The sequence below is a fragment of the Pantanalinema sp. genome, assembly GCA_036704125.1.
GTDB lineage: Bacteria > Cyanobacteriota > Sericytochromatia > S15B-MN24 > UBA4093 > JAGIBK01.
This window is the reverse complement of the sequence record DATNQI010000017.1, coordinates 1-57,141: the sequence shown is the minus strand read 5'-3', so window position 1 is coordinate 57,141 and position 57,141 is coordinate 1. Positions and strand designations below refer to the sequence as shown.

The window sequence follows — 57,141 nt, the reverse complement described above, 5'->3', positions numbered from 1 at the left end:
TCCCTCACCCGCAATAGCGGCGCCAAGTACTACGAGGAACTGGGCGCGAGCTACCAAGGGGGCAAGGAGCACGTCCTCGTGACGGTCTACATGTCCGTGCAGGAGCGGACCAAGAGACAGGCAGGCGTTGCGGTCGATGCCATCAAGCTTCCGGACGGAACCTACGTCATGCCTTGATACAGAGGATCGACAGTGCCTAACTCGATACCAGGAGGTCAATGTGTACGGACCTAGCCCAGATTGCAAGCATCCCATGGAGGGGTTTCCTCAGGTCTGCTTCATCAAGAACACGGTAACCAACCCCAACATCCTCATCGGCGCCTACACCTATTACGATGACCCGGTGGATTCTGAGAACTTCGAGCGAAATGTCCTTTATCACTTCCCGTTTATCGGGGACAAGCTGATTATCGGGAAGTTCTGCGCCTTGGCCACCGGCGTGAAGTTCATCATGAATGGGGCGAACCACAAACTGTCCGGAATCTCGACCTATCCGTTCCAGATCTTTGGTAACGGGTGGGAAAAGGTCATGCCCGAGCTTCAAGATCTGCCTTTCAAAGGGGACACGATCGTCGGAAATGACGTCTGGATTGGATACGAGGCACTGATCATGCCGGGGGTGACGATCGGCGACGGAGCGATTATCGCGTCGAAATCCGTCGTCGTTGGCAACGTCCCTCCCTATACCGTGGTGGGGGGTAACCCGGCCAAAGTGATCAAACAGCGGTTCTCAGACGAGATCATCGCGGCGCTCCTCGAGTTGAAATGGTGGGACTGGCCGGTCGAGCGGATTACCCGGAGTCTCGAGTCGATCACCTCCGGCGATATAGAGGCTCTCCGGCGCTGCCAAGTCTGAGGACTGCCGATCGAAAGCGTCTACTTCGGCTGTTCACGCCGGCCGAGCTTCCAGAAGTAGCCGAGCCTCTATATCGTTGACGACCGCCCCAGACGCAATCGAGATGGTGCGCCTCTCGTATGAGAGGCCACCTTTTTCGAGGGGATGGCTACACGTTGTATCGGAAGTGCATGTCGTCGCACTTCCGACTCGTTCAAGCGTTTGACTGGCCACTCAAGGATTCAGTCCTTCTGACCGGCACCTACATCGATCTCAGGCTTGCGAACCGTTTCAAGGGGTACCCGGGATGAAGCGAGATGTTGAGCCATGAGTCCGAGGATCACCATCGACCAAGACCAACTTGCGGCATTTTGTCTACGGAACCACATTCGAAGACTTGCGTTGTTCGGCTCGGTATTGCGTCCCGATTTCCGGCCTGACAGCGCCGTCGACGTGCTCGTTGAAAATGAGGCGGGCACGCCGATCGGCCTGTTTGAAATGGCTCGGATGGAACGCGACCTGTCGGAGATGTTGGGCCGCAAGGTCGACCTTCGCACCCTCGAGGAGCTGAGCCGCTACTTCCGACAAGAAGTCTTGGATGCCGCCGAGGTGCAGTTTGCTCAAGGCGGATGACCGAGCGCGCATCCGCCATTTGCGCGATGCTGCCCACATGCGATTGACGCGGTCAAACCTGGCGCTCATTGGGCTGGTGGCCTTGGTAACTGGTGGCGTTGCCTGGAGATGCTTGTATCTACCAGACCCGCCACTGCTGAGAATGCCCTTTCATTCCGGCGTCGTCGTGCTGTGTCAGCAGGGGAACAAATCCCCCAGTGGCCAAACCCACAGCTATCCGAATGCGCTGCATGCCGTCGACTTTTCGAACGTTTCTGCAGACGCACAAGAGATCGTAGCTGCCGCTGAGGGAACCATCCTCGAAACGTTCACCGATGCCAGGAAGGGCGATCTACAAGCGGGTGACGGCTGGGGGAATTATGTCAAGATAGGCCATGGGCACGGGTATTACACAGTCTACGCCCATTTAGACCGAGTACGCGTCAATCCGGGCGCGCGCGTCCGCCAAGGCGATGCAATCGGTCGAATGGGGGACACAGGTGCCGCCGGCAACCCCCATCTTCACTTCAGCCTGCACCATGACTCACATCCAGGTCCTGGAGTAGGAAGAAGCGTTCCCTTCAGGATCCTGACGGCCGATCTCAATCAATCGAATGCCTTCTCTGCGATGGCGAGCGAAAAAATCATGGGACACGGGCGAGGGTATTCGATCGATGCCGGCCACCTTTACGCCTCGGAGAACGATGGTGGCCCCACCAAGTCGGGGGTGCCCGAAGAGGCCCTGGGAAAGCGCATCAAACAATCACACCAAGGCCTCTTGTCTTCCCTCAGCAAGCCTTAGGTCCAAAGGGAGGCTGGTTTCCCAGCCTCCCTTCTCGCGTGAGTCCGGACCGCTCACATCGGGGATCAGCCCTCGACGGCCTTCACCAGATCCTCGATCACCTTTTTCGCATCCCCGAAGACCATCATGGTCTTGTCGAGGTAGAACAGCTCGTTGTCGAGGCCGGCATAGCCAGAGGCCATCGAGCGCTTGTTGACGATGATGGACTTGGCCTTGTAGGCCTCGAGGATGGGCATTCCCGCGATGGGGGACTTCGGGTCGGTCTTGGCGGCGGGATTGACGACGTCGTTCGCGCCGACGACGAGCACGACGTCGACCTGACCGAACTCGCTGTTGATGTCCTCCATCTCGTAGACCTTGTCGTAGGGCACTTCGGCTTCCGCCAGCAGCACGTTCATGTGCCCCGGCATGCGGCCTGCCACCGGGTGGATGGCGTACTTGACGTCGACGCCGAGGTGCGTGAGCTTCTCGGCGAGCTCCTTGAGGGCGTGCTGAGCACGGGCGACGGCCAGACCGTAGCCCGGCACGATGACGACCGTCTCGGCATTGCTCATCAGGAAGGCGGCATCCTCGGCCGAACCGGACTTGACGGGGCGCTGGACCTGCGCGCCCGCGGCGACGGCCGCGCCGGAATCGGATCCGAAGCCCCCCAGGAGCACGTTCAGGAACGAGCGGTTCATCGCCTTGCACATGATGTAGGAAAGGATGGCGCCGGACGAGCCGACCAGGGCGCCCGAGATGATGAGCATGGCGTTGTTGAGCGAGAAGCCGATACCGGCCGCGGCCCAGCCCGAATAGCTGTTGAGCATCGAGACGATGACGGGCATGTCGGCGCCGCCGATGGGGATGATGATGAGCACGCCCAGGGCGAGGGCGATCGCCGCCATCGCCAGGAACGGCGCCCATGCCTGGGTCGCGACGAAGGCCGCGCCCAGGCCGAGCATCAACACCGCAAGCGCCAGGTTCAGCTGATGCTGGCCCTTGAAGACGACCGGCGAGCCTTGAAACAGCCGGAACTTGTACTTCCCGGAGAGCTTGCCGAAGGCGATCACCGAGCCGGAGAAGGTCACGGCGCCGACCAGGGTGCCGATCGCAAGCTCGATGCGGTTGCCGACGGGAATGGGCAGACCCTCTGCGGTGATGCCGAAGGCCCACGGCTCGGCGACGACGGCGATCGCGATGCAGACGGCGGCCAGACCGATGAGCGAGTGCATGGCCGCCACCAGCTCGGGCATCTTGGTCATCTCGACGCGCTTCGCGAGCAAGGCGCCGGCGCCGCCGCCCACGAGGAGCGCGACGGCCAGCAGCCCCAGGCCGAGGCCGGAAACCGTGGCTGCCCCGTGCTGGTTGAACATCAGGGCGAAGGTGGTGAGCATGGCGATCGCCATGCCCGTCATGCCGAAGACGTTGCCCCGGCGTGCGGTCGTGGGGTGCGACAGGCCCTTCAGGGCCTGGATGAAGCAGACCGAGGCGACCAGGTAGAGCAGCGTGACGAGGTTCATGCTCATGCGTGGCCACCCTCCTTGGCGACCGCGCCGACGTCGCGCCGTTCCTTCTTCTTGAACATCTCGAGCATCCGGCGCGTGACGAGGAAGCCGCCGAACACGTTGACGGCGGCGAGGGTCACCGCGAGGGTGCCCATTCCCATTCCGACGGGCCCCTTGGTCAGGCCGACGGCGAGCATCGCGCCGACGATGATGATGGCCGAGATCGCGTTGGTCACGGCCATCAGCGGCGTGTGCAGCGCGGGCGTGACGCTCCAGACGACGTGGTAGCCCACGTAGATCGCGAGCACGAAGATGATGAGGTTCGTTACGGTGTGGTCCATGGTGATCCTACTTTCGGATGACCGCGCCGTCGGCGCAGACGAGCGTCGCGGCGAGGATCTCGTCGTCACGGTCGACGGAGAGGTTGCCTTCCTTGTCGAGGATGAGCTTGAGGAAGTCCATGACGTTCCGGGAGTAAAGGGCCGACGCGTCGGTCGCGACCAGGGCCGGCAGGTTGGGCTCGCCGATGAGCGTCACGCCGTACTTCTTGACGGTCTTGCCGACTTCGGAGAGCGGACAGTTCCCGCCCTGCTGCACGGCGAGGTCGACGATGACCGAGCCGGGCTTCATCTCCTTGACGGTGTCCTCGTGGAGCAGCGTCGGAGCCTTGCGGCCCGGGATGAGCGCCGTCGTGATCACGATGTCGGCCTGCTTGGCGCGCGCATGGACCAGCTCGGCCTGGCGGCGCATCCAGTCGGGCGGCATCGCCCGGGCGTAGCCACCCACTCCCTGGGCAATCTCTCGCTCCTCGTCGGTCAGGAAGGGAACGTCCACGAACTTGGCGCCCAGGGATTCCACCTGCTCCTTTGCAGCAGGCCGCACGTCCGAGGCCTCGATGACGGCACCCAGGCGTTTCGCCGTGGCGATCGCCTGCAACCCCGCAACACCCGCCCCCAGGACGAGGACGCGAGCAGCCTTGACGGTGCCCGCGGCGGTCATCAAGGTCGGCATGAAGCGCTGGTAGTGGTTGCTCGCGAGAATCACCGCCTTGTACCCGGCGATGTTCGCCTGGGACGACAGCACGTCCATCGACTGGGCCCGGGTGATGCGCGGCAGCTTCTCGAGGGCGAACGCCATCAACCCGCTCGCGGCCATGGCCTCGAGGTTTTCCTCGGCAAACGGATCGAGCATCCCGACGAGCACCGCGCCCTTCTTCATGGCGGCGCGCTCCTCGCCGGACGGCTCTCTGACCTTCAAGACGAGATCGCACCCGAGCGCCTGGTCGCGCGCGACGATCTCCGCGCCGGCGGAACGGTAGGCGTCGTCCATGAAGCTCGCGCGCTCGCCCGCGCCTGCCTGCACGAGAACACGGTGTTTGGCGGCCACGAACTTGGCCACCGTTTCGGGCGTTGCGGCAACCCGCGCCTCGCCGGCCTTTGATTCCGCCGGAATGCCGATGTTCATACGTCTTTCCTCATTCGAAAGAGGGGGCTCTCTCTGCGAGACAGCCCCCCCGATGTTCGGTGCTACGAAGAGATCCGCTCGCTGCCGGTGCTCTCGGCGGCCATTGGGACCGACAGGCTGGCCGTTTCGTGGGTGAGCATGGCCTTCTGGAGATTCTCGTCGAGCTTGTCGAGGAACTGGGTCGTCGTGAGCCAGGGCTGCTCCGGGCCGACCAGGATCGCCAGGTCCTTGGTCATGAAGCCCGACTCGACCGTCTCGACGCACACGCGCTCGAGGGTCGTCGCGAAGGTGGCGACTTCCGGGGTTCCGTCGAACTGAGCGCGATAGTAGAGCCCGCGCGTCCAGGCGAAGATGGAGGCGATGGGATTCGTCGAGGTCGCCTTGCCTTTCTGGTGCTCGCGGTAGTGGCGCGTGACGGTGCCGTGCGCCGCTTCGGCCTCGATGGTCTTGCCGTCCGGGCTCATCAGGACCGACGTCATGAGGCCGAGCGAACCGAAGCCCTGCGCCACCGTGTCGGACTGGACGTCGCCGTCGTAGTTCTTGCAGGCCCAGACGAAGGCGCCCGACCACTTGAGAGCGGACGCGACCATGTCATCGATCAGGCGATGCTCGTAGGTGAGGCCCGCCTCGTCGAAGCGTCCCTTGAACTCCGCGTCGAACACCTGCTGGAACAGGTCCTTGAAGCGGCCATCGTAGGCCTTGAGGATGGTGTTCTTGGTCGAGAGGTAGACGGGCCAGCCCTTGAGCAGGCCGTAGTTGAAGCAGGCGCGAGCGAAACCCCGGATCGAGTCGTCGAGGTTGTACATGCCCATCGCGACACCCGCGTCCTTGAACTGGAACACCTCGTGCTCGATGACGGTGCCGTCCGCCCCCTCGAACTTCATCGTCAGCTTGCCGGCGCCCGGCACGACGAAGTCCGTCGCCCGGTACTGGTCGCCGAACGCGTGACGGCCGATGACGATGGGCTGGGTCCACCCGGGCACGAGGCGCGGGACGTTCTGGCAGATGATGGGCTCGCGGAAGACGGTGCCGTCGAGAATGTTGCGGATGGTGCCGTTGGGCGACTTCCACATCTTCTTGAGGTTGAATTCCGAGACGCGCGCCTCGTCCGGGGTGATGGTCGCGCACTTGACGCCCACGCCGTACTGCTTGATGGCCTCGGCGGCCTCGACCGTGATGCGGTCGTCGGTGCGATCGCGCGACTCGATGCCGAGATCGTAGTACTTCAGATCGATGTCGAGGTAGGGCAAGATGAGCTTGTCCTTGATGAATTGCCAGATGATCCGTGTCATCTCGTCGCCATCGAGTTCGACGACGGGATTGACGACCTTGATTTTCTTCACGGGTGATTTCTCCTACTTGAATGCCGGCGCGGCGGCCGAGAACAATGCACTTGGGCGGTCCCCGCCGATCGAGGGGCGATTCGGCCCAGTTTGGTTCGAGACTTCATCTCCCCATGTACCCGGTAACGGGTCTTCGCGTTCAGTTGGCAGCTGTTATTTGAAGGAAATCAGCACAGGGTCGAGAGGGTGACTCTCCCCCTCTTGCCGGGAGCGCCACGCCTCGCCGCGGTTTTCGGAGCATTGCAAAGCGCGCCCACCCGGAGGCGGACGCGCAGGTTAGGCATCGAGGGCGAGACGTTGAATCTGATCAGGCTCGCGCCATGGTGACCACGACGCTGCCGCGTTTGCGGCCAGCTTCGACGTAGGCGTGCGCGTCGACGATTCGATCCAGGGGATAGGAACGGTCAATCAGTGGCCGGTACTGGCCCGATTCGACCAGATCCTTGAGGTAACGGAGGTTCTCCACGCGCTCCGAGGCCGCTCCCGCGAAGACTTTCTGCTTGCTCGACTTCGCATCCCACATGGATTTGAGCATCTGGGGCAAGCTCGCACCGCAGAGAAGGAGACGTCCTTCTTCCTTCAACGCGGCGCGGCAGGAGGCATACTCGATGCTCCCGACGGTGTCGAAGACGAGGTCGTACTGCTTGCCGTCGTCCAGGAAGCTGGTTGTCGTGTAGTCGATGACGCGATCGGCTCCGAGTGTCTTCACCCGCTCGACGTTGGGAGTGCTCGTCACCGCGGTGACCCTGGCGCCGAAGTGCTTGGCGAGTTGCACCGAGGCGCTGCCCACGGCACCGGACGCCCCGATGATGAGGACCTCGTCGCCTGCCGCGATCGTCCCGAGGTCGCGCAGATAGTAGAGCGCCGTGTTGCCGCCGAACGAGATCGCCGCCGCTTCCTCGAAGCTCGCACCGGCAGGAATGGGGACGAGCGGCCCGTCTTCGGGCATGGTCCGGTATTCAGCGTGGCAGCCCATGCCGAAGCCGGAGGACGCGAACACGGCGTCGCCGACCTTGAACTTCGTGACGGCCTTGCCGACCGCCTCGATCTCGCCGGCGAGCTCGGTGCCGAGGATCGGCTGGCGCGGCCCGAAGATCCCGAACACCGGGCGCGCGAAAAGGCCGAACCCGGCCGGCATTTTGAGGCTGCGCGCTCTCCAGTCTCCAGACGACACGGTGCTGGCCTTGACCCTGATCAAGACCTCGTCGTCCTTCGGCTCGGGCTTGGCCACCTCCTCGATGCGCACCACTTCCGGAGAACCATATTGACGGTAAACGGCGGCCTTCATGGTGCTGTCCCCTTCCTCGCTCGCGCGCTGAGAGCCCCCCGACAGTGGGATCGGCCCCGCCCCATCGGACGACCTTACACTGTAAGACTAGGTCTTACAGTGTAAGATGTCAAGATAGGATTCCCTTCGGAACCAAGAGGAGATTCATGGCCGCAGAGACTGATCCAGGCTCCGAGCCCCGCATCCCTTTGAACAAGGAGCGGGTCATGCGCACAGCCGTGCGACTTGCCGACGAGAAAGGCGTCGCTTCGCTCTCGATGCGCAAACTCGCGGAGCAGCTCGGGGTGGAGGCCATGTCGCTGTACTACCACGTGGCCAACAAGGAAGAGATCCTCGATGGCATGGTCGACGTCGTGTTCAGCGAGATCGACCTACCCACCGAGGAGCAAGACTGGAGGACGGCCATGCGCCAGCGGGCCACCTCGGCCCGTGCCGCGCTCTTGCGACACCCCTGGGCCATCGGGCTCATGGAGTCGCGACGCCAGCCGGGCCCCGCTACGTTCCGTCACCACGACGCGGTCCTGGGGATTCTTCGAAAGGCTGGCTTCTCCCTGGAGATGACCGCGCATGCGTATTCGGCCATCGACACCTACCTCTATGGCTTTGCGCTGCAAGAGCTGAGCTTACCGTTCGACACCACGAAGGTGCCTGAGGCAGAATTGGCGGCCTTCTTCGATCACATGCCCGCCGGCGCGTACCCCCACCTCACCGAATTTGCCTTGGGACACGTCCTGCAGCCCGGCTACGCCTATGCCAATGAGTTCATGTTCGGGCTCGATCTCATCCTCGACGGCCTCGAACGGAGCCGCGAGAAGGCGTAGCCACGATCCGCGCCAGCCATGGCCCTCGACAGCTCCTCCTGGATGCTCGGGATCAAACAACAAACGAAGAGCGGCCCCCAGGAAATCCCGGGAGCTGCTTGGTGTGATTCGTTGCGCTTAGACGTTGAATCAAAAATACATGACGACGCACTCTCACGCCGTTCAAGCCTTCGAGTGGGCGCTATCACACACGGCGCCCGGTCGCACTAGGCCCCCAGGACGGCGGAAAACGCCCTGAAGAGCAGGGTCTGGGCAGCATTTGGAATCGATTGGTTGACCAGACAAGCGCCTACGAGCCGATGCCCCCCTGCGGTCAAGGACCAACACGCAACCGAATATCCCGGTCCTTCCCCGTTGTGACCGACGACCCGGCCAAATGGCATGGTCTCGGCCATCAGACCGAGCCCATAGCCAGGGTCTCGTCCCATGGAAATCGCCCCTGGAACTGGGACCGCTGAGAGCATCTGCCCCAGCCAAAATTCACCCAGGAAGCGACCACCTGTCACTCCCTCCATGAGCCTGGCAAGCTCCAGGGCGGTCGAGCGAACAACCCCGTGGGCTACCCAGCCTGGATCGTAGCGAGCGATGATGTTCTCTCGGCCGGGGCTTCCCTCAAACCCGGGGGTCAAGTCCATGGCATCGGCACGGCTAGAAACAAATCGCGTCTCGGTCAGGCCGAGGGGAGCAGCGATCCGGGAAGCCAGGCTCTCGTCAGGGGTAAGGCCGCCAACCGCCTCGATGACCCGGCTGATGAGCATGTATCCGAGGTTCGAATAGCTCCAGCCCTGCCCCGGCGCAAACAAGAGCGTTGCATCCGAAAGCAACTCCATGTAACGGCTCGGCTTCCAGGCCGTCTCCGGTGATCTCCGAACCGCCTGTTGGTAGCTCGATATCCCGCCGTAATCCGGCATTCCACCTGTATGGTTGAGCAACTGGCGCAAGGTAATGGGGGTTCGGACCTGTACTTCGGGAAGCCAGGTGCGGATGGGGCGCTCGAGATCGAGGCGGCCCGCTTCTGCTAATTGCAGCACGAGCGCGGCCAAGACCGACTTGGTGACGCTGTAGGCATAGAACTTGGCGTCGGGTTGGTCTGCCAGCCCGCCAAGCCCCGCCCTGAACATGACATTGCCATCAACCAGCAGGGCAAGGGTGGCTCCAAGAGCCCCCGTCTCACTCAGCGACTGTTCGAGGATCGCGTGGAGTCGGATGCTCGATTTGTTTGATAGCAGAAACTCACGTGGCATCAAGCAATCCTTCCAGAGGCCCATGTTACCACCTGATACCCGGGGGGCGTAGAAGGGGTGAGATCCCTCATGTTAGACGCTGAATCCGACTGAAGGAAAGAATAGCCACACCTGGCGGTGTGGCTAGACCATTGTGGAATGGGTGCAATTGCCCTCGACATCCGAGGGCCAGAGACGGCGAGGTGCTATGCGTGCGCGAGCTCCGCCATCAACTCTTCCGGAAGATCAAAGTTTGTTGTCACGTTCTGAACATCCGCCAGGTCGTCCAGGGCGTTCATAAGCTTGACAAGCTTCTTGGCGATGTCGTGGTCCTCGACGATGACGCTGTTGGTGGGGACAAGGGAGACGTCAGCGCTGGCGATGGTGACTTTGGCAGCGCTGAGAGCCTCCGTGACCGCTTCGAGGGCCTCAGGGGGACATTCGATGACGATCTCGCCGTCCTCCGTCCGGAGGTCCTCGGCGCCGGCATCGGCGGCCAGGAGGAGAAGGTCCTCCTCGGAACGCGTCCCATCCTCGTTCGGAACCACCACCACGCCGACGCGGCGGAACATCCAGCCCACGCAACCGATCTCGCCCATGTTCCCGCCCGCCTTGTTGAACGCCGCGCGGACGTCGGCTGCGGTGCGGTTGCGGTTCTCGGTCATGGCCTCCACGATCACGGCCACGCCGCCCGGGCCGTAGCCCTCGTAAGTGATCTCATCGAGGACCTCCGAGGCGTCCTCTCCCGTGCCCTTCCGGATTGCCCGCGCGATGTTGTCGTTCGGCAAGCCGGACACCTTCGCCCGCTCGATCGCCTGGCGCAGGCGGAAGTTGCCAGCCGGGTCCCCCCCGCCCTGGCGCGCCGCGACGATGATCTCGCGCGAGATCCGGGCAAAAACCGTGCTGCGGGCCGAGTCCAGCTTGCCCTTAGAGCGTTTGATGTTCTCCCACTTGCGTCCCATACGTCCCTCTTACACGTTGAAGCGGAAATGCATCACGTCGCCGTCCTTGACCTCGTAGGCCTTGCCCTCGAGGCGCAGGAGACCCTTCTCCTTGGCGGCCGACTCGGATCCGACGGTGACGAGATCACCGTAGGCCGTCACCTCGGCGCGGATGAAGCCGCGCTCGAAGTCGGAGTGGATGACGCCCGCGGCCCCGGGGGCGAGAGTGCCCTTGGTGATGGTCCATGCGCGGACCTCCTTGACGCCCGCGGTGAAGTAGGTGATGAGGTCGAGGATCCGGTAGGTCGAGCTGATGAGCTTGCTGAGCCCCGACTCGCTGACGCCCAGGTCCGCGAGGTACTCGGCGGCCTCCTCGGGGCTGAGGGTCGAGAGCTCCGCCTCGATCTGGGCCGAGATGCTGACGCACTCGGCGTTCTCGGCCTTGGCGTACTCCTTGACCTTCTGGACCAGGGGCAGCGCGTCGGCGTTGGCCAGGTCGCCCTCGGCCACGTTCGCGGCGAAGATGACGGGCTTGCTGGTCAGGAGCGGGATGGTCCTGAGGGTCGCCTGCTGCTCGTCCGTGAGCTCGACGGTGCGGGCCCACTTGCCCTGGTCGAGCACCAGCCGGATCGGCTCGAGCACGTCCATGATCGCCTGGGCTTCCTTGTTGCCGGTCTTGGCCATCTTGCGGTTGCGATCCAGCATCTTCTCAACGGTGGCCAGATCCGCGAGCGCGAGCTCCAGGTTGATGGTCTCGATGTCCCGGATGGGATCGACCCCCCCGTCCACGTGGGTGATGTTGTCGTCCTCGAAGCAGCGCACCACGTGCACGATGGCGTCCACCTCGCGGATGTGGGCGAGGAACTGGTTGCCGAGACCCTCGCCCTTGCTCGCGCCGCGCACCAGCCCCGCGATGTCCACGAACTCGATGGCGGTCGGGATGACGGTCGTGGTCTTGACGATGCCCTGCAGCACGCCCAGGCGCTCGTCGGGGACCGTGACGATGCCGACGTTGGGGTCGATGGTGCAGAACGGATAGTTGGCCGCCATGGCTCCGGCGCGAGTCAGGGCGTTGAAGAGGGTCGACTTCCCGACGTTCGGAAGGCCGACGATACCGGCGCGTAGCAAGGAAAAACCTCCATCAAGGGGATCGAAATGACGTCGTACGAGGGCTTGAAGCCCCGATCATAGCACCGATGCCCCCCCTGACGCTACGCGCAGGCTTTCAGTCGAGCACCTCCAGCTCCTGGGCGCAGGTCATGCAGTAGGGGGCCCAGGGCAAGGTCTCGAGGCGACCCTCGGCGATTTGCTTGCCGCAATGGACGCAGGCCCCGTACTGGCCGACCTGGATCCGCTGCAGGGCGGCCTCCACGGCGCTGAGGCGATCAAGGGCCCTGCGCGCCAGGGCGGCGTCGAGCTCCTGGGTGTAGGTGTTGGTGGCCGAGTCCGCGATCTCCTCGTCCCCGGAGTCGGGCATGGCGTCCTGGACCGAGCGCTCCAGGCCGGTCGCCTCCTCGGACACCCAGGTGAACTGGCGCCTCAGACGCTCCCGCTCCGCTTCGAGCTTCTCCCTGAAATGTGCGACTGCCTGCATGGCGGCACCCCTCTCGAAAGGCTCTCCCGGCGACCATACGCCCTGATGCGCTTCAGGGTCGCGGGTATCTTAGCACACCCGCCGAGGCTAGGCAGGCGGCGCTTGCTCGCTTTGCGCCATCTCGGGCCGGATGTGGTCCAGGTGACCCCTCAGGCTCCGCTTGACCGCCGCCACGTAGCGCATGCGCAGCGCATGCTGCTCGGCCCGCTCTTCCTCGCTCAGGCCTTCGGCCTTGGCCTTGCGGGCCAGGTGGTTGATGCGGTGGATCTCGTCGTCGGTGATCATGGCGCTCCTTTCGAAGGGGGCGTCCCCTCCCAACCAAACACTAGCGGCAAGGCGGCGCCCTGTAAACCGTCGAGCCTCTCCGGCTTCGCCTAAGCTTTACGCCAGGTTAATCCGGGGATAAGTCAGGTCGGTACGCCGGGCGCGATAAGGATCGGGTGGGTAGACGCCCGAGCAGCGCCCCGGCGCGAGGCGACCTGGAAGGAGTGCCAAGATGCAGAGCTACTGGATTTCGGTGTCGTACGATGCGGACGTGGTCCTCAACCACTGCTTCAAGGCCGCCTCTCGCGAAGAGGCCGTCGCCTGCATGATGACCTACCTGGAGCTCGAGTTCGGCGTCTCCAGCCAGACGGAAGTGACCGTCACTCACCACTAGCCCTCCTCTCCAAGGCGGAATCGCGCGAGGCGCCCGGCCGATGGCCGGGCGCCTCGCGCCTTCAGGCGACGATCGCCCTGGGAGTCCCGCCCCCCTGTTGGCCTCGGCGCTTCCCCTTGATACGATCCACGGCGCGCCGAGGTACAGGAGGGGGCGAGATGATCAAGCACGGCTTCTGCCCGACATGCGGCAGCTTCACCGCGGCCGCCAGCTACATCGACGGGGTGGACAACCGCGCCGATCGGCTCGACTTCCGGACCGACGAGGAGATCGCCCAGCAGGTGCGCGAGGCCATCGCGGGCCAGGGCGCGATCGCGCTCGACAAGCTGAGCGTGACGGTGCTGAACGGGGTCGTCACGCTCAGCGGCCAGGTCGAGGGCAAGGACTTCAAGCGGCTAGCAGCCGAGCTCGCCTACGACGTGCCGAGCGTCATCGACGTGCACAACCTGCTCTCGATCGCAGGCACCCGGGCGACGTGACGCCCTAGAACCTGCGCCCGGCGATCGCCTCGGGCTGGTTGCGGACGTAGTCCCAGTAGTTGTCCATCACGATCCGGATGTAGCGGCGGTTGCGGTAGACGCCGCGGCTGACGATCCCTCGACGGCCCGCGTTGTAGAAGCTCAGGGCGGTGGGGATGTGCCCGTCGAACTCGCTGAGCAGCATGGTCATGTACCGGGTGCCGAGCTCGAGGTTCGTCTCGGGGTCGTACAGGTCGTAGTGGCTCAGGCCCATGGACCGCGCCACGCCCCGCGCGGTGGAGGGCATCAGCTGCATCAGACCCACCGCCCCCACCGGGCTGACGCAGTAGCGATCGAAGTTGCTCTCGATCCGCACGATGCCGGCGATGAGCTCGGGGGCGACGCGGTGCTTCTTGGCGACCGCCTGGATCTGCTTGTAGTAGGGGTAGCTCGGGCCGTCCGCCGTCGGCAGGACGGGGCGCGACTGCCGTGGACCGCGCGACGTCGGCGCGGGCCTCACGGCGCTTGCCGGCTGCGCCTCCACCGGCTGTCGCTTGGCGACAAGGGGTGCAGAAAGGGTCGACGGACTCGACCCGATCACCCAGCCGGATCCCGCGCACAGCAGCAAGACCCAGGCGGCAAGGGTGGTGCGGGGCAGGGCGACCCGCGGGAGTTGGAGCGACGTATCCTCCAGCGTAGCGTTCAAGGTTGTTCCCCCTTTCACCGACCCGAAGCCAACAGTTTATGAACTGCGCCTCACTCGGTCGGATAATTGGTGAACTTATATTAACTCAAAATTAAGTCCGTGTAAACCCAAGGCCAAGAAACGGAGAAAAGCACCGACCCCTCGGAGTCGGTGCTTCACAATGCGTAACACGAAAAATCAGAGCTCGAGGACCTGTTGCCCCAGGGCGGATGCGGCAAGGGCCATGGCCCCCATGTACAGCACGAAGCTCATCACGGCGAAGGCCTCGCGCTTGCCCGCGCTCTGGCGGAAACCGACGAACTGAAGGGTGACTTGCGCCAGCATGGTCAGCGCGATCCCCAGCGCGGCGTGCATGACCTGGGCGCCCGCGCAGGCGATGGCGGCCCCGAGCAAGCTGGTGTTGATGATCAGGGCGGCGATGCCGGCGCCCACCTCGGGCCCGAACACCGCGGCCAGGGTCTGGAGGCCGGCGCGGCGCTCCCCCTCGCCCTGGTGAAGGGTGTCCAGCAGGTGAAGGCCGACGGCCCCGAACGAGAAGATGGCGGCGAGCTCCACCGCGCTCTGGGTGACGCTCCCTTCCAGGGTAACTCCGAGCACCCAGGGGCCGGCGACCGAGACGATACCGAAGAACAGGCCGTTCCACCAGCTCTGGCGCCTCAGGCTGAGGGGGGGCGCGTTGAGGGCGAAGTGGATCGCGAGGGTCAGGCCCGTGACGTTGAAGGCGAAGGCCCCCAGCTGGTGGGCGAGAACAAGTGAAAGGAGGCAGAGGATGCCGATGGTGGCGACGATGCCGTCCGAGGTCAGGCGCGTAGGGGCCTCGAGGCGGCGCTCGGCGAAGCCAGGGAGGTGGCGATCGAAGTAGGCGTTGATGGCGTGCCCCGCCCCGTTGAGCAGCGGGCCGACCAGGATCATCGCGATGGCGAGGGTCGGCAGGCGATGGGGCGAGAGCAGATCCCCGCCGGCCATGGCCGCCCCGCAGGCGAGCGCGACCATCGACGTCAGCCCCCGGTACGGCTGCACCAGCTTGAGCACCTTCACCCACGACGGCGCCTCTCGTGCCGGGAGCGCGGCCTCGCGCTCGGCGGGCATGGCCGCGGGACGATCGAGCACCGGAAAGGACCTCAGCTGCATGGGCGTCTCCTCTGGTCGGCAGCGCTCCCCATCGAGCGCCTCGATGAAGGCAATATTAATCTTAAATTAAGAAGAAGTAAAGCAAGGTTGAAGATCGCCCGTCCCCCCGCCCGAAGGGGACCGGGACGGGAGCGGGCGGCGTTGCCCACCGGGGGCGCCTCGTGTAGAATTTTTGGGTCGGTTGGGTGGAGGATCGCCTCCGAAGCTGTTATCAAGGAATGGGTAAGAATCAGCAATGTGCGGCATTGTCGGCTACATCGGCTTCCAGGAAGCGTCTGACGTTCTGATCGAGGGCCTGCGGCGCCTCGAGTACCGCGGGTACGACTCGGCGGGCATCGCGGTGGTCCACGAGGGCACCCTCGCCCTGCGCCGCGAGGTCGGCAAGCTTCGCAACCTCGAGGCCCAGCTGCGCGATCAGCCCGCCCCGGGCCCGCTCGGCATCGGCCACACCCGCTGGGCCACCCACGGCCGCCCCACCACCTACAACGCCCACCCCCATACCGACGGCACGGGCAAGCTCGTGGTGGTCCACAACGGCATCATCGAGAACTACATGGAGCTCAAGAACGAGCTCCTCGAGGCCGGCCACGCCTTCAACTCCGACACCGACACCGAGGTCATGGCCCACCTGATCTCCTCCTACTACGAGGGCGACCTGGTGGCGGCGGTCCACAAGGCCTACACCCGCCTGGTCGGCACCTTCGCCACCGCGATCCTCCACCGGGACGAGCCGGGCAAGATCGTCGCCCTCAAGCACGGCGCGCCCTTGCTGGCCGGCGTCGGCCAGGACGAGAACTTCCTGGCCTCGGACGCGGCGGCCATCCTGAGCCACACCCGCGACATCATCTACCTCGAGGACGGCGAGCTGTGCGTGGTGACCCGCGAGGCCATCGAGGTCTACGACGCCAACCTTCGCCCCAAGACCAAGGAGATCACCCGGATCGACTGGAACCTGGTCGCCGCCGAGAAGGCCGGCTTCGAGCACTTCATGCTCAAGGAGATCCACGACCAGCCCACCACCCTCACCAACACCCTGGGCGGCCGCTTCGACGACCGCGAGGGCAAGCTCTACCTGGACGAGATCGGCCTGAGCGACGATCAGATCCGGTCCTTCGACCGCGTGATGGTCATCGCCTGCGGCACGGCCCTCTACTCGGGCAACGTCGGCAAGTACCTGATCGAGGAGTTCACGCGCCTTCCGGTCGAGTGCGACTTCGCCTCCGAGTTCCGCTACCGCAACCCGGTGATCGACGCCAAGACCCTGGTCATCGTCGTCAGCCAGTCCGGCGAGACCGCCGACACCCTGGCGGCCCTGCGCGAGGCCAAGCGCCGCGGCGCCAAGACCCTCGGCATCCTCAACGTCAAGGGATCCTCGATCGCCCGCGAGGTGGACGGCACCCTCTACATCCACGCCGGCCCCGAGATCGGGGTGGCCTCGACCAAGGCCTACACCGCCATGGTCGCCGCCTTCACCCTGCTCGCGCTGCACCTGGGCCAGGTGCGCGGCAAGCTGACCAACGTGCAGGTCGGCGAGGTCCTCAAGGATCTCAAGACCGTCCCGGGGCTCATCACCGCCATGCTCGAGCGGACCGAGGCCATCCAGGACGTGGCCCAGTCCTTCGCGGCCTGCCGCGACTTCCTTTTCCTCGGCCGCGGCTTCAACTTCCCCACCGCCATGGAGGGGGCCCTCAAGCTCAAGGAGATCAGCTACATCCACGCCGAGGCCTACGCCGCCGGCGAGATGAAGCACGGCCCCATCGCCCTGATCGACGAGAACATGCCGACGGTGGCGATCGCGACCGCGGGGGCCACCTACGACAAGGTCGTGAGCAACCTGCAGGAGGTCAAGGCGCGCAACGGGGTGGTGATCGCGATCGCCACCGAGGGCGACATCGGCATCACCGAGCACGTGGACCGCGTGATCTACGTGCCGGCCATTCGCGAGGCCCTCTCGCCGCTGCTCAACGTGGTGCCCCTTCAGCTCCTGGCCTACCACATCGCTCGCCTGCGCGGCTGCGACGTGGACCAGCCCCGCAACCTCGCCAAGTCCGTGACCGTCGAATAGGAGCCCCTTCGTGCAGGACCTCGTCAGCGTCTCTATCCCTCGCTTCCGCCCGCGCCGGCTTCGCGCCACCGAGGCCATGCGGCGCATGGTGCGCGAGCACCGCGTCCACGCGAGCGACCTGATCTGGCCTCTCTTCGCGGTGCCCGGCACCGGCATCCGGCGGGAGGTCGGCTCCATGCCGGGGGTCTTCCAGTGCTCGGTGGACGAGGTCGTCGAGGACGCGAAGCGCGCCCACGATGCGGGCCTGGGCGGGATCATCCTCTTCGGGCTGCCCCCCGAGAAGGACCAGGTCGGCACGGGAGCCTACGACCCGAACGGCATCGTCCAGGAGGCGGTGCGCGCCGTCAAGGCGGCGGTCCCCGGGCTGATGGTCATCACCGACGTGTGCCTTTGCGAGTACACCTCGCACGGCCACTGCGGCGTGATCCACGGCGAGGAGCTGCTCAACGACCCGACCCTCTCGCTCCTGGCCAAGACCGCCGTCAGCCACGCCCAGGCGGGCGCCGACATGGTCGCTCCTTCCGACATGATGGACGGGCGGGTGGGAGTCATGCGCGACGCGCTCGACGCGGCAGGCTTCTCGAACGTCCCCATCATGGCCTACTCGGTCAAGTACGCCTCGGCCTACTACGGCCCCTTCCGGGACGTGGCCGACTCGGCGCCCCAGTTCGGCGATCGCCGCAGCTACCAGATGGACCCGGCCAACTCCCGAGAGGCCCTCAAGGAGGCCGCCCTGGACGTGGCCGAGGGCGCGGACATCGTGATGGTCAAGCCGGCCCTCGCCTACATGGACGTCATCCTGCGGGTCAAGCAGGCGACCGATCGCCCCGTGGCCTGCTACAACGTCTCGGGCGAGTACGCCATGGTCAAGGCGGCCGCGCGCCAGGGCTGGATCGACGAGAAGAAGGTCGTCATGGAGACCATGGTGGGCTTCAAGCGCGCCGGCGCGGACCTGATCCTGACCTACCACGCCATGGACGTGGCGCTCTGGCTCGCCGACTAGGACTAAACGACAAGAAGAGGGCCGGTCGTTTGACCGGCCCTCTTCTCACAGAGCATCCAACAATACCAGGCATGTTACGGACGTTGGCCGCCGTGGGCGGCTCGAAGGAACAGTTTTTTAGACGCTCTTACCATCCCATCAGCTTGGACCAGAGCTCCGAGGCGATCTCGATCGTCCGCGGGGCGCGCGGGACCGTCGCGAGCGGCATGTTGGCCTCCTCGGGGCGGCGATCGCCCTTGCGGTTGTTGCAGCGCTGGCAGGCCGCGACCAGGTTCTCCCAGGAGTCGTCCCCCCCGCGGGACTTGGGGTGGACGTGGTCGATGGTGAGGTCCCCGCGGCTGCCGCAGTACTGGCAGAGGTGCTTGTCGCGCTTGAAAACCGCTTGCCGGGTGGGGCGCAGGGTCTCGTAGTACTTCTGGACCACCGCCTTGACCAATAGCCGGATGGCGGTCGGGACCTTGACCGTGGTGGAAGGCGAGCGCAGCACCTGCTCGGAATCCTGGACCGACACCGCCTTGCCTAGGTAGACCAGGGTGATGGCCTTCTCGATCCCGCAGGTATAGAGTGGCTGATAATTGCTGCTCAACACGAGCACCTGCATTGGCGACCACCTCCCCTCAACGGCCCCCGCTAACCAAGGATTCACCTTGGTTTTCCGAGGGTCTCGCCGCTGTAATTATTCCCCCCCGCGGACCTCCCTACACCTGTCGAACATCTTATTGACAATATCTTAACGAACGAGAGACAAAAAGGAAAGGGGATGCAAGCCTTCCCGAATCGCGAAGGCCATGCATCCCCGGGGCCCGAAATCCCGTTCGGGCGGGCACCCGCTGGGGTGCCTCAGGGGCTTGGCTTGAACTGAAGAACTTTGTTGGCCGTCGTGTCCACCACGAAGACCCCGCCGCTCTGGGTCACGGCGATGCTCGCCCCGCCCTGGATCAGGGTGGTCCCGAAGCGGCTCAGGAAGCGCCCCGAGGAGTCGAAGCGCAGGACGGCCTGCGCGTCCAGCGCGTAGATTTCACCGTTGCGCGGGTCCACGGCCACGTCCCGCACCGCCTCGAAGCCGGGCCCCTTGCCGTCGCTGCCCTTGCCGTCGAAGACCAGGGCTTCCCTGCCCTCCTCGTAGCGCACGATCCCGGCCGAGGTGGCCGCGTAGAGGCGGCCGGTCGCATCGGTCCCGAGCCCGCGCGCCGCCACGTTCACGCTCGAGGACGCGACCGGAAGGAAGCGCGCGACGGTGTAGGCGCTGATCTGAGCGTCGCGGGCCACGTAGACCGTGTCGCTCGAGGCCGCGACGTCCCTGCCGGTGCTCGCGTAGGGCGCCCCCAGGTTCACGGCGGCGTGGGAATCCCGCATGAAGCCGTAGACGCCGTTGTCGTCGAGCGCGTAGACCACCTGGAGGGTCACCGCCAGGCCCTTGACGCTCCGCGCCAGACGGCCGCCCGTGGCGTTCAGGCCAGCGTACGGGGCGCCGACGGGGGTGGCCGCGTCCGAGCCGGCCGCGTCGAAGCGGAAAAGCGCGCCGTAGGCTCCCATGGGGTCCGTGCGATCGCCGTCCGCCACCAGCACGTCGTTGCCGAAGGCCGCCACCGCCCGGGGGCGATACAGCCAGGCCTGCAGGTAGCGCTCGCCCACGTAGCGGAAGAAGTCGTTGGGCAGGGCGATGCCGTTGCCGGTCGGGGATTCGCCCTCCACCGGCGCCGGCGTGGCGCTCGCGGTGGCGTCAGGGGCGTAGGTGTCGTCGCTCGGGAAGGTGTAGACGTCGCTCGGGTAGGGCTCGTCCGGAACGACCGGATAGAGGTCCTGGGTCGTCCCGCATGCCGCCAGGCACATGGTCGCCCCAAATAACCAGCCTAACGTCCTGCGCCTCATGGCCCCTCTCCTCTGGCGCTCGCACGATCGATCGCCCATGGTTGTGCTTTGGTTATCTTATCGTAAAATCCCGCTGAAACTTGCGAAAAAATAGCCGGCCCCCGGAAGGGGGCCGGCGCGACGGGAGCGGACCTCAGAGCGAGGCGAGCTCGAGCAGGGTGGCGTCCACCAGATCCACCAGGTGCGGCAGGTCCGGCTTGAGGATGAGGTCCCTGGCCCCCAGCTTGATCGCCTTGTCCCGGTTCGACTCGTTGCCGAGCGACGAGAACATGATGACCGGCAGGTGCTTGAGGGTGTCGGTGGACTTGATGCGCGACAGCAGGTGGAGCCCGTCGATCTGGGGCATCTCGATGTCCGAGATGACCAGATCGGGCAGGGACTCGCCCGCCTGCGATCGCTCGCTCAGCCAGTTCCAGGCCTCCTCCCCGTTCTCGCAGGCGGTGACCTGGAAGCCCGCGGCGGTGAGGGTGTTGACGATGATCCGCCGGATCGCGCCCGAATCCTCGGCCACCAGGATCCTGCGATCCGCGCGCTTCTCCTCGCTCTTGATGTTGCTCGCCCGCGCGCTGAGGCTGATGTTCGGGTTGAGGTCCGCGAGGATGGCCTCGAAGTCGAGCAGGAGCAGCACCCGCTCCTCCAGCTTGACCACGGCCGTCAGGCAGTCGCTCATTCCCATGGTGGCCGCCGCGGGCGGGGGAACCACCTGGCCCCAGGAGATGCGGTGGATGCGCGACACGCTCGAGACGATGAAGCCGGTCACGGCCCCGTTGAACTCGGTGACGATCACGCGCGTCTTCTTGGTGATGTCAGAGGGCAAGCCCAGCCACTTGGCGAGGTCGATCAGGGTGATCACCTGGCCGCGCAGGCTCATGGCCCCGGCGATCGCCGGGTGGGTCATGGGGATCCCGAGCGGCTCGGGCATGGTCACGATTTCCTTGACTTTTGCGACGTTGATGCCGAAGTAGCCCATGGCGAGCGCGTCGCTCGCGGTCGGGCTGCTCAACATGAACTCGACGACCTCGAGCTCGTTGGTTCCGGCATCCAGTAGAATCTCGCCCTTGTAACTCATTCATCCTCCTGCCCTTGGCGACTTGCGCACGGCCGCTTCCATTGCATCATGCAATTCCCGATAGCGCGAGCGCGAAAACTACCGAGCGCATGAAGCCCGCGGGAAAATGATAGAATCAGGGAATGACGCCCACCGACAACGTTACGACCGGCACACTCTACGTCTGCGGCACTCCCATCGGGAACCTGTCGGACGTGAGCGTCCGCATGCTCGACACCCTGAGGGACGCGGACGTGATCGCGGCCGAGGACACCCGCCAGGTCGCGAAGCTCCTGACGCGCTTCGCCATCACGACCCAGACGCTGAGCTACCACGAGCACAACGAGGCGGGCCAGGCCCCGCGCCTCGTCGCGCGCCTCAAGGCGGGCCAGAACGTCGCGCTCGTCTCCGACGCAGGGATGCCGGGCATCTCCGATCCGGGCGAGGCGGTGATCCAGGCGGCCATCCGCGAGGGCATCCCGGTGGTGCCCATCCCCGGCCCGGTGGCCGCCGTCGCGGGCCTGGTGGTGTCGGGGCTGCCCACCGCGCGCTGGGTGTTCGAGGGCTTCTTGCCCCGCGAGGGCAAGCAGCGCCGCCGCATGCTCCGCACCCTGGTGGCCGAGCCGCGCACCCTGGTCTTCTACGAGGGGCCCCATCGCCTGCTCGACACCCTCACCGACATGGCCGAGGCCTTCGGTCCCGCGCGCCCGGTCGCGGTCGCCCGCGAGCTGACCAAGGCCTTCGAGGAGGTCGTGCGCGGGACGCTCGAATCGGCGATCGCCCACTTCAGCGCCCATGCCCCCCGCGGCGAGATCACCCTCGTGGTGGGCGGCTGCCCGGACGAGGAGCAGCCTCACGCCGCGCCCGACATGGATTCGCGCCTCCTGGCCCTGCTCGGCCAGGGGATGAGCAAGCAAGACGCAAGCAAGCAGATCGCCAAGGAGCTGGGCGTCCCCAAGCGGGACGCCTACCAGCGCGCCCTTTCGCTGTCGGCAAACGACCCATCGGAGGAACAATGACCGCAACCCCGCTCGCCGTCGCCGCCACCGCAAAGAGCGAGGGCCAGCGCCGCCGCCTGGTGCTCATCGACGGCCATGCCATCGCGTACCGGGCCCACTTCGCCCTGATGCGCATGGGCCTCGCCACGCGCGAGGGGGTGCCCACCTGGGCGGTCTACGGCTTCACCAAGACCATCCTCGACGTGATCGCCAAGCACAAGCCCGACCTGATGGCCGTGGCCTTCGACCGCAAGGCCAAGACCTTCCGTCACCAGGAGTCCGAGGACTACAAGGCCCACCGCAAGCCCATGCCGGACGATCTGATCGTCCAGATGGACGTGATCCGCCGGGTGGTCCGGGCCTTCGACCTGCCCATCTACGAGCTCGACGGCTACGAGGCCGACGACGTGATCGGCACCATCGCCAAGGCCGCCGCCGGCAAGGGGTACGAGGTGCTCATCGTCACCGGCGATCGCGACGCCTTCCAGCTGGTCGACGCGCACATCAACGTGCTGTGGGCCAAGAGCGGCTCCGAGCTGATCCGGGTGGACGAGGCCAAGGTCGCTTCGGAGTTCGACGGCCTCAGGCCCTTCCAGATCATCGAGTACAAGGGCCTGGCGGGGGATTCCTCGGACAACATCAAGGGGGTCCAGGGCATCGGCGACAAGACCGCCAAGAAGCTCCTGGCCGAGTTCGAGACGGTCGAGAACCTTCTTTCGAACCTGGACAAGCTCGACAACGCCAAGCTGCGAGCGAAGCTCGCCGAGAACGTCGAGGCGGCGCGCCAGAGCCTGCGCCTGGCGACCATCGACACCCGGGTCCCCATCGAGGGCTTCGACTGGGAGCACTGCGAGATGCGGCTGCCGGACCTCTCGGTCCTCATCCAGTGCCTGACCGAGCTCGAGTTCAAGTCCATCGTGCGCGACCTGCCCAAGATCCTCGCCGACTTCACGGGCGGCGAGCGGGCCGCGGACATGGGCGCGGCAGTGGCCGTCGAGACCCAGGAGCGCGCGCTCGACCTCAAGCTCACGGTCGTGACCCGGCCCGAGCAGCTCGAGGCGCTGGTCACGGCCCTGGCGCACCAGGCGCTGGTCGCCTTCGACACCGAGACCGACAGCCTGGATGCGCTCTCGGCGAACCTGGTCGGCATCTCGCTGGCCTTCGGTTCGGCGATCGCCACCGAGGCCGAGAGCTACTACCTGCCGGTCGGCCACCTGGAAGGCGAGCAGTTGCCCCTGGAGGCGGTGACCGGCGCCCTCAAGCCGTTCTTCGAGGACCCCGCGCGCGCCAAGACCGCCCACAACGCCAAGTTCGACATCAACGTCCTCTCGCGTCACGGCATCCGGGTGCAGGGCCTGCGCTTCGACTCCATGGTGGCCGACTACCTGGTGGACACCAATCACCCCCACGGCCTGAAGGACCTGGCCTGGGACCAGCTCGGCTACCGCATGACCCCCATCTCGGAGCTGATCGGCACCGGAGCCAAGGCCATCACCATGGCCAAGGTGTCCATCGAGCGCGCCGCCCCCTACGCCGCGGCCGACGCCGCCGTCTCCCTCGAGCTGGTCGCGACCCTCGAGAGCAAGCTTCGTGAAGGTGGGCTCACCCCCCTCTTCACCGACCTGGAGCTGCCCCTCATCGAGGTGCTCGCCGAGGTGGAGCAGCACGGGGTGACCGTCGACAAGGGCTACCTGGCCCAGCTGTCGCACGTCTTCGGGAACCGCCTGGCGGAACTCGAACACGAGATCCACGCCCTTGCCGGGACCGAATTCAACATCAACAGCCCCAAGCAGCTCGCCGTCATCCTGTTCGACAAGCTCCAGCTTCCCGTGCTCAAGCGCACCCCCAAGAAGGAGCCCTCGACGGACGCGAGCGTGCTCGAAGAGCTGTCGAGCCAGCACGAGGTCGTCGCCAAGATCCTCGAGTTCCGGCAGCTCACCAAGCTCAAGGGCACCTACGTCGACAGCCTGCCCGAGCTCGTCAACGCGCGCACCGGCCGGATCCACACCTCGTTCAACCAGACGGTCGCCGCCACCGGGCGACTCTCGTCCGAGAAGCCCAACCTCCAGAACATCCCCATCCGGACCGCCGAGGGGCGCGAGATCCGGCGGGCCTTCGTGCCCTCGGCGCCGGACACGGTCATCATGGCGGCCGACTACTCCCAGATCGAGCTGCGCCTCTTGGCCCACATCGCCGAGGAGCCGGTCTTCATCGAGGCCTTCCGCAAGGACGAGGACATCCACGCCCTGACCGCCTCGCAGATCTTCCGGGTGCCCCTCGAGGCGGTCACCAAGGACCAGCGCCGCATGGCCAAGACCGTCAACTTCGCCACCATCTACGGCCAGGGGGCCTTCAGCCTCGCCAAGGTGCTCGGCATCCCCATGGGCGAGGCCAAGGCCTTCATCGACGCCTTCTGGGATCACTACCCCCGGATCCGCCACTACACCATCGAGGCGGTGGCCAGGGTCAAGCGCCGCGGCTACGCCGAGACCCTGCTCGGACGTCGCCGCTACATCCCCGAGCTCAACGACCGGCGCCTCAAGGACTTCGGCGAGCGCACCTCGGTCAACTCGCCCATCCAGGGGACGGCCGCCGACATCATCAAGATCGCCATGGTGCGCCTGCACCGGGCCCTCGAGGAAGGCGGCTTCTCGGCCCGCATGATCCTCCAGGTCCACGACGAGCTGGTGCTCGAGGTGCCCACGGCCGAGATCGAGGCGGTCGGCACCCTGGTGCGCGCGACCATGGAAGGCGCCTATCCCGAGCTCGCCGTGCCCCTCAAGGTCGAGCTCGCGGTCGGGCCCAGCTGGATGGAGGCCAAGTAACCCCCTTGCCATCGGGCGAGGGTGGCCGCAAAATGGCCGGAACGCAGTCACGTTTCTTGTACAAAGGAGGACGCCTCGTGCACAAACTTCTCTTGGGCACCATGCTCGGCCTGGCCGCGATGGCCCCGGCAGCCCACGCCGCGCCCCCCGCTCCCTATCAGATCGCAGCGAGCGACTTCGACGGCCTGATGACCAAGGGCCGCCAGATGGACAAGCGCGGGGAGTATGAAGAAGCGCTCTCCTACTACAAGAAGTGCCTCGCGCTCAAGGAGAACGACTTCGGCGCCCAGGTGATGGTCGCCCACGCGCTGCTCATGCTGGAGCGCTACAACGAGGCCATGGACCTCTGCGAGAAGCTCGAGAAGCACCCCGACGCCAAGGACGCCTCGGCCTGGTACCGCTCGGAGCTGTACGTGGTGCAGGGCGGCGCGCAGGGCCTCAAGTCCAAGCGCGAGGGCCTGATGGCGATGCTCAAGTACGGCCTCGGCGTGCGCAAGCAGCTCGAGAAGGGCGTCGAGCTCGACCCTGAGAACCCCCGCGCCCGCTACGCCCTCGGCCGCTACTTCCTCGAGGCCCCCGGCATGGTCGGCGGCGACGCCAAGAAGGGCACCGAGATGCTCGCCAAGGCCGTCAAGATGGACTCGGAGGACTGGGTCATCCGCGGCACCTACGTCCGCGGCCTCTTCCAGACCGGCAGCGCCACGGCCAAGGAAGAAGGAGAGCGCTTCATGAAGGACTTCGCGGACATCCCGGCTTCCCAGAAGGCCTTCCCCGACGTGGTCTCGAAGGTCAAGTAATTAAAACACCATCGCGGGCGGCCCGAGGGGAACCTCCGGGCCGCCTCTTTCGTCGGTTGCTTGGAGGTATTGCCAGATGAGACACGAACTGACCAGGGGCCTGCTCGCCCTTTCCATGCTGCTGGGCGCCGCCCCCGCATGGGCCGAGCAGAGCACCGTCCAGGACCGCAAAGAGCTGGCCCTGACCGTCTACAACGACAACCTGGGCCTGGTGCGCGAGGTGCGAACCATCAAGCTCGAGAAGGGCCAGCGCGAGCTGCAGTACGCGGACGTGGCCTCGGGGATCGACCCCACGACCGTGTCCTTGCGATCGCTCAGCGCCCCGCAGGACCTGAAGGTCCTGGAGCAGAACTACGAGTACGACCTGCTGACCCCCGAGAAGCTGCTCGAGAAGTACATCGGCAAGGACGTCGAGATCCACACCGACACCACCGTCAACAAGGCGACGCTCCTGAGCACCAACGACGGGCAGATCTACCGGATCGGCGACAAGATCTACCTCCAGGCCCCGGGCAAGGTCGTGCTGCCCCAGGTGCCCGACAACCTGGTCGCCCGCCCCACCCTCAAGTGGCTGCTCCAGAACGACCGGGCGACCGGTGAGCAGCAGACCGAGACCTCTTACCTGACCCGCGGCCTCTCGTGGCGCACCGACTACGTGCTGGTGGTCTCGGGGGATCAGGTCAAGTCCGATCTGAACGGCTGGGTCACCCTCGACAACCAGAGCGGCGCCTCCTACGACAACGCCAAGCTGACCCTGGTCGCGGGCGACGTGAACCGGGTGCGCCCCCAGGGCGGCTACATGGAGGACCGCTTACGGGCGATGAAGGCCGAGGCCCCGAGCGAGCAGTTCGCCGAGCGCGCCCTCTTCGAGTACCACTCCTACCAGCTCACCCGCCCGACCACCCTCAAGGACCGCCAGACCAAGCAGGTCAGCCTCCTCTCGGCCGCCGACATCCCCACCCGCAAGGTCTACCGGTTCGAGGCGCCCTCGGCCCCCATCTGGGTGCAGACCCGCGATCGCACGAGCCAGAAGGTCAACGTCTACCTGGAGATGACCAACAGCAAGCAGGACAAGCTGGGCCTCCCGCTGCCCAAGGGCATCGTGCGCATCTACCAGCAGGACGCCGACAAGCGGCTGCAGTTCGTCGGCGAGGACACCATCGACCACACCCCGCGCGACGAGAAGCTCAAGTTCAAGGCCGGGCAGGCCTTCGACCTGGTGGGCGAGCGCAAGCAGACGAGCTACAAGGTCCTGGGCGATCGCACGGTCGAATCCAGCTACGAGATCGAGCTTCGCAACCGCAAGGACGATCCCGTGACGATCCTCGCCACCGAGAAGCTCGGCGGCGACTGGGACATCACCCAGGCGTCTTTGGGCTACTCGAAGCTCGACGCGACCACCGTCGAGTTCGCCGTTCAGGTCCCCGCCAACAAGACCGCGAAGGTGACCTACACCGTGCGCACTAAATACTAGGACCCGAATCCCCCGCCGCCGACCCCGGCGAAGCGGGGTCGGGGGCGGGGGATTCGGCCCTCGTGTTAACATAACATTCAATGCCAAACCGCAAGCGCCTTTACAATGGGTTAGGCAAGTCTACTCTCCGGGAATAGAAAACTCGATTCGAAGGAGGACCGATGTGGGCTACGAGCATTCATCGAAAGACCGGCCGCTCTACATCATCAGCGTGGCTGCGGAGTTGGTGAAGATGCACCCCCAGACGCTCCGCCTTTACGAGCGGCGGGGGCTCGTGAGCCCCAAGCGGCAGGGGAAGAATCGCCTGTACTCCGAGGCCGACATCGAGCGCCTGATCTACATCCAGAAGCTGACCCAGGAGCTCGGAATCAACCTCGCGGGGGTCGAGCGGATCATCCGGTTGCAAAACGACCTTGATCAGCTCAAGGCGCAGAAGGAGGCCGAAATTGCAGAGATCAAGCTACGGATTGGAGAGCTGGAGCAGCTGAAGAAAGGGCGCGAGCACGAAATCCGCTCGATCAAGGCCCGACTCAAGGACCACCTTGGGGAGTAGCCGACGCGACGGACTCAAGGTGCAAAATGCCTGAAAGACTTGTCACGACTGCGTTTTTTCGCTTCCAATAGCGCATTGGCGGGTGTCATAGGCTGTGGTAAGATGCCACCAAAACCCGACACCAAGTTAGGATTGAAGAAGGTGCGAAATGTTCGAAAGATTTACTGAGAAAGCCATCAAGGTGATCATGCTGGCGCAGGAAGAAGCCCGGCGCCTGGGTCACAACTTCGTCGGCACCGAGCAGATCCTCCTTGGGTTGATCGGCGAGGGCACTGGTGTCGCCGCCAAGACCCTGAAGAGCATGGGCGTCAGCCTGAAGGACGCGCGCATCGAGGTCGAGAAGATCATCGGCCGCGGGTCCGGCTTCGTGGCGGTGGAGATCCCCTTCACCCCGCGCGCCAAGCGCGTCCTTGAGCTGTCGTGGGACGAGGCCCGCCAGCTCGGTCACAACTACATCGGCACCGAGCACCTGCTTCTTGGCCTGATCCGCGAGGGCGAGGGCGTGGCGGTCCGCGTCCTGGAGAACCTGGGCGTCGATCTCTCGCGCGTGCGCTCCAACGTCATTCGCATGCTCGGCGAGAGCGCCGCGACCCCCGGCACCGGCCAGCACCGCTCCAAGACCCCCACGCTCGACGAGTTCGGCTCCAACCTCACCCAGATGGCCGAGGAGCACCGCCTCGACCCGGTCGTCGGCCGCGAGAAGGAGATCGAGCGCGTCATCCAGATCCTGGGCCGCCGCACCAAGAACAACCCGGTGCTCATCGGCGAGCCCGGCGTGGGCAAGACCGCCATCGCCGAGGGCCTGGCCCTTCGCATCACCAACGGCGAGGTCCCCGAGATCCTCTCCGAGAAGCGCGTCGTGACCCTGGACATCGGGTCGCTGGTCGCGGGCACCAAGTACCGCGGCGAGTTCGAAGAGCGCCTCAAGAAGATCATGGAAGAGATCCGCGGTGCCCAGAACATCATCCTGGTCATCGACGAGCTGCACACCCTGATCGGCGCGGGTGCTGCCGAGGGTGCGGTGGACGCCGCCAACATCCTCAAGCCGGCGCTGGCGCGCGGCGAGCTGCAGTGCATCGGCGCCACCACCCTCGACGAGTACCGCAAGCACATCGAGCGCGACGCCGCCCTCGAGCGCCGGTTCCAGCCGGTCATGGTCGGCGAACCCTCGGTGGATGAGACCATCGAGATCCTGCGCGGCCTGCGCGAGCGCTACGAGGCGCACCACCGCCTGCAGATCACGGACGAGGCGCTGATCTCGGCCGCGAAGTTCTCGGACCGCTACATCTCCGACCGGTTCCTGCCGGACAAGGCCATCGACCTGATGGACGAGGCCGCGAGCCGCGTGCGCCTGCGCTCCAGCAGCCTGCCGCCGGCCGCCAAGGAGCTCGAGAAGGAGCTTCGCCAGTTCACCAAGGAGAAGGAAGCCGCCATCCGGGCCCAGGAGTTCGAGAAGGCCTCTCAGCTCCGCGACCAGGAGCAGGCGGTCCGCGAGAAGATCCGCGAGATCGCGGCCGACTGGCGCACCGACAAGGGCCAGGGGGCCACGCCCTCGGTCGGCACCGAGGAGATCGCCGAGATCGTCGCCAGCTGGACGGGCATCCCCGTCAGCAAGATGACCGAGGGCGAGACCGAGCGCCTGCTCAAGATGGAGGAGGTCCTCCACGAGCGGGTCATCGGCCAGCAGGACGCCATCCACATGATCTCGCGGGCGGTGCGCCGGGCGCGCGTCGGCCTCAAGAACCCCAAGCGGCCCATCGGCTCGTTCATCTTCTCGGGCCCCACGGGCGTCGGCAAGACCGAGCTCGCCAAGGCCCTGGCGGGCTTCTTCTTCGGCCAGGAAGAGAACCTCATCCGGGTCGACATGTCCGAGTACATGGAGAAGCACGCGGTCTCCAAGATGATCGGCTCGCCCCCCGGCTACGTCGGGTACAACGAGGGCGGTCAGCTGACCGAGGCCGTGCGCCGCAAGCCCTACTCGGTGGTGCTCTTCGACGAGATCGAGAAGGCCCACCCCGACGCCTTCAACATCCTGCTGCAGATCCTGGAGGACGGCCGTCTGACCGACGCCAAGGGCCGGGTGGTGGACTTCAAGAACACCATCATCATCCTGACCTCCAACATCGGCGCGCGCGCGCTGGAGAAGGGCGGTAGCCTGGGCTTCCAGACCGGCGGCGACGACGGGCGCTACCGCAAGATGAAGGACGTCGTGATGGACGAGCTCAAGCAGGCCTTCAGGCCCGAGTTCCTCAACCGCATCGACGAGATCATCGTCTTCCACCCGCTCACCAAGGAAGAGATCGGCCAGATCGTCCACGTCATGCTCAAGGAAGTCCGCCAGCGCATGAAGGAGAACGAGTTCACCCTCGAGGTCACCAGCGCGCTCACGGACAAGTTGTGCGAGGAGGGCTACTCGCCGAGCTACGGCGCGCGTCCTTTGCGCCGCAGCATCCAGCGCCTGATCGAGGATCCCCTCGCCGAGGAGATCCTGGGCGGTGCCCTGCCCAAGTCCGGCGTCATCACCGCGGACTGGAACGGCGAGAAGGTGATCTTCACCCACACCGAGGCCAAGGAGCCGGTCGGCACCGAGGCTTAAGACTGAACGAGAGGGGCCCCCGCCGAGCTGGCGGGGGCCCCTCTCGTTTGAGCACCAAGCGGGCGCTATAATGATAGTGCCGCCGCCCCTCGCCGCAAAGGAGACCCCCGTGAAAGCCCCCGCCGACGTCCATCTCATCAAGGGCGACCTCACCCAGGCCCTGTTCGATGCCTACGCCAAGAGCGCCTACCTGTGCGCCGACACCGAGACCACCGGCCTCAACCCGCACCGCGACCGGCTCTGCCTGGTCCAGCTGTGCAACGAGGACGGCCTCACGACGGTCCTCCAGGTGACCTCGTACGACATGCCGCTCCTGGTCAAGCTGCTCGAGGCCGAGCGCCCCCTGAAGCTCTTCCACTTCGCGCGCTTCGATCTGGCCATGCTGCGAAAGCACCTGGGCGCCCGGATCACGCGCGTCTACTGCACCAAGGTCGCCAGCAAGATCGCCCGGACCTTCTCGGGCAAGCACGGTCTCAAGGACCTGACCAAGGACCTGCTCGGCGTCGAGCTGGACAAGTCGGTCCAGACCAGCTACTGGGGATCCGACGACCTCAGCCCCGCGCAGCTCGCCTACTCGGCCAACGACGTGCGCTACCTCATCCCGCTCAAGGAGAAGCTCGACGCCATGCTCGCGCGCGAGGGGCGCATGGAGCTCGCGCTCTCCTGCATGCAGCACCTCCCGACCCTGATCGAGCTGGACCTGCAAGGCTGGGAGAACCTCTTCGAGCATTAGCGCGCTTGAACTCGCTCTTGCGATCTATTATCATTACAAACCAAAACCATACCAGAGCGCATCGGCCATTCATGCGTTGCGCATGGCTGGCCGACAGCGACAAGGAGTCACCACTTGCAAAAGCTCGTCGCAGGTCTCCACCACTTCCAGTCCACCATCTTCAGCACCCAGCGCGCGCTCTTCGAGCGCCTGGCGAAGGGCCAGAACCCTGACACGCTGTTCATCACCTGCTCGGATTCCCGGATCAACCCCAACCTGATCACCCAGACCGAGCCGGGGGAGCTCTTCATCCTGCGCAACGCGGGCAACATCATCCCGCCCTACGGCGCGGCCATCGACGGCGAGAGCGCCACCATCGAGTACGCCGTCGCGGTCCTCGGGGTCAAGGACATCATCGTCTGCGGCCACTCGCACTGCGGCGCCATGAAGGCGCTGATCCACCCCGAGACCCTCGAAGAGCTGCCCGCCCTCGCGGCCTGGCTCGCCCACGCCGAGTCGACCCGGCACGTGGTCCAGGAGAACTACCAGCACCTCCACGACGACCGCCTCCTCACCGTGACGGTCGAGGAGAACGTCCTGGGCCAGATCGAGAACCTCCGGACGCATCCCGTGGTGGCCGCGCGCCTCGCCAGCGGCGAGCTGCACCTTCACGCCTGGATCTACAAGCTCGAGACGGGCGAGGTGTTCGCCTACAACCCCGAGCAGGGGCAGTTCCTTTCGATCAACGGGGTCGCGAGCCCCGTCCCGACCGTCACCGGCAGGCTGGACGTCAGCACGATCTAGCACGCTTGCCGCTCGATGGTGCGGCCATTTTCCAGCTGCGCGAAACCGCCCACGGCTTGGGGCCGGGGCGGCGTGAACGGGCGGGAGCGCCTCAGCGCGTCCCGGCTACGATGGCGATCGCTCCGAGCATCCGGTCGTGCACCTTCACCTCCTGGAAGCCCAGGGCGCGCAGGCGCTCGGCCAGCTCCCGCTGATCCGGGAAGGTGGAGTTGGAGTGGGGCAGGTAGCGATAGGCCTCGCGATCGCCCGAGAAGAGGCTCCCGATCGCAGGCACGATCCGGTACTCGTAGACCTCGGCGCCCCAGCGCACGATCTTGACCTTCGGCTTGCCCAGATCCAGGGTGACGAAGCGCCCTGCCGGCTTGAGCACGCGGCGGATCTCGCTCAGGGCCAGGTCCAGCTGCTGCACGTTGCGCAGGCCGTAGCCCACCGTGACGGCGTCGAAGCTCGCGTCCTCGAAGGGAAGGGCGCAGGCGTCCCCCTGGAGCCAGTCGATGACCGGGCCGTCCCAGGGCCGCGCGCGCGCGACCTCGAGCATGCCCGGCGAGAAGTCCAGGGCCTTGACGCTGCCCTCGGCCCCGGCGGCCTCGGCCAGCAAGAAGGCGATGTCCCCCGTGCCTGTGCAGAGATCCAGGTAGCTTCCCCCGCGCGTGGCCCCCGCGAGGGCGAGCACGGTCCGCTTCCAGGCCGCGTCGCGCCCGCCGGTCATCAGGCGGTTGACCCGGTCGTAGTTGCCCGCGATCCGGTCGAACATGCCGCGGACGTAGGCGGGCTTGTCCTCGACGTTCGGAAGGTTATACGACACGGGCGGCACCGAGGGTGGGGAGGGCGGCCTCGGGGGTGAGGCTGCGCGCCTGTTCGTTAAGCCGGTCCAGGTAATCGAAGAGCTGCTGCCTGGCGGGACTCGGCGGGAAGACGTCCAGGCAGGCTCCGGCCTTCTTGGCCTCGGCCTCGAGGCGATCGAGGGCCTTGCGGAAGACCTCGGGGCTGAAGAGGAGCTCCCTGAGCTCGGGGTGGATCTCCTGGGGGAAGGGCGAGAGCATCCGGCGCATGACCGGGCCGACCGCGGGGTCCTCGAGGGCCACGATCACCGGCAGGGTGAGCGAGCCCGCGAGCAGGTCCTGGCCGACGGGCTTGCCCGCGACCTGGGTCGAGCTCGCGTAGTCGAGCAGATCGTCGAACATCTGGAACAAGAGGCCCAGGTGATAGCCGAAGCGGCGGGCGGCCTGCACGACCTCGTCGCGCTGGCCGCTCAGGAGGGCCGCGCCCTCGCAGGCGAGCTCGAAGGGGCCCGAGGTCTTGAGGGCCATCCGCTCGAGGTAGGCCTCGACCGTCACGTCCAGGTTCCAGAGCTGCTCGTCCTGGAGGTACTCGCCCTCGCAGAGGCCCGCGAGCACCTCGGCCATGCGCTGGTTGAGGTGGTGGTGGCCGAGCGACGCGATCAGGCCGCACGAGCGGGCGAGCAAGAAGTCGCCGGCGAGCACGGCCGCCTTGGCGCCGTGCTTGACGTGGACCGATTTCACCCCGCGGCGCAGCTCGGCCTCGTCCAGGATGTCGTCGTGGATGAGCGAGCCCACGTGCAGCATCTCGACCGCCTCGGCGAGGCGCTCGTGGCCATCGGTCAGGGGCGCGCCGGGATTGGCGGCCTCGCCGACGAGGCGAGCGCAGCGCGGGCGGATCGACTTGCCCTCGACCTCGAGCAGGTGCGAGGCGGCCTGGAAGAGGACGTCGTTCTTGGACTGGACGGCGTCGACCAGGCTCTCGCGGAAGGTCTTGCGGTGCACCTCGGCAGCCTGCGAGATCATACGGTTACCTCCTGGAGGTTGAGGCGGCGCACCTGCCGAACAAGCTCGGCGAGGGCCGCGAAGTCGAGGGCCTGGGTCGCGTCGCTGCGCGCGCAGGCGGGGTCGGGGTGGCATTCGACGAGCAGGCCGTGGGCGCCGGCGGCCATGGCGCCGAGCGCGAGCGGCTTCACGTAGGGGGAGGACCCCGCGGCGTGGCTCGGATCGATGAAGATGGGGAAGGGGGTCATCTCCTTGATGAAGGGGATGGCCTGGAGGTCGAGGGTGAAGCGCTTGAGGGGCGACGGGGTGCGGATCCCGCGCTCGCAGAAGGCCACGAAGGGCGCGCCCGCCTCGAGAAGGTACTCGCCCGCCCAGAGCCACTCCGCCGGGGTCGCCGAGAGGCCTCGCTTGAGCAGGACGGGCTTGCCGAGCCGCGCCACCCGCTGGAGGAACTGCGGGTTGTGCATCTGGCGCGCCCCGATCTGGATGGCGTCGAGCAGGCTCGCCACCTCTTCCACGTCGGGGCTGTCGATGACCTCGCTGATGGCCTTCAGGCCGTGGCGATCGCAGGCCTCGCGCAGCCACTCGGCCGCCTTGAGGCCCGCTCCCTGGAACTCGTAGGGCGAGGTGCGGACCTTGTAGGTGCCGCCGCGCATCCAGCCGATCGAGAGGGTGGTGAGGAAGTGGGCGACCTCGTCGGCCACCGCGCGGCTCTCGATGGAGCAGGGGCCCGCGACAACGTCCGGGATGGGGCCGGGGAAGGGCCAGGCCGCGTCCGCGTCGCCGTGGCGCATCACCAGGTGAGGCTCGCTGCGGGTGATCTCCAGGGACGCCACCGCAGGATCGCCCAGCAGGGTCTCACGGACCCGGTGCGGGACGAAGGGGTCATCTACGAGGATCAGGCGCCCTCCGTCGAGCTTACGGCTGGCGTGCCCCTGGCGAATGAGCCAACCGTGAATTCTTGCAGCTTCCGTGCGGTCTGATAGCGTGATGAGCACGGGCGCCTCCTGTGATCTAAAAAGGCGGATCCTTGGCAGGCCGCGCCTTACCCGGCATTCTAGCATACCCTTTCAGAGCCTTCAAATCTTTTTGAAAGTCGAAAACTGTGCGATGATGAATCGTGCGCAAACCCCCGCGAAGCGCAGAGGAGGCCCCGTTTGCAGACCGGGAGCAAACCGAACCTTTCGTCCATTCAACCGCTCGACACTCCCACGCTCCTCGAAGCGGTCGAACGGTCAGGGTCTTCGCGCCTGGTCAGCCGGGAGTTCACGATCGAGGCGAGCGCTCCCTTCACCCTCGCCCGCGCCGCGGCAATTCTTCCCCAGATCGCCTGGGCGGACGTCGCCAACGGCCGCACCTGGATCGGCCTCGGCGCCGCCGACGAGGTGAGCGCCACGACCTCCGACGGCGCCCTGGCCGTCCCCGATCTCTGCCGCGAGCGCCTCGTTTCCCTTTCCCATCCCGAGCTGCGCTACTTCGGGGGGATCGCCTTCGATCCCGGATCCCCGGTGCACCCCGCCTGGCCGGCAGGTCTGCCTGCGCGCTTCGTGTTGCCCGAGCTGACGCTGCGCTGGGACGAGGCGCGCCCCGGGACGGCCCAGGTGATCGCCCTGGTGCGCGCGAGCGCCGAGGACACCCCCGAGACGCTCGAGCAGCGCTTCCTTGAGCTGCGCGAGCGCGTCGAGCGCTGGGCCGAGGCGGCCCGCGCCCAGCGCGCGCCGGTGCCAAGGGCCGAGCGCCTCGCGGACCAGGGCGATCGCGACCGCTGGGCCCAGGCCATCCGGCAGGCCCTCGCCGAGACCGCGTCGGTCCCCAAGGTGGTGCTCTCGCGCGAGATCCGCCTTCGCTCGCTCGAAGCCATCGACCCGTGGGCGGTGCTCGACGGCTTCTCGAGGACGTCTCCCGGCCATCGCTTCTGCTTCCGCTTCGATGCGGGTTCGGCCTTCGTGGGGGCCACCCCCGAGCGTCTGATCTCGGTCACCGGCGACCGGATCATGGCCGATGGCCTGGCAGGCACGCGCCGCCGAGGCCGCGATGCGGCCGAGGACGCGCTCCTGGCTTCAATGATGCTCGCCGACGACAAGGAGCGGCGCGAGCACGACTTTGTCGTCCGCTTCATCCGAGAGGGCCTCGCCCCGCTCTGCGCCTCGCTCACCATCGCAGACGCCCCCACCGTCCTGCGCACCCCCACGGTGCAGCACCTCTACACCCCCGTCACGGGCCGCCTCGATCCCGACACCAGCCTGAAGGACGTCCTTTCGGCCCTCTACCCGACCCCTGCGGTCTGCGGCACCCCCCGAGAGGCCGCCCGGGCGTCGGTCCGCCGGCTGGAGGGCCGCGTGCGGGGCTGGTACGCCGGGGCCGTCGGCTGGGTCGGGGCCGACGCCTGCGACTTCGCGGTCGGGATCCGCTCGGCGATGATCCACCCGCAAGGGGCGATCGCCGTCACCGGCTGCGGCATCGTCCCGGGGTCCGACCCCGACGCCGAGTACGAGGAGACCGAGCGCAAGGCCTCGGGGATCCTCTCGATCCTGGAGGGTCGCCCCGAATGACCGCCCCCAACCTCAACGCCCTCTGGGCCCGGGTCCTCCTCGGCGCCCTTCACCGCGCGGGGGTCCGCGACGTCTGCGTCACCCCCGGCTCGCGCTCGACGCCCCTGGCCTACGCGGCCCACACCATGGGCGAGCTGCGCACCACCGTCCACATCGACGAGCGCGCCGCCGCCTTCTTCGCCCTCGGCCTCGCCAAGGCCTCGCGCCGCCCGGTCGCGCTCGTCTGCACCTCGGGCACCGCGGCCGCCAACTACTACCCGGCGATCATCGAGGCGTCGCTCTCGGGGGTGCCCCTCATCGTCCTCAGCGCCGATCGCCCGCCCGAGCTGCGCGGCACCGGGGCCGCCCAGACCATCGACCAGGTGCGCCTCTTCGGCTCGCACGTCCGGCACTTCGCCGAGACGGCCCTGCCCCTCGCGAGCCCGGCCTCGCTGCGGCGCCTCGGCGCGCTCGCCGCCCAGGCCGCGGCGATCGCCCAGGCCGCCCCGACGGGGCCGGTGCACCTCAACGTGCCCTTCGCGGATCCCCTGCCGCCCATCCCCAGCCCCGACCCGGCCTTCGCCGAGCTGGCCGAAGAGGCCCTCGGCGAGCTGAGCTCGCTCGCCTCGGCCCCGAGCGGCTGCGACGCGGCGGCCCTCGTCTCGCTCGCTGCGCGCATCGCCTCGGCCGAGCGGGGGCTGATCGTCGCGGGCCCCGCGCTCGACGCCACCGCCCCCGAGGGCGTCCTTGCGCTCGCGCGCCGCACGGGCTTCCCCATCGCCGCCGACGTGGCCTCGGGCCTGCGCTTCCACCCGGAAGCCGAGGGGCTCACCGTCGCGCACGCCGAGGCGCTGCTGCGGGACCCTGCGATCGCCGCCGAGGGCCCCGACCTCGTGATCCGGGTGGGCGGGCTGCCGACCTCGGCCACCCTCAACAAGTGGCTCGAGCGCCACCAGCCCTGGTTGGCCCTCCTGCAGCCCGATCTCGCCCGGCGCGACCCGGAGGCGCTGGCGCACCTGACGGTTGCCGGCGACGTTGCCGCCATGCTCGACGCCCTCACGGACCAAGCACCTCCTCGTCCCCGGACGGCGTGGGGCGAGCGCCTGCTGAGCGCGGATCGCGCGGCGGCCGAGACCTTCGAGCAGGCGCGTGACGCCACCGAGGCCCTCGCCGTGCGCGACGCCATTCGCGCCCTGCCCCCTGGCAGCGGGGTGTTCCTGTCGAGCAGCATGTCGATCCGCTACGCCGACGCCCTGTGCGGCCGAGGGCCCGAGGGGATCCGGGTGCTGGTCAGCCGCGGCGCGAACGGCATCGACGGGATCACCTCGACCGCCCTCGGGGCGGCCAAGGGGCTCGCGCGGCCGACCCTGCTCGTGACGGGCGACCTCGCCTTCCTGCACGACCTGGGCGGCCTGCTCGCCGTCCGCCACCTCGAGGCCCCCTTCGTGGCCCTGGTGCTCAACAACGACGGCGGGGCCATCTTCTCGCACCTGCCGATCTCGGGCTTCCCCGAGATCTTCGAGCCCTACTTCGGCACGCCTCACGGCCTGCGCTTCGAGGGCGCCGCCGGCCTCTTCGGCCTGGATCACGCCGTCGCGACGACGCCTTGCGAGGCGGCCGAGCAGGTCGCGCGGGCCATGACGAGCGGTCGCGCGACCATCGTGGAGGTGCCCACCGCCCGCACCGACGAGGCGCTCGCCTATCAGGCCCTGATGAAGCGGGCGGCTGCGGCCGGCGCGCAGGCGTTCTGCGCGGAGGCCACGGCCCGATGACCCCGCGCTTCGTCGAAGCCGGGGGCCTGCGCTGGCGCGTCCGGACCTGGAACGAGGGCGAGAGCGAGACCCTCGTCTTCCTGCACGGCTTCACATGGGACGCACGGGCCTGGAATCCCATCGCAGCGGCCCTCTCGGCCCGCTACACCTGCATCGCCCCCGACCTGCCCGGCCACGGCGGCACCGCCTTTTCGGAGCCCGTCGAGACCTGGAGCTTCGCGCGGGTCTCGGAAGCGCTGGGCGCCCTGCTCGAAGCCCTCGGCACGAGGCGCGTCGTTCTCGTCGGCTACTCGATGGGCGGGCGCCTCGCGCTCGACCTGGCCCTGCGCCGGCCCGATCTGGTCTCGCGGCTGGTGCTGATCGGCGCCTCACCCGGGCTCGATCGCCCCGAGGACCGAGCGGCACGCCGGGACTCGGACGCGTCGCTCGCCGACGAGATCGTCGCCGACGGCATCGTGCCCTTCGTGGACCGCTGGTCGGCGCTGCCGCTCTTCGCGACCTTGGAGGCCCTGGACGCCGAGACGAAGCGCGCCATGCGCGCGATGCGGCTCGAACAGGATACGGCCGGGCTGGCCGCTTCCCTTTCCGTCATGGGCACGGGCAGCCAAACTCCCCTGCACGATCGGCTCTCGGGCCTGAAGGTGCCGACCCTCCTGGTGGTCGGCGCGCTGGACGCCAAGTTCGGTGCCATCGCCCTGCGCATGCAGGCCAGCATCCCTGCTGCTCGCCTGGAAGTGCTGCCAGAGACGGGCCACGCCGTCCCCTTCGAGCGCCCCGAGGCGCTGGTTTCACTCGTTTCCACGTTTCTAACCGATAAGGAGCAACCCATGATCGACGTCGCCCTGCCGGCCTGGAAGATCGTCCAGGACTTCACCGACATCCGCTACGAGAAGGCCGAGGGGATCGCCAAGATCACCATCAACCGTCCCGAGGTCCGCAACGCCTTCCGCCCGCAGACCCTCATGGAGATGACCGCCGCCTTCACCGACGCGCGCGAGGATCCCGAGATCGGCGTGGTCATCCTCACCGGCGAGGGCCCGCTGGCCTTCTGCTCGGGCGGCGACCAGCGCATCCGGGGCAACGAGGGCTACGTCGGCTTCGACGGGGTGCCCCGCCTCAACGTCCTCGACCTCCAGAAGCAGATCCGCTCGATGCCCAAGCCCGTCATCGCCATGGTCGCGGGCTACGCCGTCGGCGGCGGCCACGTCCTGCACCTGGTCTGCGACCTGACGATCGCGGCCGACAACGCCCGCTTCGGCCAGACCGGCCCGCGGGTGGGCAGCTTCGACGGCGGCTTCGGCGCGAGCTACCTCGCGGACATCGTCGGCCAGAAGAAGGCCCGCGAGATCTGGTTCCTGTGCCGCCAGTACGACGCCGGCGAGGCGCTCGACATGGGCCTGGTCAACAAGGTCGTGCCCCTCGCCGAGCTCGAGGCCGAGACCGTGAGCTGGTGCCGCAAGATCCTCGAGCACAGCCCTCTGGCGCTGCGCCTGCTCAAGTCCTCCTTCAACGCCGGGATCGACGGCCAGGTGGGCGTGCAGGAGCTCGCCGGCAACGCGACCCTGCTCTACTACATGTCGGAGGAGGCCCAGGAGGGCCGCAACGCCTACGTCGAGAAGCGCAAGCCCGACTTCTCCCGCTTCCCCCGCCGCCCGTAAGCCCGAACGGAACACGCAGGCCCCATGAGCACCGTCATCGACAAGCCCTCGCCTCTCGCCGTCTGGGTCATGGCCGCAAGGCCGAGGACCCTGCCGGCCGCCATCGTCCCGGTGGTGGTCGGCAGCGCCATCGCCCGCGCCGACGGCGCCTTCTCGGCGGGGCCTTGCCTCGCGGCGCTCGCGGGAGCCTGCCTGATCCAGATCGGCACCAACTTCGCCAACGACTACTTCGACTTCAAGAAGGGGGCCGACACCGACGCCCGCCAGGGCCCCACCCGGGTCACCCAGGCGGGGCTCGCGAGCCCCAAGGCCGTCCTGACGGCCACCGCGATCGCCTTCGGGCTCGCGGTGCTGGTCGGATGCTACCTGGTGGCGGTGGGCGGCTGGCCCATCGTCGCCATCGGCGTGCTCTCCATCCTCTCGGGCCTCGCCTACACGGGGGGGCCCTACCCGCTCGGCTACAACGGGCTGGGCGAGGTCTTCGTCTTCATCTTCTTCGGCCTGGTCGCCGTGCTCGGCACCTACTACGTCCAGGCGCTGCACCTCTCCTCGCTGGCCTGGGGGCTGGCGGTGCCCGTCGGCCTCATCGCCGCGGCGATCAACGTGGTCAACAACCTGCGCGACATCGAGACCGACCGGGTCGCGGGCAAGAAGACCCTCTCGGCGCGCTTCGGCGCGCGCTTCACCCACGGCTACTACGCCACGCTCCTCGCGGGCGCCTACCTGGTCCCTTCGGCCCTGGTCGCGACGGGCAAGCTCGGCCTCAAGGGCCTCCTGCCCCTCTTGACCCTGCCGCTGGCCCTCAAGCTCTTCGCCTCGGTCCGGCGCGACTCGGGGCCGGTCCTGAACGGGACGCTCGCGGGCACCGCCAAGCTGTTGATGATCTTCGGGCTGTTGCTCTCGGTGGGGCTGCTCTTGCCGTGAGTGCCTTTCGCCTCGCCTACGTCCCCTACCGGGTGAGGTTCAAGCGCCAGCTCGTGACCGGGCGCGCCGTCCACACCCACCGCGAAGGCTGGTGGGTGGCAGTCAAGGACGACGAGGGGCGCCTGGGCTTCGGGGAGGTCGCCCCCCTGCCGGCCTTCGGAGGCGAGGACCACGAAACGGCGGCCGCCATGCTCGCGCGGCTCGCGCGCAGCCCACTCGACGTGCCCGACGACGCGGGCCTGGACGACCTGGCCCCGGCCCTGTCAAGAGCAGGGCTCGCCCTCGAGCGCGCGCCCTGCGTCCACGCCGGGGTCGAGCTCGCGCTCTTGGATGCGATCGCAGCCCACAGGCGGCACGCGCTGGCTCATGAGCTCGGCGACTCGCCCGCCCCCGCCGCGGCCCTTCAACGCCTGCTGACGGCCCTTGCCCCCGACGAGGTGGTCAAAGAGGGCGAGCGCGCCGTCGAGGCGGGCTTCACGACCCTCAAGCTCAAGGTCGGCGCGCTTTCGCCAAGCGAGGACCTCGCCCGGGTGAGCGCCCTGCGCTCGCGCTTCCCCGCGATCCGGCTGAGGCTCGACGCCAACGGCGCGTGGAGCGAGGCCGCGGCCCTCGCCGCCATCGACGCCCTCGCTCCCTTCGGGATCGACCTGCTGGAGCAGCCCATCGAAGGCGAGGCCTTCGAGGCGCTGCGCGGGCGCGGCATCCCCATCGCGGCGGACGAGGCCCTGCTCTCGCCGAGCACCGCCAGCCGCCTCATCGCAGCCGGCGCGGTCGATGCCCTCGTGCTCAAGCCGATGCTGCTGGGGGGGCTGGGAACCGCTCGCGCTCTGGCGGCCCGGGCGCAGGAACGGGGGATCCGGGTCGTCGTGACCTCGAGCCTCGATCGCATCGTGGGGGTCGCAGCCGCCCTGCACCTGGCGTGCGCCCTCGAGACGCGCGAGCCGGCGGGGCTCTCGACCCTTTCGCTCCTCGATTGCCCCGACGCACAGGGCCCTCTCCAGCCACGCGCAGGCGCCCTGACGCGGCCCGCGGGCCCCGGGCTCGGCGTCCGCCCCCCCGATGACGCGATCGCCACTCTGCTGAGGAACCTCGAACGATGCTGAGCAGCCCCACCGCCCAGGCGCGCCGCATGCGCCCGCACCACCCCGCCATCGTCTACAAGGGCGAGGTCCTGACCTACGAGGCCCTCGACCAGCGCGCCGTGCGCGCCGCGGCCACCCTTTCCGGCCTCGGCGTGCGAGAGGGTGACGTGGTCGCCGTCTGGAGCGCCAATCACCCCGACTGGGCCGCGGTGGCCCACGCCCTCGGCCGGATCGGAGCCGTCCTCCTGCCGCTGAACCTGCGCCTGACCGACGAGGAGATCGCCTATCAGCTGGATCACGCCGGGGCCCGGCTCGTGCTCGCCGACCCGGAGCGCCTCGGCCGCGGCATCGGTGCGCGCTACCGGGTCATGCCCCTCTGCGAGGCCTTCTCGGCCGAAGAGAGCGACGGCGTCCCCGACGCCCTCGACCCCCAGCGGGCCCACACCATCCTGTTCACCTCGGGCACGACCGGCCGCCCCAAGGCCGTCGTCCTCACCTGGGCCAACCAGCTGTCGAGCGCCACGGCCTCGGCGGCCGCGATCGGCCTGGACACGCGCGATCGCTGGCTGCTCGCCATGCCCATGTTCCACGTGGGCGGCCTCAACATCGTCCACCGGTGCGCCCTGGCGCAGGCCACCGTCCTCCTTCACGCCCGCTTCTCGGCCGAGGCCACCCTCCAGGCCGTGCGCGACGAGGGTGCGAGCATGCTCTCGGTGGTGCCCACCATGCTGCGGCGCGTGCTCGACCTGTGGGGCGATCGCCCGCTTCCCTCGAGCGTGCGCGCCATCCTGGTCGGGGGCGCCCCCATTCCCTTCGACCTGGTCGAGCGCTGCCCCCAGGCGCTGCCGACCTACGGCATGACCGAGGCCTGCTCTCACGTGACCCTCACCCGCCTCGGCGCGAGCCCGAGCGAGCGCACCACCTCGGGCGCGCCGCTCGTGGGCACCGACGTGCGGATCGTGGACGACGCGCGGCGCCCCCTGCCTACCGGCACCCCCGGCCTGATCGAGGTGCGGAGCCCGACCGTCTTCAAGGAGTACCTGAACGACCCCGCTTCGACTGCGGCCGCCAAGGTCGACGGCTGGCTCAAGACGGGCGACGACGGCTTCATGGACGCTCAAGGCTGCCTGCACGTGCTCGCGCGGCGCACCGATCTCATCGTCTCGGGCGGCGAGAACGTCTACCCCTCCGAGATCGAGCGCGCCCTCGAAGGCCATCCGGGCGTGGCCGAGGCCGTCACGGTCGGCGCCCCCGACCCGACCTGGGGCCAGGTCCCCGTTGCCTTCGTGGTCCCGCGCGCCCCCGGCCTGAGCGTGACGGAGCTGAAAGAACACCTCGCCCAGGGCCTCGCGCGCTACAAGCAGCCTCGCGACATCACCCTGCTGGACGAACTGCCCAGGCTGGGCAGCGGCAAGGTCGATCGCCTCTCGCTTCGCGCCCGCGCCGCGAACCCTTTAAACAAGCCCTAAGCAAAGCTTACCGATCCGATTACCGACTTTACCCCCCGCCCCGCGATAACGGCTGGGACTCCATGTCGACCGCTCGGGGACATGGCCTCCGAGCAAGGCGGAAGCGAATGAGAACGATCCAGCAGCGATCCGCGCCCGTGCCGGCGCAGCTCAAGCGCATCCCCACCGTCCGCGCAGGCGGACCGGTGAGCGTCGTGGCGCCTGCCTCCGACACTCCCGTCGCGCCGCCTCCCGCGCAGGCTGCCCTCTCGTCGCTGGCCTCGTCGATCGCAACGGCCCTGAAGGGCCTCTTCAGCTGGTTGCTCGGCCTCTTAAAGGTCCCAACCGCGCCCCTCCCTGCGGCAGCTTCCCTTTCCGGCCAAGCCCCGCCCCAGGCCCCATCGGCCGCTGAGGCGCATACGCTCGGCGCACTGCCAGGCCTCGATCCGGCCATCCCGCCCGCCCCTTCCGGTGGAACGACCACCGGCTCCTCGCACCAGACGACGCTCGATGCGAACCTCGGCCTGGTCCAGCTCAACGGCCAGACCGCGCTCGGCGGCAACCTCACCGCCGCACGCGGGGATGCCTTCGCCCAGGCCACCCTCGCCATGACCCGCGAGGCGACCGACGCCAGGATCCGGTACCAGGATCCGACCACCGCCGTGGAGGGCCACTACACCCGCCATGGTGACCTTCGCTCCGTCGGCGGCAGCGCCGCGAAGCAATTCGCTCACTCGTCGCTCGGGGTCGGCGGTGATTACAACTGGAGCCCCAAGGGCGACGGCGGGCAGGTCTACGGCCGGTGGCAGACCGACGCGGTCGGCGAGACCGTGGGTGGCTTCCAGGTGCGAGGGGGGGTCGAGGCCGGCGCCATGAAGCGCCCCGGTGAGAATTGGAGCCCCTACGCCGCCGGGCGCGTGAGCGCCGAGCGCGAGAACACCAGCCTCTACCTCGAAGGCCGCCGCCAGGGCGGCTCTGGGTTCGGTGCGCCCGAGACCCAGGTCTCGGTGGGCATCCGGATGACGTTCTAGGCAACCGAGCCCCCCACCGCAACCTTAACAACCTGCCGACCCAAACTTAACTCGGTCATAAGAACATTCCCTCCCCCTCCGCGGATAACCCTTGTGTAAGAGGTTGGTCCGAAAGGATGGGATCGCAATGTTCAAGAAGACTGCCAGCAAGTTCATCGTGTTCGGTGCCGCCATCGCGGCGCTCACGGGCTGCGGTTCCTATCCTCTCGCCCCCGTCGCCGCTACCGGCAGCAAGTCGATGACCCTCGATATGGCCCAGCAGGGCGGCTCGATCGTCCTCAAGGGCGCCGGCTACCAGACCGCCGCCGCCGCGAGCGACGTCCGCTACCTCTCGATCCACGTCGTCAGCTACAACGGCAAGCAGGGCACCGTCAGCCAGACCATCGGCTGGCCCATGTCCAAGGACGTCTCCTTCAACGGCCTCAAGGGCGATACCTACACCGTCCGGGTGGACGCCCTCGACCAGAGCTACGGCTACCTCGGCGGCCTCACCCAGGAGGGGATCCAGGTCGAAGAGGGCAAGGTCACCCCGCTGGCGATGAAGATCAACCTCAAGACCAACCAGCCCGTCCTCGGCGGCCTCGACCTCGGCGTCACCATCGAGGGCGACGAGACGCCCACCACCCCCCCGACCCCCGCCCCCAGCGCGACCCCCGGCCCCGTCGCCACCCCCACCCCCGCGCCGAGCGCGACCCCGGCCCCTGTCACCGCGGCCTTCAGCGACGACTTCGAGGGCGGCCTCGCCAAGTGGCAGGCGAGCTGGACCAAGAGCAGCTACAGCGCCGCCACCGCGGCGACCACCAACTGGACCGCCTCGACCTTCGCGGCCAACGGCGGCAGCAAGGGCGCCACCCCCGGCGACGCCGCCGGCCAGGTCACCGAGACCGGCACCTACACCCTGACGCTCGCCGGCAACGCCAACCTCTCGGCCAACACCCGCTCGGCCCTTCGCTTCGACCTTTCCAAGTTCACCGCCCAGTACTACTTCAAGACCGCGAAGTTCCAGGTCGATGCCTCGGCCGACGGCGGCGCCACCTGGACCCAGGTCTACGACCAGACCGCCAGCCAGACCGACTGGAAGCGCGTCGAGGTGGACCTCAGCGCCTACAAGACCAGCACCGTCAAGGTTCGCTTCCGCTACACCTACGACTACTACCTCGGCACCGACAAGATGAGCGCCCCGGTCATCGACAACGTCTACCTCGGCGCCTTCTAAATCCTTCCACCCTCGACCCGAGCGGGCCGCCCATCCGGGCGGCCCGCTCGCTCTTGACGCATGCCTCGACCGACGCGATACAATAAAATAAGAAGCTAACCTAATCTCATCCGGCCTTCATCCACCGAAAGGCAGCCCCATGATCCATCCATCGACCGAGCTGCGCCACATCGACGACCGGATCGGCTACGGGGTCTTCGCCACGGCCTTCATCCCTCGCGGCACCGTCATCTGGGCACTCGACGCCTTCGACCGCGTCCTCTCTCCCGGCGAGGTCCTCGCCCTGCCCGACCTGCTGCGCGCCCAGGTCGAGAAGTACGCCTACGTCGACGCCGCGGGCGACTTCATCCTGTGCTGGGACTTCGGCCGCTACATGAACCACTCCTGCCGGCCGTCGAGCCGCAGCGTCGGGGAGGCCTTCGAGATCGCCGTCCGTGACATCCAGCCGGGCGAGCAGCTGACCTGCGAGTACGGCACCCTCAACATGACGGGCGATTTCGCCTGCGCCTGCGGCGCGCCCGGCTGTCGCGGCAGCGTGAGCGCGACCGACCTCGACTCCCTGTGGGGCGAGTGGGACCGCGAGGCGGCGCAGGCCTTCCGCTGGGCCCTCGCGGTGCCGCAGCCCCTCCTGCCCTACGCCAAGCTGAGCCATGCCGACCAGGTCCTGGCCGACGCCCTGCGCGAGGGGCGCGACGTTCCGCTTCCGAGCAGCCGTCACTACCAGGCGGCCACACCCGCCGGAGCACAGCCACCGCTCGGCGAGGGGCTCTGGGCGCTCGGCCGATGATCCATCCCGACACCGCCCTGCGCTTCATCGATAGCGCCGTCGGCCACGGCCTGGTCGCAACGGCGCCCATTCCCATGGGCACCGTGATCTGGGTGCAGGACCCGCTCGACCAGCTGCTCGATCCCGCGCGCGTGGCCGCGTTGCCTGCCGCCTACGATGCGCTGCTCGCGCGCTACACCTACGGCGACGCCGAGGGCAACCGCGTCCTGATCTGGGATCTGGGCCGCGCGATGAACCACTCCTGTCAGCCGAACTGCCTCGGAACCCTGCAGGGCTTCGAGGTGGCCGCCCGGGACATCCGGGTCGGCGAGCAGCTGACCAACGACTACGGCACCTTCGAGGACCGGCGAGAGGACGACTTCTTCCCCTGCCACTGCGGAGCGCCTGGCTGCCGGGGCACCACCCGCAGCACGCCGTCCGCCGAGCAGCTCACCGCGCTCCGGGCCCGGCTCCGCCTCGCCTTGACGCTCGCGCCCTCGGTCTCGCAGCCTCTCGCCCCGCTGCTGGTCCCCGAGCGGCTCCTGGAGGCCTGCGATCAAGCTGGCTACCCGCCAGCCGAAGCGGCGACCCTGCTTCGGCACTTCGAGGATGTCCGGCAGGGAGGCCTGGCTCCTCGCCGCGCACCTTGATGGCAGCCCCCGCCCGCTTAAACGCTTAACCCGCCTGGCTGCAGCACGCAGACGCGGTTGCGCCCCTCCTGCTTGGCCTGATAGAGCGCCTGATCCGCCCGGGCCACCACCTGGCTAGGGCCGGTCCCCGGGCTCGGCACGAGGGTCGCCACGCCGAGGCTCATCGTGACGCAGGGGGCGTTTCTCGAGCCGGCGTGGGGGATGGCCAGCCCCTCGATCTGCTCCCTGAGGCGCTCGGCGATCCGCTCGGCACCGGCCGCGTCGGTATCGCTGAGGATGACGCCGAACTCTTCTCCCCCGTAACGCGCGACAAGATCGCTCGGGCGCCTGGCCTGGCCTTCGAGGGCCCTGGCGACCTGCCGCAGACAGTCATCGCCCGCCTGATGTCCGTAGGTGTCGTTGAAGTCCTTGAAGAAGTCGATATCCAGCATGATCAAGGAGAGGGGCGTGCCCTGGTGGGCGCAGCGGCTCCACTCGCGATTCAGGAACTCATCGAAGATCCGACGGTTCGGAATCCCGCTCAGACCATCGGAATCTGCGAGCTGACGATACTTTTCAGAGGCGGCCTGAAGCTCCTCGGTGCGCTCCAGGACGCGTCGCTCGAGTAACTGGTTCGAGGCCGCGAGTGAACAGGTCATCTCCAGGAGCTCGCTCTTCTGTCGCCTGAGATCGCGCAGGTTTTGCTGGAAGTGACGATTGAGGATCCGGAACTGTCTCAAGCTGAACAGCGCGAAGAAGCCGAGCACAAGCAGGATGGCGACGGCCCCGAGGGTCATGGCCAGTGAGTTGGAACGGCCGAGGCGCTTTTGACGCGCCCGAAGAATGTGGCCTTCCTGATCGTGCATCGCTCGCAGGCGTCCATGAATCTCGTCCAGCATGGGTGCGCCGTCTGCCGACAACATCAAGCGGATGGTGGCGGCAGATGGCGATGATACCCGCATGCTCAAATCTGCGTTGTGATACCAGTGGGGGACGAGGCTGCGAATCTTGCGGATCGCCGCGCTCTGGGACGGATTATCGGCGACGAGGTCCTCGATGCTGGCAGCGATCGCATCGACCCGAGCCTGACTCTGGGTGAAGGAGCGCAGGAATTCGGGCCTGCCGGCGAGACGGTATCCGTGCAAGCCCGCGGCCGCATTTGCGAGCAGCGAATCCATCTGACTGACCCCCTCCTGGACCAGCACCGTGTGGGTCACCGCGTCGGCCTCGGACCGGACCTTGGCGAACTGCCAGATGAGAATCACGTAAAGCAGCACGATGACGAGGGCGGGGCCAAGGCCGTTGACGATCAGCGTTCGGCGCAGCTCATTTGAAGCGACTTTGGTCTTCATGACTTCCATTTTGCCACATGCTTGCTTGAGCTTTCCTGAGCGAGCCTGCTCGCTCGCTGAGGATTCCATGGGGGATACGGGGGTGAAGACCTGCGAGCATCGATGGTAACATTGAAGACCGTGGCCGAAGCTCGCTCCGCTCCTTGCTTTGCGCTGCGCCATCGCCCTATCGCCCAGTAAGAATCGAGGGTTTCTTGCGTTCGAGCTCCACCCTGAGCATCCCCGCCCGGACGGCCGGCCGCGGCCTGGTCCCCTTGCTTGGGGCGCTGACGGCCATCGGGCCCATGTCGATCGACATGTACCTGCCCAGCCTGCCGACCATCGCCCGCGAGCTCGGCGCGAGCACCGCCTCGGTACAGCTCACCCTCGCGCTGTTCTTCGTCGGCCTGGCCCTCGGCCAGCTCATCTACGGGCCGCTCTCCGATAGGGTCGGGCGCAAGGGACCGCTCATCTCGGGCCTGGTGCTCTACGTGGCGGCCTCGGCGGGCTGCGCGATCGCCCCGAACATCACCGCGCTCATCGCGTTCCGCATGCTCCAGGCGCTTGGCGGCTGCGCGGCGCTGGTCATCTCGCGCGCCATGGTGCGCGACCTCTACCCGCCGCGCGAGGCCGCCCAGGTCTTCTCGCTGATGACCCTGGTGATGGGGGTGGCGCCCATCGTCGCGCCGCTCGCGGGCGGCTACCTCATGGCGGCCCTGGGGTGGCGCGCCGTCTTCGGCGCCCAGGTGGCCTTCGGGCTCACCCTCCTCGCGCTGGCCGCCTTGGCCCTGAGCGAGACGCGCGACGCCGAGCGGCGCCGCGCCGAGCCCGCCGCCTCCCTTTCGCTCGACTACCGCGTGCTGCTGAGCGATCGCCGTTTCCTCGGCTTCGCGCTTTCGGGCGGCGCGATCCAGGCCGGCATGTTCGCCTACATCTCGGGCTCGCCCTTCGTGTTCATCGAGCTGTTCCAGGTCCCGGCCGAGGCCTTCGGCTGGATCTTCGGGGCGAACGCCCTCGGCCTGATCGGGGCCTCCCAGGTCAACGGCCTGATGCTGCGGACCCGCGCCCCCGAGCGAATCCTGCGCCTGACCATCCTGATGCCCGCCCTTTTCGGGCTGTCGCTCGCGGCGCTGGTGAGCACAAAGATCGGCGGCTTCTGGGGGGTGGCCCTGCCCTTGTTCGGCTACCTGGCGGCCCTCGGCTTCGTCTTCCCCAACGTCACGGCGGCGGCCCTCTCCGAGCACGGCAAGCGCGCCGGGCTCGCCGCGGCGGTGATGGGGGCGCTCCAGTTCTGCCTCGCGGCCCTGGCGGGTGGCCTGGTCGGTCGGCTTCACGACGCCACCGCCCTGCCCATGGCCGGGGTCGTCGGCGGCTGCGGGGTGCTCGGCTTGATCCTCTACCTTTCGCTCGCGGCCCGTCCCTCGGCCGGGGGGCGCTGAGCGCCCCGCTTGGTGTATGATCGAGGGCAGGAACCCCGGCCCCATCGTCCAGGAAGGCGAGACCCTCTCATGCAGCATCCCGTCGTCATCAGCGGCACCGGCCTCTACACCCCGTCCCACGCGGCGAGCAACGAGGAGCTGGTCGCCTCCTTCAACGCGTACGTCCAGGCCCACAACCAGGAGCACGCCGCGGCGATCGCCCGTGGCGATCGCCAGGCCCTCCCGGAATCGAGCGCGGAGTTCATCGTCAAGGCCTCCGGCATCCGGAGCCGCTTCCTGATGGACAAGGAAGGCGTGCTCGACCCGACGCGCATGTGCCCTGCCCTGCCGGAGCGGCCCGACGAGGCGCTCTCGGTGCAGGCCGAGATGGCCGTGGCCGCCGCCCGCGAGGCCATGGAGAACGCCGGGCGCACGGCATGCGACATCGACATGGTGCTGGTCGCCTGCTCGAACCTGCAGCGCCCCTACCCGGCCGTCTCCATCGAGGTCCAGGGGGCGCTCGGGATCCAGGGCTTCGCCTTCGACATGAACGTGGCGTGCTCGTCGGCCACCTTCGCCATCCAGACCGCGGTCAACGCCATCCAGGCCGGCCAGGCGCGAGCGGCGCTCGTCATCAACCCCGAGATCTGCTCGGCGCACCTCAACTTCCGCGACCGGGACAGCCACTTCATCTTCGGTGACGCCTGCACCGCCATGGTGCTGGAGCGCGCCGACCTCGCGACGGCGAGCGCCCGCTTCGAGGTGCTCGGCTGCAAGCTCGCGACCGTCTTCAGCAACAACATCCGCAACAACTTCGGCTTCCTCAACCGGACCGACGCGAGCGGCATCGCTCAGCCGGACAAGCTCTTCATCCAGCAGGGGCGCAAGGTCTTCAAGGAGGTCTGCCCCATGGTGGCCGAGCACATCGCGAGCCACATGGAGGCGCTCGGACTCCAGCCGGGAGACATGGCGCGCTTCTGGCTGCACCAGGCCAACCTGAGCATGAACCAGCTGATCGCCAAGCGCCTGCTGGGCCGCGAGGCGAGCGCCGAGGAGGCCCCGGTCATCCTCGATCGCTACGGCAACACCAGCTCCGCCGGATCGATCATCGCCTTCCACTTGCATCACGCGGACCTCGCACCGGGCGCAACCGGTGTCATCTCGTCCTTCGGGGCTGGCTACTCGGTGGGCAGCGTCATCGTCAGGCGCGCCTGAGCCGGCTTTCGGCCTCACGCATCGAGCCCCCGGCGCTGAAGAGCGCCGGGGGCTCGATGCGTGGCAAGGGACTCAGTCGCGCGGCTCGGCCGGAGCGAGGTGCTCCTCCTCGTAGGTGGGGTAGTCGATGTAGCCCGTCGCGCCGCCCGCATAGTGGGTCGAGCGGTCCGAGACGGCGAGGGGCCGATCCGCCGCGAGGCGCTCCACCAGGTCGGGGTTGGCGATGTAGGCCGCTCCGAACGAGAAGAAATCCGCTTGCCTGTTTTCGAGCAGGGCCTCGGCCTCGGCCTTGCTCAGGCCGCCGTTGACGAGCAGGGGCCCCTTGAAGCGGCGGCGCAGCTCGGCGAAGGAGTCGAAGGCCTGGTCCTCGGGGCTGAACTGGGCCTGGCGGGTGACGTGGAGGTAGGCCAGACGCCGCATGGAGAGCTCATCTGCCAGGTAGCCGTAGGTCTCGCGGGCCGTCTCGTCGACCATGTCGTTGAAGCCCTGCCCGGGCGAGACCTTGATGCCCACCCGATCGGCGCTCCAGGCTTCGATCATGGCGTCGATCGCCTCGAGCACGAAGCGCGCCCGGTTCTGGGGGGATCCGCCGTAGGCGTCGGTGCGCTGGTTGCTGTTGGTGCTGAGGAACTGGTGCGGCAGATAGCCGCTGGTCGCGTGAAGCTCGACCCCGTCGAAGCCCGCCTCGCGGGCATTGCGGGTGGCCTGGGCGAACGTTGCGACGACCTCGGGGATCTCGTCGGTCCTCAGCGCGCGGGGTACCGCCATCTCCTGCATGCCCGCCTGCTCGGTGTAGACCTTGGCCCTGGCCGCGATCGCGGACGGCGCCACGATCTCGGCGCCCTCGGGCTGGTTGAGGGGGTGCGCCACGCGACCCACGTGCATGATCTGCAGGACGATGGCGCCGCCTCTGGCGTGCACCGCCTCCACCACCGCGCGCCAGGATGCGATCTGCTCGGGGGTGTAGATGCCCGGGGTGCGGCTGTAGCCGAGGCCCGAGGCGCAAGGAGCCGTGCCCTCGGTGATGATGAGCCCCGCCGAGGCGCGCTGGGCGTAGTAGGTCGCCTCGAGCGCGCCGGGCCTCGCGTCGGCCTCGACGCGGCTGCGGGTCATGGGGGCCATCACGATGCGGTTCTTGAGAGCCAGAGCACCGATCGTCACGGGCGTGAACATGGGCGGGGTCCTTTCTTGCGGTTGACTGAATTTAGAATAATTCTAACACGCCAAGGGCGTCAACCTGGCAACCATCCAAGGCCCTGGCGGCCGGGAAAAGGGACTATCGAGGGTATAATCGGATCGCCCGTCGATCGAGGAAGGACGCCATGCCGCTCCACGTCTCTGCCCCCATGCGGCTGGTGCACGGCCTGCACCGGGTCGTCGCCGCCCCCTTGGAGGTGCTCGTCGTCACCGTCTGCGCGGCGATCGCAGGGGGTCACCTGCTCCTCGAGGACGTGCCCGGGGTGGGCAAGACGCTCTTGGCCAAGCGCCTCGCCGAGGCCCTCGGGCTCGGCTTTCGCCGCGTCCAGTTCTCGCCCGACCTTCTGCCCGGCGATCTGACGGGCGCACGGATCTACCGCCCCTCGGACGGCACCTTTCAGTTCGTCCCCGGCCCCCTCTTCACCCCGGTGCTCCTGGCCGACGAGATCAACCGGGCCTCGCCCCGTCTCCAGTCCGGCCTGCTCGAGGCGATGGAGGAGGGCCAGGTCTCGGTGGACGGCACGACCCACGCCTTGAGCGACCCTTTCTTCGTCATCGCCACCCAGAACCCCGTCCACTTCGAGGGCACCTACCCGCTTCCCGAGGTCCAGCTCGACCGCTTCATCGCCGCCGTGAGCCTGGGCTATCCCTCGTACGAAGCTGAGCTCGCGCTGCTCGAGGGTCACCACGGAAAGGGCGTCGCGGTGGAGGCCTTCCCCGCCGAGAGCCTCATGGCCTGGCGCGCGGCGGCCCGCAGGACCCACGTGGCCCCCGAGCTGCGCCGCTACCTTCTCGGCATCGTCCATGCGAGTCGCAACTGGCCCGACGTCACGCTCGGCGTCAGCCCCCGGGGGGGCCTCGCCTGGCAAGCCCTCGCCTGCGCCCACGCCTTCGTCCATGGGCGCGAGCACCTGGTGCCGGACGACCTGAAGGCGACCGCCGTCCCGGCGCTCGCCCATCGACTGGTCCTGCGGGGCGACGCCTCGCGCGCGCACAAGGAGCGCTTGATCGAGGACCTGCTCTCGCAGGAAGCGATCCCCCGCTAGATGCGGCTGCGCATCGCCCTCAGCGGCCGGGGGGCCGCGGTCCTCGCGATCGGGGGGCTCTGCCTCCTGACGGGTGGTGCGCTCGGCATGCCCCTGCTCAACCTCTCGGGCGATGCGCTCTTGGTGTTGCTGGTGCTCGCCTCGATCCTGGGAATCCTCGAGCTGCGGGGCGTCACGCTCGATGTGCGCCTGGGCGCCGAGGCCGAGCAGGACGGCTCCTGGATCGTGGGGGTGCGGGCCCATGCGCGCCGGCAGGCCGGGCCCTTCGGCCTGGCCCTCAAGGCGGGCAAGTCGTGGCGACCCGACGTGCCCTTGAGCGTGCCCGAAGCATCTAGCCTCCGCCTGAACCTGCCCCCGGCTGCCGGCCGCGATCCCGTCCGGGTGAGACTCAGGACCTTTCCCCTCGGCCTGCTTGCCGTCTGCTCGATCGTCCGGGTCCCTCGGCCTGAGCCCGGCGTGCGAGCGGACGACGCCCCCGGCCCCGACGACCGGCCGGCACCGCCGGATCTTTCCGCCGCGCCCTTCGGGGGCATCCGGGAGCACCGGGTCGGCGAGGGGATCCGCGACGTCCACTGGGGGGCGAGCGCGCGGCTGCAACGCCTGGTGGTGAGGCTGCGCGAGGCCGAGCGCGATCGCTCGCCTGCCCGCAGCGCCCTCCGCCCTCCCGCCTCGGGCCGTGCCCCGCGCGCGGATCTGCTGCTGCTGCATGCCGCGAGCGCGAGCGCCGTCCTGGGCGCGATCGCCTTCTCTGGGCTGAGCGGCCTGGTGCCCCCCGCGATCGCCGGAATCGCCGGCACCATCGCGATGGCCGGGAGCGCCCTGAGCGCGCGCCGGCAGGGAAGGCCGGGGCGCTGGCTGCACGCGGTGCTCTACTTCGGCATGCTCGGCGTGCTCGCGGGCTTCCTCTGGAAGCTGCAGCGCCCGGGCGACTCGCACACGGCGATGGTCGAGCTGGTGGTGCTCGTCATGGGGCTGTTCGCCTGGGACCTCAGGAACCGCGCCTATCTTGGCGCCCAGCAGCTCTTCGCCCTCCTGACGGTGGCGGTCCTTCCCGCCTTCGCCCCGGTGCGCGACACGCCGTGGGTCGGCCTGAGCTACGGCCTCGCGCTGCTTTCGCTGGTGCTCGCGAGCTGGGCCGACGGCCGGCATTCCATCGGCTACGCGCGCGTTCGCCTGAAGGACCTCGAGGCGCTGCCCTCGCGCTGGGTGCCGCTCGCGCTCATCGGCCTGGTGGCCTACCTCGCCCAACCCTGGCTGCCGGCGATCCCGTTGCCCGAGCTGCCCACCTTCGGCCTGGCCCCCGCCCAGGCCGCGAAGCCAAGCGACGAAGCGACGCGCCACCCTGGCCAGGCGGGCGGCCTCTCCCTGAACGCCCGCTGGCCCACCAGCGACGCAGCCGTCATCCGGCTCGAGGGCCCCGAGCCGGTGCGGCTGCGCGTCGAGACCTTCGACACCTACCGGGCCGGGCGCTGGTCGCGCAGCGACCTGAAAACCACCCGACGCCCCTCCGTCTCGACTCTCCCTTCCCATCGCTGGCTGACCCTGCTCTTTCCCGACGTGACGCACTTGCCCTTGCCCGAGACGACCGTCGGCGTCCTGACCCCCATGGAGCGCCCGCTGCTGCGACAAGACGGTAGCCTGGCGAACCCGACCGGCTTGCGCAGGGGCTATCGCTACCGCGTCGCGCTCGGTGAGGAGCCCGGCTGGCGCCGAGGCGCCCCGAGCCGCGCCCAGAAGGCCCTGGACGGCCAGCCCGCGGATTTCGCGCGCCTCGCCCATGAGTTTGCCGCGGGGGCCGGCACCCCGGCCGACGCCCTGAACCTGCTCGAGCGCCGGATCCGGCGCGCGGCGCGCTACGACCTGGAGGCCCCGCGCCCTCCTGCCGGCGAGGACCCGACCCTGTTCTTCCTCACGGCGAGCCACCGAGGCTACTGCGCGCACTACGCCTCAGCCCTCGCTCTGCTCGGGCGATCGCTCGGCATCGCCACGCGCCTGGTGGTCGGTTACGCCCCGCCAGAGCGCGCGGGAGACGGCGTCACGTACCGCGCCGGGGACGCCCACGCCTGGGTCGAGGCCTTCATCGACGGCCGCTGGGAGAGCTACGACCCCACCCCGATGGCGAACGAACGCCCCTCGCGAGGCGCTGACCCACGCCTGCTGATGCTCGCGGGGGTGTTGCTCGCCCTCTGCGCCTATCCCTTGATCAAGCAACGACGCTCAGGGCCCGCCGCCGAGTACCGGCGGGCCTTGCGGGGGCTGCGGCGGCGCGGGGTTTCGATCACGCGCGCGACCTCGGCGCAAGAAGCGCTGCGCCTGGCCTCGAGGACCCTGGACGAAAGCGAGATCGAGGCTCTCGCCGCGCTCATCCGCCGCTACGACGCGCAGCGCTTCGCGCCCAGGCAGCGCCCCTGAGGCGCCACGAAAGAACCCGGATGACAGGCGAGCGGGATGGAGGTAGAATCGAGCCGAAACTAGAACAAATTTTCGACCCCCTTCATGGAGGAGCCGCCCATGTCGCGCCGCGCCATCATCGTCGAATCGCCCAACAAGGCCAAGACCATCCGGCAGCTGCTCGGCGCGGGCTACGAGGTGGTGGCCACGGTCGGGCACTTCCGGGACCTGCCCGAGAAGGAGCTGGGTGTCGCGGTCGATCGCGACTTCGATCCGACCTACGTCTACGCCGCCGACAAGAAGGACGTGGTCGCCAAGCTCAAGGCCCTCAAGGGGCGCTACAAGCCCCACGAGATCTTCGTGGCCTCCGACGCGGACCGCGAGGGCGAGGCCATCGGCTGGCACATCGCCGAGACGATCGGCCTGCCGGCAAGGCAGGTCCAGCGGCTCGAGTTCCACGAGATCACCCGCGAGGGCCTCGCGCGCGCCTTCTCGCAGGTGCGCCCCCTCGACATGCACCTGGTGGACGCCCAGCAGGCGCGGCGCATCCTGGATCGACTGGTCGGCTACAAGGTCAGCCCCATCGTGCGCAACCGCCTGCCGGGCGAGGCCAACCTCTCGGCCGGGCGCGTCCAGTCGGTGGCCCTGCGGGTGGTGGTCGATCGCGAGCTCGCCATCCGTGCCTTCAAGCCCACCGAGTCGTGGTCGGTGCACGCCCACTACCACGTGCCGGGGCAGGGCCCCGACGCCATGTTCGAGGCCGAGTACGTCGGCAAGCACACGGGCGCCAAGGCCCCGCGCAAGCAAACCATCGCGACGCGCGAGGAGGCCGAGACGATCGCCAGTGCCCTGCGCGCGCTCAGCCACGCGGTCGCACGCGTCGAGCGCAAGGAGGCCAGGCGCAATCCCCCCGCCCCGCTCATCACGAGCACCATGCTCCAGCAGGCCGCAAGCCAGCTCAAGATGGGCACCGACGAGACGACCCGCCACGCCAAGGCCCTCTTCGAGGCGGGCCTCGTCACCTACATCCGCACCGACGCGCCCAGCGTCAGCCCCGAGTTCCAGCAGGAGACCCTCGCCTACCTGCGCGATCGCCACGGCGCCGAGGTCGTGCCCGCGAAGCCCAACATCCACAAGGCCAAGAGCGCGAACGCCCAGGGCGCCCACGAGTGCATCCGGCCCACCAAGCTCGACCAGGAGCCGGGGGCTGGCATCGAGCCGCGCGCCCGGGAGCTCTACGCGCTCATCACCAGGATCTACCTCGCCAGCCAGTGCCGGGCGGCCGTCTTCGACGCCACCGAGGCATGGATCCACGCCGGCGAGCACGCCCTCAAGGCCAGCGGCCGGGTCCTCAAGCAGCGCGGCTACCTCGTGATCCTCGACGACCGCGACGCCAAGGAGACCACCCTGCCGCCGCTCTCGCCCGACCAGGCCCTCACGCTCAGCCGCGTGCTGCCCAAGCAGCACTGGAGCAAGCCACCCGAGCGCTTCACCGAGGCCACCCTCATCAAGTACCTGGAGGCCAAGGGCATCGGGCGCCCGAGCACCTTCGCCTCCATGGTCTCCTTGATCCTGCGCAAGGAGTTCGTGAC

At 67.8% G+C, this 57,141-nt stretch carries 52 protein-coding genes and 1 pseudogene (1 of these 53 only partly in view); 33 read left to right on the top strand and 20 right to left on the bottom strand.

The window, feature by feature from the left end; all coding sequences use genetic code 11:
- The 4 genes from V6D00_02230 to V6D00_02215 all read left to right on the top strand — a co-directional run.
- On the top strand, nt 1–177 hold the 3' portion of the coding sequence (locus V6D00_02230; GenBank protein HEY9897975.1) for a hypothetical protein. The gene continues 360 nt to the left of window position 1, outside the view; the window shows 177 of its 537 coding nt (coding positions 361–537); the start codon falls outside the window, past its left edge; its stop codon occupies nt 175–177.
- A 43-nt stretch (nt 178–220) separates the two neighbouring features.
- Entirely contained in the window at nt 221–856 is a 636-nt protein-coding gene (locus V6D00_02225; protein ID HEY9897974.1) for a Vat family streptogramin A O-acetyltransferase, read from the top strand.
- 306 nt (nt 857–1,162) lie between these two features.
- Nucleotides 1,163–1,468 (top strand): nucleotidyltransferase domain-containing protein, encoded by a 306-nt coding sequence (locus tag V6D00_02220; protein ID HEY9897973.1) that lies wholly within the window; start codon nt 1,163–1,165, stop codon nt 1,466–1,468.
- A gap of 142 nt (nt 1,469–1,610) precedes the next feature.
- Complete coding sequence (locus V6D00_02215) at nt 1,611–2,249, top strand: M23 family metallopeptidase (protein HEY9897972.1); 639 nt, start codon at nt 1,611–1,613, stop codon at nt 2,247–2,249.
- Nucleotides 2,250–2,314: 65 nt separating this feature from the next.
- Here the strand turns inward: V6D00_02215 and V6D00_02210 are convergent, their stop codons facing one another.
- From V6D00_02210 to V6D00_02190, 5 genes are all read right to left on the bottom strand, one after another.
- Complete coding sequence (locus V6D00_02210; GenBank protein ID HEY9897971.1) at nt 2,315–3,757, bottom strand: NAD(P)(+) transhydrogenase (Re/Si-specific) subunit beta; 1,443 nt, start codon at nt 3,755–3,757, stop codon at nt 2,315–2,317.
- Nucleotides 3,754–4,077 carry an NAD(P) transhydrogenase subunit alpha gene (locus V6D00_02205; GenBank protein ID HEY9897970.1) on the bottom strand — a complete coding sequence of 108 codons (324 nt, stop codon included), beginning with the start codon at nt 4,075–4,077 and terminating at the stop codon, nt 3,754–3,756. Before V6D00_02205 ends, V6D00_02210 begins: the two co-directional genes overlap by 4 nt.
- 7 nt (nt 4,078–4,084) lie before the next feature.
- Nucleotides 4,085–5,200 (bottom strand): Re/Si-specific NAD(P)(+) transhydrogenase subunit alpha, encoded by a 1,116-nt coding sequence (locus tag V6D00_02200; protein HEY9897969.1) that lies wholly within the window; start codon nt 5,198–5,200, stop codon nt 4,085–4,087.
- Between the two features lie 62 nt (nt 5,201–5,262).
- Entirely contained in the window at nt 5,263–6,543 is a 1,281-nt protein-coding gene (locus tag V6D00_02195) for an NADP-dependent isocitrate dehydrogenase (protein HEY9897968.1), read from the bottom strand.
- 307 nt (nt 6,544–6,850) lie between these two features.
- Nucleotides 6,851–7,831: an NAD(P)-dependent alcohol dehydrogenase gene (locus V6D00_02190; protein ID HEY9897967.1), complete on the bottom strand. Its 981-nt coding sequence runs from the start codon at nt 7,829–7,831 to the stop codon at nt 6,851–6,853.
- Between the two features lie 206 nt (nt 7,832–8,037).
- Between V6D00_02190 and V6D00_02185 the strand changes: the two genes are divergently transcribed.
- Nucleotides 8,038–8,652, top strand: coding sequence for a TetR/AcrR family transcriptional regulator (locus V6D00_02185; protein ID HEY9897966.1), 615 nt, complete (start codon nt 8,038–8,040; stop codon nt 8,650–8,652).
- 206 nt (nt 8,653–8,858) lie between these two features.
- On the opposite strand, the gene V6D00_02180 is transcribed toward V6D00_02185, so the two are convergent.
- The 5 genes from V6D00_02180 to V6D00_02160 form a co-directional block, all read right to left on the bottom strand.
- Entirely contained in the window at nt 8,859–9,920 is a 1,062-nt protein-coding gene (locus V6D00_02180; GenBank protein ID HEY9897965.1) for a serine hydrolase domain-containing protein, read from the bottom strand.
- A gap of 161 nt (nt 9,921–10,081) precedes the next feature.
- Entirely contained in the window at nt 10,082–10,837 is a 756-nt protein-coding gene (locus V6D00_02175) for a YebC/PmpR family DNA-binding transcriptional regulator (GenBank protein HEY9897964.1), read from the bottom strand.
- Between the two features lie 9 nt (nt 10,838–10,846).
- The gene (ychF, locus tag V6D00_02170; GenBank protein ID HEY9897963.1) at nt 10,847–11,944 is read right to left on the bottom strand and encodes a redox-regulated ATPase YchF; all 1,098 of its coding nucleotides are present in this window, start codon (nt 11,942–11,944) and stop codon (nt 10,847–10,849) included.
- A 97-nt stretch (nt 11,945–12,041) separates the two neighbouring features.
- The gene (locus V6D00_02165; protein ID HEY9897962.1) at nt 12,042–12,410 is read right to left on the bottom strand and encodes a TraR/DksA C4-type zinc finger protein; all 369 of its coding nucleotides are present in this window, start codon (nt 12,408–12,410) and stop codon (nt 12,042–12,044) included.
- 87 nt (nt 12,411–12,497) lie between these two features.
- The gene (locus V6D00_02160; GenBank protein HEY9897961.1) at nt 12,498–12,695 is read right to left on the bottom strand and encodes a DUF896 domain-containing protein; all 198 of its coding nucleotides are present in this window, start codon (nt 12,693–12,695) and stop codon (nt 12,498–12,500) included.
- A 211-nt stretch (nt 12,696–12,906) separates the two neighbouring features.
- On the opposite strand from V6D00_02160, the gene V6D00_02155 reads away from it, so the two are divergent.
- Both V6D00_02155 and V6D00_02150 read left to right on the top strand, forming a co-directional pair.
- Complete coding sequence (locus V6D00_02155; GenBank protein ID HEY9897960.1) at nt 12,907–13,068, top strand: hypothetical protein; 162 nt, start codon at nt 12,907–12,909, stop codon at nt 13,066–13,068.
- 158 nt (nt 13,069–13,226) lie between these two features.
- The gene (locus V6D00_02150) at nt 13,227–13,547 is read left to right on the top strand and encodes a BON domain-containing protein (GenBank protein ID HEY9897959.1); all 321 of its coding nucleotides are present in this window, start codon (nt 13,227–13,229) and stop codon (nt 13,545–13,547) included.
- A 4-nt stretch (nt 13,548–13,551) separates the two neighbouring features.
- Here the strand turns inward: V6D00_02150 and V6D00_02145 are convergent, their stop codons facing one another.
- Nucleotides 13,552–14,232, bottom strand: coding sequence for a lytic transglycosylase domain-containing protein (locus V6D00_02145; GenBank protein HEY9897958.1), 681 nt, complete (start codon nt 14,230–14,232; stop codon nt 13,552–13,554).
- Nucleotides 14,233–14,409: 177 nt separating this feature from the next.
- On the bottom strand, nt 14,410–15,363 hold the full coding sequence (locus V6D00_02140) for a UbiA family prenyltransferase (GenBank protein HEY9897957.1): 954 nt from the start codon (nt 15,361–15,363) through the stop codon (nt 14,410–14,412).
- Between the two features lie 235 nt (nt 15,364–15,598).
- Between V6D00_02140 and glmS the strand changes: the two genes are divergently transcribed.
- Nucleotides 15,599–17,428, top strand: a complete 1,830-nt coding sequence (glmS, locus tag V6D00_02135; GenBank protein ID HEY9897956.1) for a glutamine--fructose-6-phosphate transaminase (isomerizing) — start codon at nt 15,599–15,601, stop codon at nt 17,426–17,428.
- A gap of 10 nt (nt 17,429–17,438) precedes the next feature.
- Nucleotides 17,439–18,431, top strand: a complete 993-nt coding sequence (gene hemB / locus V6D00_02130; GenBank protein ID HEY9897955.1) for a porphobilinogen synthase — start codon at nt 17,439–17,441, stop codon at nt 18,429–18,431.
- Between the two features lie 127 nt (nt 18,432–18,558).
- Here the strand turns inward: hemB and V6D00_02125 are convergent, their stop codons facing one another.
- The 3 genes from V6D00_02125 to V6D00_02115 form a co-directional block, all read right to left on the bottom strand.
- Nucleotides 18,559–19,032: an HNH endonuclease gene (locus tag V6D00_02125; GenBank protein HEY9897954.1), complete on the bottom strand. Its 474-nt coding sequence runs from the start codon at nt 19,030–19,032 to the stop codon at nt 18,559–18,561.
- A gap of 239 nt (nt 19,033–19,271) precedes the next feature.
- Nucleotides 19,272–20,303, bottom strand: a complete 1,032-nt coding sequence (locus V6D00_02120; protein HEY9897953.1) for a hypothetical protein — start codon at nt 20,301–20,303, stop codon at nt 19,272–19,274.
- A gap of 133 nt (nt 20,304–20,436) precedes the next feature.
- Nucleotides 20,437–21,372 carry a chemotaxis protein CheV gene (locus tag V6D00_02115; protein ID HEY9897952.1) on the bottom strand — a complete coding sequence of 312 codons (936 nt, stop codon included), beginning with the start codon at nt 21,370–21,372 and terminating at the stop codon, nt 20,437–20,439.
- A 122-nt stretch (nt 21,373–21,494) separates the two neighbouring features.
- Between V6D00_02115 and rsmI the strand changes: the two genes are divergently transcribed.
- From rsmI to V6D00_02075, 8 genes are all read left to right on the top strand, one after another.
- Nucleotides 21,495–22,370, top strand: coding sequence for a 16S rRNA (cytidine(1402)-2'-O)-methyltransferase (rsmI, locus tag V6D00_02110; protein ID HEY9897951.1), 876 nt, complete (start codon nt 21,495–21,497; stop codon nt 22,368–22,370).
- Nucleotides 22,367–25,174 (top strand): DNA polymerase I, encoded by a 2,808-nt coding sequence (polA, locus tag V6D00_02105; GenBank protein ID HEY9897950.1) that lies wholly within the window; start codon nt 22,367–22,369, stop codon nt 25,172–25,174. The genes rsmI and polA overlap by 4 nt, the downstream gene beginning before the upstream one ends.
- A gap of 77 nt (nt 25,175–25,251) precedes the next feature.
- Entirely contained in the window at nt 25,252–25,971 is a 720-nt protein-coding gene (locus V6D00_02100; GenBank protein HEY9897949.1) for a tetratricopeptide repeat protein, read from the top strand.
- A 76-nt stretch (nt 25,972–26,047) separates the two neighbouring features.
- Complete coding sequence (locus V6D00_02095; protein HEY9897948.1) at nt 26,048–27,445, top strand: DUF4139 domain-containing protein; 1,398 nt, start codon at nt 26,048–26,050, stop codon at nt 27,443–27,445.
- Between the two features lie 163 nt (nt 27,446–27,608).
- Nucleotides 27,609–27,998, top strand: a complete 390-nt coding sequence (locus tag V6D00_02090; protein ID HEY9897947.1) for a helix-turn-helix transcriptional regulator — start codon at nt 27,609–27,611, stop codon at nt 27,996–27,998.
- Between the two features lie 148 nt (nt 27,999–28,146).
- Nucleotides 28,147–30,594, top strand: a complete 2,448-nt coding sequence (locus V6D00_02085; protein ID HEY9897946.1) for an ATP-dependent Clp protease ATP-binding subunit — start codon at nt 28,147–28,149, stop codon at nt 30,592–30,594.
- A 109-nt stretch (nt 30,595–30,703) separates the two neighbouring features.
- The gene (locus tag V6D00_02080; GenBank protein HEY9897945.1) at nt 30,704–31,327 is read left to right on the top strand and encodes a ribonuclease H-like domain-containing protein; all 624 of its coding nucleotides are present in this window, start codon (nt 30,704–30,706) and stop codon (nt 31,325–31,327) included.
- Between the two features lie 114 nt (nt 31,328–31,441).
- The gene (locus V6D00_02075) at nt 31,442–32,110 is read left to right on the top strand and encodes a carbonic anhydrase (protein ID HEY9897944.1); all 669 of its coding nucleotides are present in this window, start codon (nt 31,442–31,444) and stop codon (nt 32,108–32,110) included.
- Between the two features lie 91 nt (nt 32,111–32,201).
- Here V6D00_02075 and ubiE read toward each other — a convergent pair whose 3' ends face one another.
- From ubiE to aroF, 3 genes are read right to left on the bottom strand one after another with little or no spacing between them, the layout of a single operon-like run.
- Entirely contained in the window at nt 32,202–32,915 is a 714-nt protein-coding gene (ubiE, locus tag V6D00_02070; GenBank protein HEY9897943.1) for a bifunctional demethylmenaquinone methyltransferase/2-methoxy-6-polyprenyl-1,4-benzoquinol methylase UbiE, read from the bottom strand.
- Nucleotides 32,905–33,915 (bottom strand): polyprenyl synthetase family protein, encoded by a 1,011-nt coding sequence (locus V6D00_02065; protein HEY9897942.1) that lies wholly within the window; start codon nt 33,913–33,915, stop codon nt 32,905–32,907. Before V6D00_02065 ends, ubiE begins: the two co-directional genes overlap by 11 nt.
- On the bottom strand, nt 33,912–34,892 hold the full coding sequence (gene aroF, locus V6D00_02060; protein ID HEY9897941.1) for a 3-deoxy-7-phosphoheptulonate synthase: 981 nt from the start codon (nt 34,890–34,892) through the stop codon (nt 33,912–33,914). The genes V6D00_02065 and aroF overlap by 4 nt, the downstream gene beginning before the upstream one ends.
- A gap of 159 nt (nt 34,893–35,051) precedes the next feature.
- On the opposite strand from aroF, the gene V6D00_02055 reads away from it, so the two are divergent.
- From V6D00_02055 to V6D00_02005, 11 genes and pseudogenes are all read left to right on the top strand, one after another.
- Nucleotides 35,052–36,446: an isochorismate synthase gene (locus V6D00_02055; GenBank protein HEY9897940.1), complete on the top strand. Its 1,395-nt coding sequence runs from the start codon at nt 35,052–35,054 to the stop codon at nt 36,444–36,446.
- The gene (gene menD / locus V6D00_02050; GenBank protein HEY9897939.1) at nt 36,443–38,197 is read left to right on the top strand and encodes a 2-succinyl-5-enolpyruvyl-6-hydroxy-3-cyclohexene-1-carboxylic-acid synthase; all 1,755 of its coding nucleotides are present in this window, start codon (nt 36,443–36,445) and stop codon (nt 38,195–38,197) included. The genes V6D00_02055 and menD overlap by 4 nt, the downstream gene beginning before the upstream one ends.
- Nucleotides 38,194–38,994 (top strand): annotated as a pseudogene (menH, locus tag V6D00_02045) (2-succinyl-6-hydroxy-2,4-cyclohexadiene-1-carboxylate synthase). Before menD ends, menH begins: the two are co-directional and overlap by 4 nt.
- Before the next feature lie 30 nt (nt 38,995–39,024).
- Nucleotides 39,025–39,855 (top strand): 1,4-dihydroxy-2-naphthoyl-CoA synthase, encoded by an 831-nt coding sequence (menB, locus tag V6D00_02040; protein HEY9897938.1) that lies wholly within the window; start codon nt 39,025–39,027, stop codon nt 39,853–39,855.
- Between the two features lie 24 nt (nt 39,856–39,879).
- On the top strand, nt 39,880–40,779 hold the full coding sequence (locus tag V6D00_02035) for a 1,4-dihydroxy-2-naphthoate polyprenyltransferase (protein HEY9897937.1): 900 nt from the start codon (nt 39,880–39,882) through the stop codon (nt 40,777–40,779).
- A complete protein-coding gene (gene menC, locus V6D00_02030; protein ID HEY9897936.1) occupies nt 40,776–41,882 on the top strand; it encodes an o-succinylbenzoate synthase in 1,107 nt (368 codons plus the stop codon). Before V6D00_02035 ends, menC begins: the two co-directional genes overlap by 4 nt.
- Nucleotides 41,876–43,330: an o-succinylbenzoate--CoA ligase gene (menE, locus tag V6D00_02025; GenBank protein HEY9897935.1), complete on the top strand. Its 1,455-nt coding sequence runs from the start codon at nt 41,876–41,878 to the stop codon at nt 43,328–43,330. The genes menC and menE overlap by 7 nt, the downstream gene beginning before the upstream one ends.
- A gap of 107 nt (nt 43,331–43,437) precedes the next feature.
- On the top strand, nt 43,438–44,340 hold the full coding sequence (locus V6D00_02020) for a hypothetical protein (GenBank protein HEY9897934.1): 903 nt from the start codon (nt 43,438–43,440) through the stop codon (nt 44,338–44,340).
- Nucleotides 44,341–44,467: 127 nt separating this feature from the next.
- Nucleotides 44,468–45,556, top strand: a complete 1,089-nt coding sequence (locus tag V6D00_02015) for a hypothetical protein (protein ID HEY9897933.1) — start codon at nt 44,468–44,470, stop codon at nt 45,554–45,556.
- Nucleotides 45,557–45,695: 139 nt separating this feature from the next.
- A complete protein-coding gene (locus V6D00_02010) occupies nt 45,696–46,343 on the top strand; it encodes an SET domain-containing protein (protein HEY9897932.1) in 648 nt (215 codons plus the stop codon).
- Nucleotides 46,340–46,972, top strand: coding sequence for an SET domain-containing protein-lysine N-methyltransferase (locus V6D00_02005; GenBank protein HEY9897931.1), 633 nt, complete (start codon nt 46,340–46,342; stop codon nt 46,970–46,972). Before V6D00_02010 ends, V6D00_02005 begins: the two co-directional genes overlap by 4 nt.
- 17 nt (nt 46,973–46,989) lie before the next feature.
- On the opposite strand, the gene V6D00_02000 is transcribed toward V6D00_02005, so the two are convergent.
- Entirely contained in the window at nt 46,990–48,312 is a 1,323-nt protein-coding gene (locus V6D00_02000; protein HEY9897930.1) for a diguanylate cyclase, read from the bottom strand.
- A gap of 185 nt (nt 48,313–48,497) precedes the next feature.
- Between V6D00_02000 and V6D00_01995 the strand changes: the two genes are divergently transcribed.
- A complete protein-coding gene (locus tag V6D00_01995) occupies nt 48,498–49,721 on the top strand; it encodes a multidrug effflux MFS transporter (GenBank protein HEY9897929.1) in 1,224 nt (407 codons plus the stop codon).
- A gap of 69 nt (nt 49,722–49,790) precedes the next feature.
- Nucleotides 49,791–50,915 (top strand): beta-ketoacyl-ACP synthase III, encoded by a 1,125-nt coding sequence (locus V6D00_01990; GenBank protein ID HEY9897928.1) that lies wholly within the window; start codon nt 49,791–49,793, stop codon nt 50,913–50,915.
- 72 nt (nt 50,916–50,987) lie between these two features.
- On the opposite strand, the gene V6D00_01985 is transcribed toward V6D00_01990, so the two are convergent.
- Complete coding sequence (locus tag V6D00_01985) at nt 50,988–52,088, bottom strand: alkene reductase (protein ID HEY9897927.1); 1,101 nt, start codon at nt 52,086–52,088, stop codon at nt 50,988–50,990.
- A 149-nt stretch (nt 52,089–52,237) separates the two neighbouring features.
- Here V6D00_01985 and V6D00_01980 point away from each other — a divergent pair, with 149 nt between their 5' ends.
- The 3 genes from V6D00_01980 to topA form a co-directional block, all read left to right on the top strand.
- Nucleotides 52,238–53,158 carry an AAA family ATPase gene (locus tag V6D00_01980; GenBank protein HEY9897926.1) on the top strand — a complete coding sequence of 307 codons (921 nt, stop codon included), beginning with the start codon at nt 52,238–52,240 and terminating at the stop codon, nt 53,156–53,158.
- Nucleotides 53,159–55,570 (top strand): transglutaminaseTgpA domain-containing protein, encoded by a 2,412-nt coding sequence (locus V6D00_01975; protein ID HEY9897925.1) that lies wholly within the window; start codon nt 53,159–53,161, stop codon nt 55,568–55,570.
- A 99-nt stretch (nt 55,571–55,669) separates the two neighbouring features.
- On the top strand, nt 55,670–57,141 hold a 1,472-nt coding region (gene topA, locus V6D00_01970), incomplete at its 3' end, for a type I DNA topoisomerase (protein HEY9897924.1).

What these genes read in the sequence shown, in the direction of transcription:
- V6D00_02220 (HEY9897973.1), top strand. Translation starts at nt 1,163, where the DNA reads ATGAGTCCGAGGATCACCATCGACCAAGACCAACTTGCGGCATTTTGT.
- V6D00_02215 (HEY9897972.1), top strand. Translation starts at nt 1,611, where the DNA reads ATGCCCTTTCATTCCGGCGTCGTCGTGCTGTGTCAGCAGGGGAACAAA.
- V6D00_02210 (HEY9897971.1), bottom strand. Translation starts at nt 3,757, where the DNA reads ATGAGCATGAACCTCGTCACGCTGCTCTACCTGGTCGCCTCGGTCTGC.
- V6D00_02205 (HEY9897970.1), bottom strand. Translation starts at nt 4,077, where the DNA reads ATGGACCACACCGTAACGAACCTCATCATCTTCGTGCTCGCGATCTAC.
- V6D00_02200 (HEY9897969.1), bottom strand. Translation starts at nt 5,200, where the DNA reads ATGAACATCGGCATTCCGGCGGAATCAAAGGCCGGCGAGGCGCGGGTT.
- V6D00_02190 (HEY9897967.1), bottom strand. Translation starts at nt 7,831, where the DNA reads ATGAAGGCCGCCGTTTACCGTCAATATGGTTCTCCGGAAGTGGTGCGC.
- V6D00_02185 (HEY9897966.1), top strand. Translation starts at nt 8,038, where the DNA reads ATGCGCACAGCCGTGCGACTTGCCGACGAGAAAGGCGTCGCTTCGCTC.
- V6D00_02180 (HEY9897965.1), bottom strand. Translation starts at nt 9,920, where the DNA reads ATGGGCCTCTGGAAGGATTGCTTGATGCCACGTGAGTTTCTGCTATCA.
- V6D00_02175 (HEY9897964.1), bottom strand. Translation starts at nt 10,837, where the DNA reads ATGGGACGCAAGTGGGAGAACATCAAACGCTCTAAGGGCAAGCTGGAC.
- V6D00_02165 (HEY9897962.1), bottom strand. Translation starts at nt 12,410, where the DNA reads ATGCAGGCAGTCGCACATTTCAGGGAGAAGCTCGAAGCGGAGCGGGAG.
- V6D00_02160 (HEY9897961.1), bottom strand. Translation starts at nt 12,695, where the DNA reads ATGATCACCGACGACGAGATCCACCGCATCAACCACCTGGCCCGCAAG.
- V6D00_02155 (HEY9897960.1), top strand. Translation starts at nt 12,907, where the DNA reads ATGCAGAGCTACTGGATTTCGGTGTCGTACGATGCGGACGTGGTCCTC.
- V6D00_02150 (HEY9897959.1), top strand. Translation starts at nt 13,227, where the DNA reads ATGATCAAGCACGGCTTCTGCCCGACATGCGGCAGCTTCACCGCGGCC.
- V6D00_02140 (HEY9897957.1), bottom strand. Translation starts at nt 15,363, where the DNA reads ATGCAGCTGAGGTCCTTTCCGGTGCTCGATCGTCCCGCGGCCATGCCC.
- glmS (HEY9897956.1), top strand. Translation starts at nt 15,599, where the DNA reads ATGTGCGGCATTGTCGGCTACATCGGCTTCCAGGAAGCGTCTGACGTT.
- V6D00_02125 (HEY9897954.1), bottom strand. Translation starts at nt 19,032, where the DNA reads ATGCAGGTGCTCGTGTTGAGCAGCAATTATCAGCCACTCTATACCTGC.
- V6D00_02120 (HEY9897953.1), bottom strand. Translation starts at nt 20,303, where the DNA reads ATGAGGCGCAGGACGTTAGGCTGGTTATTTGGGGCGACCATGTGCCTG.
- V6D00_02115 (HEY9897952.1), bottom strand. Translation starts at nt 21,372, where the DNA reads ATGAGTTACAAGGGCGAGATTCTACTGGATGCCGGAACCAACGAGCTC.
- rsmI (HEY9897951.1), top strand. Translation starts at nt 21,495, where the DNA reads ATGACGCCCACCGACAACGTTACGACCGGCACACTCTACGTCTGCGGC.
- polA (HEY9897950.1), top strand. Translation starts at nt 22,367, where the DNA reads ATGACCGCAACCCCGCTCGCCGTCGCCGCCACCGCAAAGAGCGAGGGC.
- V6D00_02095 (HEY9897948.1), top strand. Translation starts at nt 26,048, where the DNA reads ATGAGACACGAACTGACCAGGGGCCTGCTCGCCCTTTCCATGCTGCTG.
- V6D00_02085 (HEY9897946.1), top strand. Translation starts at nt 28,147, where the DNA reads ATGTTCGAAAGATTTACTGAGAAAGCCATCAAGGTGATCATGCTGGCG.
- V6D00_02065 (HEY9897942.1), bottom strand. Translation starts at nt 33,915, where the DNA reads ATGATCTCGCAGGCTGCCGAGGTGCACCGCAAGACCTTCCGCGAGAGC.
- menD (HEY9897939.1), top strand. Translation starts at nt 36,443, where the DNA reads ATGACCGCCCCCAACCTCAACGCCCTCTGGGCCCGGGTCCTCCTCGGC.
- menB (HEY9897938.1), top strand. Translation starts at nt 39,025, where the DNA reads ATGATCGACGTCGCCCTGCCGGCCTGGAAGATCGTCCAGGACTTCACC.
- V6D00_02035 (HEY9897937.1), top strand. Translation starts at nt 39,880, where the DNA reads ATGAGCACCGTCATCGACAAGCCCTCGCCTCTCGCCGTCTGGGTCATG.
- menE (HEY9897935.1), top strand. Translation starts at nt 41,876, where the DNA reads ATGCTGAGCAGCCCCACCGCCCAGGCGCGCCGCATGCGCCCGCACCAC.
- V6D00_02020 (HEY9897934.1), top strand. Translation starts at nt 43,438, where the DNA reads ATGAGAACGATCCAGCAGCGATCCGCGCCCGTGCCGGCGCAGCTCAAG.
- V6D00_02015 (HEY9897933.1), top strand. Translation starts at nt 44,468, where the DNA reads ATGTTCAAGAAGACTGCCAGCAAGTTCATCGTGTTCGGTGCCGCCATC.
- V6D00_02010 (HEY9897932.1), top strand. Translation starts at nt 45,696, where the DNA reads ATGATCCATCCATCGACCGAGCTGCGCCACATCGACGACCGGATCGGC.
- V6D00_02005 (HEY9897931.1), top strand. Translation starts at nt 46,340, where the DNA reads ATGATCCATCCCGACACCGCCCTGCGCTTCATCGATAGCGCCGTCGGC.
- V6D00_02000 (HEY9897930.1), bottom strand. Translation starts at nt 48,312, where the DNA reads ATGGAAGTCATGAAGACCAAAGTCGCTTCAAATGAGCTGCGCCGAACG.
- V6D00_01990 (HEY9897928.1), top strand. Translation starts at nt 49,791, where the DNA reads ATGCAGCATCCCGTCGTCATCAGCGGCACCGGCCTCTACACCCCGTCC.
- V6D00_01985 (HEY9897927.1), bottom strand. Translation starts at nt 52,088, where the DNA reads ATGTTCACGCCCGTGACGATCGGTGCTCTGGCTCTCAAGAACCGCATC.
- V6D00_01980 (HEY9897926.1), top strand. Translation starts at nt 52,238, where the DNA reads ATGCCGCTCCACGTCTCTGCCCCCATGCGGCTGGTGCACGGCCTGCAC.
- V6D00_01975 (HEY9897925.1), top strand. Translation starts at nt 53,159, where the DNA reads ATGCGGCTGCGCATCGCCCTCAGCGGCCGGGGGGCCGCGGTCCTCGCG.